The 57,671-nt window shown below is 34.8% G+C and carries 63 protein-coding genes, 2 pseudogenes and 3 riboswitches; of the genes and pseudogenes, 47 read left to right on the top strand and 18 right to left on the bottom strand.

Annotated features, from left to right (window positions below):
* The first annotated feature begins 43 nt into the window (after window positions 1-43).
* Together ACTNDN_RS12965 and ACTNDN_RS12960 are read left to right on the top strand one after the other, a co-directional pair.
* The gene (locus ACTNDN_RS12965) at window positions 44-427 is read left to right on the top strand and encodes a DUF302 domain-containing protein (RefSeq protein WP_031534647.1); all 384 of its coding nucleotides are present in this window, start codon (window positions 44-46) and stop codon (window positions 425-427) included.
* 620 nt (window positions 428-1,047) lie between these two features.
* Window positions 1,048-3,009 (top strand): CoA-disulfide reductase, encoded by a 1,962-nt coding sequence (locus ACTNDN_RS12960; RefSeq protein ID WP_235247661.1) that lies wholly within the window; start codon window positions 1,048-1,050, stop codon window positions 3,007-3,009.
* 206 nt (window positions 3,010-3,215) lie between these two features.
* Here the strand turns inward: ACTNDN_RS12960 and ACTNDN_RS12955 are convergent, their stop codons facing one another.
* The gene (locus ACTNDN_RS12955) at window positions 3,216-3,392 is read right to left on the bottom strand and encodes a hypothetical protein (RefSeq protein ID WP_235247660.1); all 177 of its coding nucleotides are present in this window, start codon (window positions 3,390-3,392) and stop codon (window positions 3,216-3,218) included.
* Between the two features lie 293 nt (window positions 3,393-3,685).
* Here ACTNDN_RS12955 and ACTNDN_RS12950 point away from each other — a divergent pair, with 293 nt between their 5' ends.
* The 15 genes and pseudogenes from ACTNDN_RS12950 (at window position 3,686) to cydC (ending at window position 15,416) form a co-directional block, all read left to right on the top strand.
* Window positions 3,686-4,036: a hypothetical protein gene (locus tag ACTNDN_RS12950; protein WP_031534651.1), complete on the top strand. Its 351-nt coding sequence runs from the start codon at window positions 3,686-3,688 to the stop codon at window positions 4,034-4,036.
* Between the two features lie 49 nt (window positions 4,037-4,085).
* Entirely contained in the window at window positions 4,086-4,349 is a 264-nt protein-coding gene (locus tag ACTNDN_RS12945) for a metal-sensitive transcriptional regulator (protein ID WP_031534652.1), read from the top strand.
* 86 nt (window positions 4,350-4,435) lie between these two features.
* A complete protein-coding gene (locus ACTNDN_RS12940) occupies window positions 4,436-4,663 on the top strand; it encodes a sulfurtransferase TusA family protein (protein WP_031534653.1) in 228 nt (75 codons plus the stop codon).
* 63 nt (window positions 4,664-4,726) lie between these two features.
* Window positions 4,727-5,206 (top strand): DsrE/DsrF/DrsH-like family protein, encoded by a 480-nt coding sequence (locus ACTNDN_RS12935; RefSeq protein WP_235247659.1) that lies wholly within the window; start codon window positions 4,727-4,729, stop codon window positions 5,204-5,206.
* 42 nt (window positions 5,207-5,248) lie between these two features.
* Window positions 5,249-5,614, top strand: coding sequence for a rhodanese-like domain-containing protein (locus ACTNDN_RS12930; protein WP_251627962.1), 366 nt, complete (start codon window positions 5,249-5,251; stop codon window positions 5,612-5,614).
* 12 nt (window positions 5,615-5,626) lie between these two features.
* Window positions 5,627-5,923: a rhodanese-like domain-containing protein gene (locus tag ACTNDN_RS12925; protein ID WP_251627964.1), complete on the top strand. Its 297-nt coding sequence runs from the start codon at window positions 5,627-5,629 to the stop codon at window positions 5,921-5,923.
* 53 nt (window positions 5,924-5,976) lie between these two features.
* The gene (locus ACTNDN_RS12920) at window positions 5,977-6,552 is read left to right on the top strand and encodes a sulfurtransferase TusA family protein (protein ID WP_349204495.1); all 576 of its coding nucleotides are present in this window, start codon (window positions 5,977-5,979) and stop codon (window positions 6,550-6,552) included.
* Between the two features lie 140 nt (window positions 6,553-6,692).
* Window positions 6,693-6,986, top strand: a pseudogene (locus ACTNDN_RS12915) (DsrE/DsrF/DrsH-like family protein); the annotation flags it as partial.
* 1 nt (window position 6,987) lies between these two features.
* A complete protein-coding gene (locus ACTNDN_RS12910; RefSeq protein WP_251627967.1) occupies window positions 6,988-8,115 on the top strand; it encodes an MBL fold metallo-hydrolase in 1,128 nt (375 codons plus the stop codon).
* 26 nt (window positions 8,116-8,141) lie between these two features.
* Window positions 8,142-8,369: a sulfurtransferase TusA family protein gene (locus ACTNDN_RS12905; RefSeq protein ID WP_235247655.1), complete on the top strand. Its 228-nt coding sequence runs from the start codon at window positions 8,142-8,144 to the stop codon at window positions 8,367-8,369.
* Window positions 8,370-8,424: 55 nt separating this feature from the next.
* The gene (locus ACTNDN_RS12900) at window positions 8,425-9,201 is read left to right on the top strand and encodes a sulfite exporter TauE/SafE family protein (RefSeq protein WP_251627970.1); all 777 of its coding nucleotides are present in this window, start codon (window positions 8,425-8,427) and stop codon (window positions 9,199-9,201) included.
* Between the two features lie 364 nt (window positions 9,202-9,565).
* Complete coding sequence (locus ACTNDN_RS12895) at window positions 9,566-10,918, top strand: cytochrome ubiquinol oxidase subunit I (protein ID WP_441131305.1); 1,353 nt, start codon at window positions 9,566-9,568, stop codon at window positions 10,916-10,918.
* Window positions 10,915-11,928 carry a cytochrome d ubiquinol oxidase subunit II gene (locus ACTNDN_RS12890; RefSeq protein ID WP_441131304.1) on the top strand — a complete coding sequence of 338 codons (1,014 nt, stop codon included), beginning with the start codon at window positions 10,915-10,917 and terminating at the stop codon, window positions 11,926-11,928. Before ACTNDN_RS12895 ends, ACTNDN_RS12890 begins: the two co-directional genes overlap by 4 nt.
* A 39-nt stretch (window positions 11,929-11,967) precedes the next feature.
* Window positions 11,968-13,701 (top strand): thiol reductant ABC exporter subunit CydD, encoded by a 1,734-nt coding sequence (gene cydD, locus ACTNDN_RS12885; RefSeq protein ID WP_349204499.1) that lies wholly within the window; start codon window positions 11,968-11,970, stop codon window positions 13,699-13,701.
* Window positions 13,698-15,416: a thiol reductant ABC exporter subunit CydC gene (gene cydC / locus ACTNDN_RS12880; RefSeq protein ID WP_441131303.1), complete on the top strand. Its 1,719-nt coding sequence runs from the start codon at window positions 13,698-13,700 to the stop codon at window positions 15,414-15,416. The genes cydD and cydC overlap by 4 nt, the downstream gene beginning before the upstream one ends.
* 157 nt (window positions 15,417-15,573) lie before the next feature.
* Here the strand turns inward: cydC and ACTNDN_RS12875 are convergent, their stop codons facing one another.
* From ACTNDN_RS12875 to ACTNDN_RS12865, 3 genes are all read right to left on the bottom strand, one after another.
* The gene (locus ACTNDN_RS12875; protein ID WP_441131302.1) at window positions 15,574-15,957 is read right to left on the bottom strand and encodes a VOC family protein; all 384 of its coding nucleotides are present in this window, start codon (window positions 15,955-15,957) and stop codon (window positions 15,574-15,576) included.
* 59 nt (window positions 15,958-16,016) lie between these two features.
* Entirely contained in the window at window positions 16,017-16,538 is a 522-nt protein-coding gene (locus ACTNDN_RS12870; RefSeq protein ID WP_441131301.1) for a CBO0543 family protein, read from the bottom strand.
* Window positions 16,539-16,641: 103 nt separating this feature from the next.
* Entirely contained in the window at window positions 16,642-17,220 is a 579-nt protein-coding gene (locus ACTNDN_RS12865) for a GNAT family N-acetyltransferase (RefSeq protein ID WP_441131300.1), read from the bottom strand.
* A gap of 156 nt (window positions 17,221-17,376) precedes the next feature.
* Here ACTNDN_RS12865 and ACTNDN_RS12860 point away from each other — a divergent pair, with 156 nt between their 5' ends.
* Entirely contained in the window at window positions 17,377-18,084 is a 708-nt protein-coding gene (locus ACTNDN_RS12860) for a DNA alkylation repair protein (protein ID WP_441131299.1), read from the top strand.
* Between the two features lie 1,188 nt (window positions 18,085-19,272).
* On the opposite strand, the pseudogene ACTNDN_RS12855 reads toward ACTNDN_RS12860, so the two are convergent.
* Window positions 19,273-20,129, bottom strand: a pseudogene (locus ACTNDN_RS12855) (manganese catalase family protein).
* A 149-nt stretch (window positions 20,130-20,278) separates the two neighbouring features.
* Between ACTNDN_RS12855 and ACTNDN_RS12850 the strand changes: the two are divergent.
* On the top strand, window positions 20,279-20,827 hold the full coding sequence (locus tag ACTNDN_RS12850) for an AAA family ATPase (protein ID WP_441131298.1): 549 nt from the start codon (window positions 20,279-20,281) through the stop codon (window positions 20,825-20,827).
* A gap of 118 nt (window positions 20,828-20,945) precedes the next feature.
* On the opposite strand, the gene ACTNDN_RS12845 is transcribed toward ACTNDN_RS12850, so the two are convergent.
* The 5 genes from ACTNDN_RS12845 to ACTNDN_RS12825 form a co-directional block, all read right to left on the bottom strand.
* Window positions 20,946-21,308, bottom strand: coding sequence for a hypothetical protein (locus tag ACTNDN_RS12845; RefSeq protein WP_235247650.1), 363 nt, complete (start codon window positions 21,306-21,308; stop codon window positions 20,946-20,948).
* Between the two features lie 16 nt (window positions 21,309-21,324).
* Entirely contained in the window at window positions 21,325-21,654 is a 330-nt protein-coding gene (locus ACTNDN_RS12840; RefSeq protein ID WP_031540030.1) for a YolD-like family protein, read from the bottom strand.
* A 310-nt stretch (window positions 21,655-21,964) separates the two neighbouring features.
* Window positions 21,965-22,207, bottom strand: coding sequence for a DUF2164 domain-containing protein (locus ACTNDN_RS12835; RefSeq protein WP_031540028.1), 243 nt, complete (start codon window positions 22,205-22,207; stop codon window positions 21,965-21,967).
* A gap of 44 nt (window positions 22,208-22,251) precedes the next feature.
* Window positions 22,252-22,698, bottom strand: coding sequence for a GNAT family N-acetyltransferase (locus ACTNDN_RS12830; RefSeq protein ID WP_031540026.1), 447 nt, complete (start codon window positions 22,696-22,698; stop codon window positions 22,252-22,254).
* Window positions 22,699-22,716: 18 nt separating this feature from the next.
* Entirely contained in the window at window positions 22,717-23,274 is a 558-nt protein-coding gene (locus tag ACTNDN_RS12825; protein WP_031540025.1) for a GNAT family N-acetyltransferase, read from the bottom strand.
* Window positions 23,275-23,450: 176 nt separating this feature from the next.
* On the opposite strand from ACTNDN_RS12825, the gene ACTNDN_RS12820 reads away from it, so the two are divergent.
* Complete coding sequence (locus tag ACTNDN_RS12820; RefSeq protein ID WP_031540024.1) at window positions 23,451-24,497, top strand: LLM class flavin-dependent oxidoreductase; 1,047 nt, start codon at window positions 23,451-23,453, stop codon at window positions 24,495-24,497.
* 17 nt (window positions 24,498-24,514) lie between these two features.
* Here the strand turns inward: ACTNDN_RS12820 and ACTNDN_RS12815 are convergent, their stop codons facing one another.
* From ACTNDN_RS12815 to ACTNDN_RS12790, 6 genes are all read right to left on the bottom strand, one after another.
* Complete coding sequence (locus tag ACTNDN_RS12815; RefSeq protein ID WP_031540023.1) at window positions 24,515-24,982, bottom strand: hypothetical protein; 468 nt, start codon at window positions 24,980-24,982, stop codon at window positions 24,515-24,517.
* A gap of 167 nt (window positions 24,983-25,149) precedes the next feature.
* The gene (locus tag ACTNDN_RS12810; RefSeq protein WP_155986788.1) at window positions 25,150-25,335 is read right to left on the bottom strand and encodes a hypothetical protein; all 186 of its coding nucleotides are present in this window, start codon (window positions 25,333-25,335) and stop codon (window positions 25,150-25,152) included.
* A 70-nt stretch (window positions 25,336-25,405) separates the two neighbouring features.
* Window positions 25,406-25,488, bottom strand: a riboswitch (cyclic di-GMP riboswitch).
* Between the two features lie 238 nt (window positions 25,489-25,726).
* A complete protein-coding gene (locus ACTNDN_RS12805) occupies window positions 25,727-26,206 on the bottom strand; it encodes a hypothetical protein (protein WP_031540022.1) in 480 nt (159 codons plus the stop codon).
* Window positions 26,207-26,270: 64 nt separating this feature from the next.
* Window positions 26,271-27,011, bottom strand: coding sequence for an AAA family ATPase (locus tag ACTNDN_RS12800; RefSeq protein WP_031540020.1), 741 nt, complete (start codon window positions 27,009-27,011; stop codon window positions 26,271-26,273).
* Window positions 27,012-27,024: 13 nt separating this feature from the next.
* Window positions 27,025-28,314: a Y-family DNA polymerase gene (locus ACTNDN_RS12795; RefSeq protein ID WP_441131297.1), complete on the bottom strand. Its 1,290-nt coding sequence runs from the start codon at window positions 28,312-28,314 to the stop codon at window positions 27,025-27,027.
* Entirely contained in the window at window positions 28,307-28,636 is a 330-nt protein-coding gene (locus ACTNDN_RS12790; protein WP_441131296.1) for a YolD-like family protein, read from the bottom strand. Before ACTNDN_RS12790 ends, ACTNDN_RS12795 begins: the two co-directional genes overlap by 8 nt.
* 230 nt (window positions 28,637-28,866) lie before the next feature.
* Window positions 28,867-28,975: riboswitch (SAM riboswitch) on the top strand.
* Window positions 28,976-29,052: 77 nt separating this feature from the next.
* Window positions 29,053-29,242, top strand: a riboswitch (cobalamin riboswitch).
* Window positions 29,243-29,461: 219 nt separating this feature from the next.
* Between ACTNDN_RS12790 and metE the strand changes: the two genes are divergently transcribed.
* The 13 genes from metE to ACTNDN_RS12725 all read left to right on the top strand — a co-directional run bounded on the left by metE (window position 29,462) and on the right by ACTNDN_RS12725 (window position 40,831).
* Window positions 29,462-31,747, top strand: a complete 2,286-nt coding sequence (metE, locus tag ACTNDN_RS12785; protein WP_284561654.1) for a 5-methyltetrahydropteroyltriglutamate--homocysteine S-methyltransferase — start codon at window positions 29,462-29,464, stop codon at window positions 31,745-31,747.
* A gap of 369 nt (window positions 31,748-32,116) precedes the next feature.
* Window positions 32,117-32,836 (top strand): YebC/PmpR family DNA-binding transcriptional regulator, encoded by a 720-nt coding sequence (locus ACTNDN_RS12780; protein WP_031538040.1) that lies wholly within the window; start codon window positions 32,117-32,119, stop codon window positions 32,834-32,836.
* Between the two features lie 256 nt (window positions 32,837-33,092).
* A complete protein-coding gene (locus ACTNDN_RS12775; protein ID WP_328283833.1) occupies window positions 33,093-33,407 on the top strand; it encodes a tail fiber domain-containing protein in 315 nt (104 codons plus the stop codon).
* A 2-nt stretch (window positions 33,408-33,409) separates the two neighbouring features.
* Window positions 33,410-33,574, top strand: coding sequence for a hypothetical protein (locus tag ACTNDN_RS12770; protein WP_155986756.1), 165 nt, complete (start codon window positions 33,410-33,412; stop codon window positions 33,572-33,574).
* A gap of 171 nt (window positions 33,575-33,745) precedes the next feature.
* On the top strand, window positions 33,746-33,910 hold the full coding sequence (locus ACTNDN_RS12765; protein WP_155986755.1) for a hypothetical protein: 165 nt from the start codon (window positions 33,746-33,748) through the stop codon (window positions 33,908-33,910).
* 148 nt (window positions 33,911-34,058) lie between these two features.
* Window positions 34,059-34,565, top strand: a complete 507-nt coding sequence (locus ACTNDN_RS12760) for a type II toxin-antitoxin system PemK/MazF family toxin (protein WP_031538038.1) — start codon at window positions 34,059-34,061, stop codon at window positions 34,563-34,565.
* A 725-nt stretch (window positions 34,566-35,290) separates the two neighbouring features.
* On the top strand, window positions 35,291-36,328 hold the full coding sequence (locus ACTNDN_RS12755) for a serine hydrolase domain-containing protein (protein ID WP_235247646.1): 1,038 nt from the start codon (window positions 35,291-35,293) through the stop codon (window positions 36,326-36,328).
* A 565-nt stretch (window positions 36,329-36,893) separates the two neighbouring features.
* A complete protein-coding gene (locus ACTNDN_RS12750; protein WP_235247645.1) occupies window positions 36,894-37,340 on the top strand; it encodes a DinB family protein in 447 nt (148 codons plus the stop codon).
* Between the two features lie 174 nt (window positions 37,341-37,514).
* On the top strand, window positions 37,515-38,240 hold the full coding sequence (locus tag ACTNDN_RS12745; RefSeq protein WP_235247644.1) for a hypothetical protein: 726 nt from the start codon (window positions 37,515-37,517) through the stop codon (window positions 38,238-38,240).
* Window positions 38,241-38,494: 254 nt separating this feature from the next.
* On the top strand, window positions 38,495-38,959 hold the full coding sequence (locus ACTNDN_RS12740) for an HIT family protein (protein ID WP_441131295.1): 465 nt from the start codon (window positions 38,495-38,497) through the stop codon (window positions 38,957-38,959).
* Window positions 38,960-39,019: 60 nt separating this feature from the next.
* Window positions 39,020-39,508, top strand: a complete 489-nt coding sequence (locus ACTNDN_RS12735; protein ID WP_031538032.1) for a hypothetical protein — start codon at window positions 39,020-39,022, stop codon at window positions 39,506-39,508.
* A gap of 203 nt (window positions 39,509-39,711) precedes the next feature.
* Window positions 39,712-40,137: a hypothetical protein gene (locus ACTNDN_RS12730; RefSeq protein ID WP_031538031.1), complete on the top strand. Its 426-nt coding sequence runs from the start codon at window positions 39,712-39,714 to the stop codon at window positions 40,135-40,137.
* A 271-nt stretch (window positions 40,138-40,408) separates the two neighbouring features.
* On the top strand, window positions 40,409-40,831 hold the full coding sequence (locus ACTNDN_RS12725) for a VOC family protein (RefSeq protein ID WP_031538030.1): 423 nt from the start codon (window positions 40,409-40,411) through the stop codon (window positions 40,829-40,831).
* A 181-nt stretch (window positions 40,832-41,012) separates the two neighbouring features.
* Here the strand turns inward: ACTNDN_RS12725 and ACTNDN_RS12720 are convergent, their stop codons facing one another.
* Entirely contained in the window at window positions 41,013-42,344 is a 1,332-nt protein-coding gene (locus ACTNDN_RS12720) for a methyl-accepting chemotaxis protein (RefSeq protein WP_031538029.1), read from the bottom strand.
* Between the two features lie 373 nt (window positions 42,345-42,717).
* On the opposite strand from ACTNDN_RS12720, the gene ACTNDN_RS12715 reads away from it, so the two are divergent.
* The 14 genes from ACTNDN_RS12715 to ACTNDN_RS12650 all read left to right on the top strand — a co-directional run bounded on the left by ACTNDN_RS12715 (window position 42,718) and on the right by ACTNDN_RS12650 (window position 56,605).
* Entirely contained in the window at window positions 42,718-43,113 is a 396-nt protein-coding gene (locus ACTNDN_RS12715) for a VOC family protein (protein ID WP_031538028.1), read from the top strand.
* An 18-nt stretch (window positions 43,114-43,131) separates the two neighbouring features.
* Window positions 43,132-43,725, top strand: coding sequence for a kinase (locus ACTNDN_RS12710; RefSeq protein WP_081836652.1), 594 nt, complete (start codon window positions 43,132-43,134; stop codon window positions 43,723-43,725).
* A 239-nt stretch (window positions 43,726-43,964) separates the two neighbouring features.
* Window positions 43,965-44,171: a helix-turn-helix transcriptional regulator gene (locus ACTNDN_RS12705; protein ID WP_235252741.1), complete on the top strand. Its 207-nt coding sequence runs from the start codon at window positions 43,965-43,967 to the stop codon at window positions 44,169-44,171.
* Between the two features lie 30 nt (window positions 44,172-44,201).
* Window positions 44,202-44,576 (top strand): hypothetical protein, encoded by a 375-nt coding sequence (locus ACTNDN_RS12700; protein WP_031538025.1) that lies wholly within the window; start codon window positions 44,202-44,204, stop codon window positions 44,574-44,576.
* A gap of 175 nt (window positions 44,577-44,751) precedes the next feature.
* Window positions 44,752-45,513 carry an AAA family ATPase gene (locus tag ACTNDN_RS12695; protein WP_268817972.1) on the top strand — a complete coding sequence of 254 codons (762 nt, stop codon included), beginning with the start codon at window positions 44,752-44,754 and terminating at the stop codon, window positions 45,511-45,513.
* A gap of 175 nt (window positions 45,514-45,688) precedes the next feature.
* A complete protein-coding gene (locus tag ACTNDN_RS12690; protein ID WP_441131294.1) occupies window positions 45,689-46,357 on the top strand; it encodes a Type 1 glutamine amidotransferase-like domain-containing protein in 669 nt (222 codons plus the stop codon).
* A gap of 483 nt (window positions 46,358-46,840) precedes the next feature.
* Complete coding sequence (locus ACTNDN_RS12685; RefSeq protein WP_441131293.1) at window positions 46,841-47,749, top strand: DNA/RNA non-specific endonuclease; 909 nt, start codon at window positions 46,841-46,843, stop codon at window positions 47,747-47,749.
* 233 nt (window positions 47,750-47,982) lie between these two features.
* A complete protein-coding gene (locus tag ACTNDN_RS12680) occupies window positions 47,983-49,116 on the top strand; it encodes a tyrosine-type recombinase/integrase (protein ID WP_031538021.1) in 1,134 nt (377 codons plus the stop codon).
* A gap of 74 nt (window positions 49,117-49,190) precedes the next feature.
* A complete protein-coding gene (locus ACTNDN_RS12675; RefSeq protein WP_031538020.1) occupies window positions 49,191-51,329 on the top strand; it encodes a tyrosine-type recombinase/integrase in 2,139 nt (712 codons plus the stop codon).
* Window positions 51,322-51,717 (top strand): DUF6262 family protein, encoded by a 396-nt coding sequence (locus ACTNDN_RS12670; protein ID WP_031538019.1) that lies wholly within the window; start codon window positions 51,322-51,324, stop codon window positions 51,715-51,717. The genes ACTNDN_RS12675 and ACTNDN_RS12670 overlap by 8 nt, the downstream gene beginning before the upstream one ends.
* 206 nt (window positions 51,718-51,923) lie before the next feature.
* Window positions 51,924-52,289 (top strand): ArsR/SmtB family transcription factor, encoded by a 366-nt coding sequence (locus ACTNDN_RS12665; RefSeq protein ID WP_031538017.1) that lies wholly within the window; start codon window positions 51,924-51,926, stop codon window positions 52,287-52,289.
* On the top strand, window positions 52,282-54,696 hold the full coding sequence (locus ACTNDN_RS12660; protein ID WP_035416501.1) for a heavy metal translocating P-type ATPase: 2,415 nt from the start codon (window positions 52,282-52,284) through the stop codon (window positions 54,694-54,696). Before ACTNDN_RS12665 ends, ACTNDN_RS12660 begins: the two co-directional genes overlap by 8 nt.
* 78 nt (window positions 54,697-54,774) lie before the next feature.
* Window positions 54,775-55,392 (top strand): CadD family cadmium resistance transporter, encoded by a 618-nt coding sequence (locus tag ACTNDN_RS12655; protein WP_031538015.1) that lies wholly within the window; start codon window positions 54,775-54,777, stop codon window positions 55,390-55,392.
* 169 nt (window positions 55,393-55,561) lie between these two features.
* A complete protein-coding gene (locus ACTNDN_RS12650; RefSeq protein WP_031538014.1) occupies window positions 55,562-56,605 on the top strand; it encodes a flavin-containing monooxygenase in 1,044 nt (347 codons plus the stop codon).
* 918 nt (window positions 56,606-57,523) lie between these two features.
* On the opposite strand, the gene ACTNDN_RS12645 is transcribed toward ACTNDN_RS12650, so the two are convergent.
* Window positions 57,524-57,671: IS3 family transposase (locus tag ACTNDN_RS12645; protein WP_441131306.1), on the bottom strand; the 148-nt coding region annotated here is incomplete at its 5' end.

The following is a 57,671-nucleotide window of genomic DNA, read 5'->3' as shown; positions in this document are numbered from 1 at the left end:
TTTCACCACCATTATAAATACTAAAAGTTAAGGAGTGTGACAAATGTTTGATTATACTGTAGAAACCAGTAAAAATATTAGTGAGGCAATCTATAGCTTGGAAGAAAATTTAAAAGAAGAAAAGTTTGGTGTATTATGGATGTTTGATATAAAAGATAAACTTCAAGAGAAAGGACTAGAGTTTGAATCTGACTATAAAGTTTTAGAGGTTTGTAACCCACATGAAGCACAAAGAGTGTTAAAGGAGAATTTGTTAGTTGGTTATTTCTTGCCATGTAAAATGATTGTTTATACCGACCAGGGAAAAACTAAAATTGGCATGCCGAGACCAACAGCTTTAATTAACTTAGCAAATAATGAAGAAATCAAAAAACTTGCACAAGATATTGAGGTCCGTTTAATTAGCTGTATTAATAAAAGTATATAAAGTTGAAGAGTTGAGTTAATAAGTTTCTTTAATCCTTGAAAAACTATATGATTCAAGACCTGTTTCCATGTAATTAGATCAGGTCTAATGTTATTCCGCACATTGAATTTAAACTTTTTTAATAGGCTTTTTTCGTAAAGTTTGTTGCTATCGCCCTCAGCCGGAATACTTCGCTTTTCCGTGGGGCAGATAAATATCCCTTTCGCATATGGGAATATATGGATGTAATACTCAAAAAACTAGAAAAGAGATTTACCGATGATTTTTAGGATTAATCATCGGTTTTTCAGTTGTCTCACTCAAGCTCCTGCAGAGTCTCAGACTGTCCTCGCTAATCCCACAGTAGGGAGTCTACGTGTATTCGGCTGCTCTATTTTCCAACTAATTCTTTTTTTCTATTGAAAAAACAGTCTTTTAGAAGAAATGCGCTTAAAAAAATGATTGGATGGAATATTTTTACAATATTATAAGTATTTAATTGTGAAGATATTGTGAAATAAACTCAAATAACCTTCACAAAATTAATTTATATTTTATAATACCCATACAGGTATAAACCTATCGGGGTATATTCAAGGGTATTGATTGGAATTAAATTAAAAATAGTTGGAGGGAATAACATGTCACAGAAACTCATTATAGTAGGTGGAGTTGCAGGTGGAGCAACAGCTACAGCAAGGTTAAGAAGAATAAGTGAAGATGTAGAAATTGTTCTTATAGAAAGGGGAGAATATATTTCATTTGCTAATTGCGGACTGCCTTATTACATTGGAGAAACAATCAAAGACAGAAGCAAATTATTAGTCCAGACCGTTAAAGGAATGTCGAATCGATTTAATCTGGACATTCGGAATTTTAGTGAAGTATTAAGCATTAATCCCAAAAATAAAAAAGTCACAATTAAGAATTTACAATCAGGGAAAGAGTATGAGGAATCCTATGACAAGTTATTATTGTCACCAGGGGCTAAACCAATCGTCCCACCAATTCCAGGATTAAGTGAAAATGAGGTATTATTTACATTAAGAAATATTCCAGATACAGATAAAATAAAAAAATATGTTGATACCAACCAACCTAAAAAGGCGATAGTAATTGGCGGAGGATTTATTGGAATTGAAATGGCTGAAAACTTGTTGGAAAGAGGAATAGAAGTAACGATTATTGAAATGGCAAAGCAAATTATGGCTCCAATTGATTTTGAAATGGCTAGTATTTTACACGGAAATATAAAAGAAAAAGGTGTGAATCTAATATTAGAAAACGGGGTCCAAGCATTTGCTAATAAGGGAAAAAAAGTTATTCTCTCTGATGGAACAGAAATAGAAACCGATATGACCATTCTTTCTATAGGTGTTAAACCGGAAAATGAATTAGCTAAGGTAGCAGGACTTGAACTAGGAGAGCGTGGAGGAATTGTTGTAAATGAATACCTTCAGACTTCTAATGAGGATATTTATGCTGTCGGGGATGCAGTTGAGGTGGTGGATTATATTAGCGGGAAAAAAGCTATGATTCCACTTGCAGGACCGGCTAACCGACAAGGCAGAATTGCGGCAAATAACATGATGGGGAAAAAGGAGAAGTATCATGGCACATTGGGAACTTCCATTGTTAAAGTATTTGATTTAACAGTTGCGACTACTGGCAATAATGAAAAGACGCTAAAAAGCTTAGGAGTTTCATATGAAGTTGTTCATATTCATCCAAGTTCTCATGCAGGGTATTACCCAGGAGCAGCACCAATTGCTTTAAAATTAATCTTTGATAAAGAAACAGGAAAAATATTTGGTGCACAAGCTATAGGAGCAGATGGTGTTGATAAACGGATTGACGTAATTGCAACAGCAATAAAAGGTGGATTAAAGGTGAATGATTTGACTAATTTAGAATTATCTTATGCTCCCCCATATTCTTCAGCAAAAGACCCTGTTAATATGGCTGGCTATGTAGCTTCTAACATAATGGAAGGTGAATTAGAAATGGTTCAGTGGCATGAAATCGATGAGATTGTTAAAGATGGAGGGTTATTGATTGACGTTCGCGAGCCAATGGAACGGGAATTTGGATATATTAAAGGTTCCTTGAATATTCCGTTAGATGAATTAAGGAACCGATTAGATAGTCTTCCAAAAGAACAAACGATATATGTCAGTTGTCAAGTTGGATTAAGGGGATATCTGGCAAGCAGGATATTAAAAAATAGTGGATATACTGTTAAAAATGTTGATGGAGGTTTTAAAACGTATTCCTCTGTATTTAAAAGCGTTATAAACAAAACGATTGAAACGAAAACAAATCAACTTGAGGAATCAGAAGATATTGATGAAATACCGGTGAATGCTGTTGTTGATGTTACTGGTTTATCTTGCCCAATGCCGATTGTAAAACTAAAAAAAGCGATTGAGCAGTTGGATAGCGGTCAAATATTAGAAATCCATGTGACAGATAAAGGTGCATTAAATGATCTGCCTGCATGGTCAAAAAATGCCGGACATATCCTTTTAAAAACAAAACAAGAGGAAAAAGTGATTAAATTTTGGATTGAAAAAAATGAAGAAAAATTAAAGGGAAGCATTTAACTTCTATTTAATCAAAAATACTTTTAAAAGCATGCCTCCTATTTTTGGAGTCATGCTTTTTATCTTTCGCAAAATCATCTGTCAAAGTTAACAGTAAGGTATTGGGGAATATAATTAATAGCTAATGTTTTTGTATACTCATTCTTTGTTGGAGGATATAGTCTTAGTTCCCATAAAATTTATGATTCCTGCCATTTTAATATTTTTTAAGAAACATGATTGCTTTCAACATACGTTTCAAGAGCTGGATGATATTCTTTTTGATAATGATTATCAGGACAAGACTTTTTTACTATTGAATTCATAAAAGCTGTTTTATCCGTTACTAAAGTTTTCTGACATTCAGGGCACTTTTCGCTAAATAAAGTTTTAAATAAACGCATAATGGCACCTCCACAATAACCTTAAAATCATATTGTAATACTTGGTATTATAAATGAGTAGTTAAAAAAACTCAATGGATTGAAATCCAAAAGTTAAAATAATAGGAGGTAGTAACAGCAATTATACTTATTTGATATTATCAAGGTTTGCAAATGCTTGTGCTCTTGAGTAAGAAGATGTCCGGTGATTGAGTAATAAAAAACAAAAAGGAGTGTTGACAAAATACCTATTGGGGTATAATATAGATTTTGTCAGTTATTCCTGCCTCTTTCATTTAGGAGGAAAGATTCATATGACTATTGTTATTTTAAGTTTTATCATTATTGGTTACTTTATCTTTAGAAGGAATATCCCAATAATTGGGGTTCCACAAATAAATAAAAAAGATATTGAATTAAGTATGTTGAATGTTGTAGATATAAGAGATTATAATGTTTCTTATAAAAGCCCTATACAAGGTGCGATTAACATTCCAGTTTCTTATATAAATAGGCATTACACAGATATATCAAAAAGCGATCTGATTGTAGTAGCTTCGAATCGCTTGGAAAAGAATGTAGGAGTTCGTTTATTACGCCAAAAAGGTTTCAAGATAGTCGGATACATCCTTTTCGATGAGTATGAAATGGGAGAACATAGGTAACTATAGGAGACAAGTTAAAAAGTAATTATTTGTTAAGGAGGGTAATCACATGGAGTACAATGAGCAAATGAAAAATAGAGTAAAACGTATAGAAGGCCAACTTAGAGGAATTTTAAGGATGATGGAAGAAAACAAAGACTGTAAGGATGTTATAACTCAGCTATCTGCAACACGTGCTGCTATTGATCGGACAATTGGTGTTGTGGTTAGTTCTAATTTAGTAGAGTGTGTGCGCAATGCAGAAGAAAATGGAGAAAAAAACACAGAAGATTTAGTAAAAGAAGCTGTAAATCTGCTTGTGAAAAGTAGATAAAAATAAAAGGGTTGACACCCACTTTTATTTTTATTACTATTATACCCATAGGGGTAAAGGTAAATGATGAAAGGAGAGTTAAAAGAATGAATATAGATAAATTGTTAGATGCAAAAGGATTGGCATGTCCAATGCCAATTGTAAAAACAAAGAAGGCAATAAATGAATTAACTGCTGGTCAAGTATTAGAAATCCATACTACTGATAAAGGTGCAAAGAACGATCTCACTGCTTGGGCAAAATCGGGTGGACATGAGCTACTAAAATATGAAGAAGCGAATGATGTATTAAAGTTTTGGATTAAAAAAGGTTAAATTTTTTTGTTTATAAATATACCCATACAGGTAAGGGTGACTGATACATGAGGAGGAACTACAATGACAGAAAAGAAAAAAACAACGATTGTATTATTTAGTGGCGATTATGATAAAGCGATGGCAGCTTATATCATTGCGAACGGGGCAGCAGCGTATGATCATGAAGTAACCATTTTTCACACGTTTTGGGGACTAAATGCCTTGCGAAAAGATGCAGATATTCAAGTGAAAAAAGGCTTCATGGAAAAAATGTTTGGCAGAATGATGCCAAAAGGTGCAGATAAAATGGGGCTGTCAAAAATGAACTTTGCTGGTTTTGGTCCTAAAATGATTAAAAATGTGATTAAAAAACACAATGCAATGCCACTTCCAGATTTAATCGAAATGGCAAGAGAACAAGATATAAAGCTTGTTGCCTGTACGATGACAATGGATTTATTAGGACTTCAAAAAGAAGAACTGTTGGATAATATTGAATATGCAGGTGTTGCTGCTTATTTGGGTGATGCAGAAGATGGAAATGTAAACCTATTTATCTAAATCAGTAGGGGATTCTTCCCTACATAAAAGGGAGAGATAATCTTGGAATATCTAAATTATATAATAATTGGGCTACTGTTAATTTTTATCATCAGACGATTCATTCCTACAAAAGGTGTAAGACAGATTACAGTATTAGAGCTACGGGATGAGTTAAAGGATAAAAATAAACAATTTATTGATGTCCGTACTCCTGGGGAATATAGAGTAAACAATATTAAAGGATTTAAAAATCTTCCACTTCAACAAATTATGCAAAAAGCGGAGAAAGAACTCTCAAAAAATAAAGAAGTAATTGTTATTTGCCAAAGTGGAATGAGAAGTCAAAACGCAATTAAAATGTTAAAAAAATTAGGATATACTAAAGTGACCAATGTAAAAGGCGGAATGAGCGCCTGGAGATCATAAGGAGGCAAAAGTATGAAACAATTAACTGCAAAAGAAGTAGAGAAACTTTTAAGAGAAGGTAAAGCGTTAAATATTATTGATGTTCGAGAAGTTGATGAAGTTGCAACTGGTAAGATCCCAGGAGCCATTCATATCCCACTAGGGTTAGTAGAATTCCGTATGCATGAATTAGATAAATCTAAAGAATATATCATGGTTTGCCGTTCTGGTGGAAGAAGTGGTCAAGCAAGTCAATTTCTAGAAGATCATGGATTTAAAGTAATAAATATGACTGGTGGAATGCTTGCATGGGAAGGCGAGACGAAGTAAATATTTTCGGTTAATAAAATACCCAACGGGGTAAAATAGGAGGTTTTAATAAGATGGAATCATTAAAAACAGATTTTTTATTAGATGCAAAAGGGTTAGCTTGCCCCATGCCAATCGTAAGAACAAAAAAAGCAATGAATGATTTACAAGCTGGTCAGGTCTTAGAAGTTCAAGCAACAGATAAGGGCTCAAAAGCTGATATTCAAGCATGGGCTAATAGTGCGGGTCATCATTATCTTGGCACCATTGAAGAAGACAATGTATTAAAACATTATTTAAGAAAATCATCTAATGATGATTCAATTGAAAGAAAACATCTCAATGTAACTAGCAATGAAGCACTTGAAAAGAAGCTAGATACGAATGAAAATATCGTGGTTCTTGATGTAAGGGAAGAAGCTGAATATGCATTTAATCATATACCTAATGCGGTTTCGATTCCGTTAGGAGAATTAGAATTGCGTTTAAACGAATTAAAAGCAGATGATGAAATCTATGTGGTATGTCGCACAGGTAACCGTAGTGATCTTGCTGCTCAAAAATTAGCTGAAAAGGGTTTTGATAATGTGATAAATGTGGTTCCAGGCATGAGTGCTTGGACAGGAAAATTGGATTCTTTAATCAAATAGAGAGATTAATATGGACGAAGTAACATTAGATACTACTTCACGTTGTCCATAGTGTGTTCTGCAGAAAAAACTTTTTGGCAGAACACACTGTTCCTTTCCTAGAGGTGAAAGTTGAAACAACAAACAGCAGCAACAATGAATACAAACAATTACCAATGCTTCAAGGTAAAGAACATTTCGCGCAAGGGTTTGCTAATGCAAATGTACCAGCTATTCCCCGAATTAGTTGCAATGGCCCAAGAAATGGGTGTTACATTCATTGGTTGCCAAATGACAATGGATGTTATGGGATCAGAAAAGGTGCTTTTGTTGATGGAATTGAAGTAGGTGGAGCAGTAACCTTTTTAGAATTTGCTAAAGATGCAGACGCAACACTAACTTTTAAAAGGGTTTATTATTTTTTTAACCAAAAATATACCGCAGGGGGTAAATGATATGACTGTTAAAGTTATGCATTCAAAAGAAGTAACTAAAAAAGTATTTAACAAAGAAGAATTATTTATTCTAGATGTACGTAACGAAAGTGATTTTAAGGATTGGAAAATTGAAGGGGAAAACTTTGATTATTTAAATATCCCGTATTTTGAATTACTTGATGGAGTGGAAGAAATTTTAGAAAAACTGCCTGCTACAAAAGAAATATTAGTTGTTTGTGCTAAAGAGGGTTCTTCTGTAATGGTGGCAGAGATGCTTTCAGAACAAGGTTTAACTGTTTCTTATTTGCAAGGTGGTATGAAGGCGTGGAGTGAACATTTAGAGCCTGTAAAGATTGGGAATTTAACGGAAGGTGGAGAATTACACCAATTTGTTCGCATCGGAAAAGGTTGTCTATCCTATATGGTGATTTCTAACGGAGAAGCTGCAATTATAGACGCCACTCGTATGACAGATATTTTTCTAGACTTTGCAAATGAAATGGGAGTAAAAATTACACATGTTTTTGATACTCATCTTCATGCAGATCATATTTCAGGAGGAAGAGTCATCGCTGAAAAAACAGGTGCAACATACTGGTTACCTCCAAAAGATGCGACTGAGGTAACTTTTGAATACAACGCTCTAGAAGGCGGCGAAGTAGTGACAATCGGAAAAACAGAAATTGATATTCATGCGCTGTACTCTCCAGGTCACACAATCGGTTCTACATCATTTGTTGTGGATGGGAAATTCCTTCTGTCAGGTGACATCTTATTTATTGATTCAATTGGAAGACCCGATTTAGCGGGAATGGCAGAAGACTGGGTAGCAGATTTACGTGAAAGCCTGTACTCTCGTTACAGAGAACTTTCAGAAGAACTAATTGTACTTCCAGCTCACTTTATGATTATTGATGAACTGAATGAAGACGGTAGTGTATCAGAAAGATTAGGTACATTGTTTGAGAAAAATCATGGTTTAAATATGGAAGACGAAAATGAGTTTAGAAGACTTGTAACAGAGAATCTACCACCACAACCAAACGCTTATCAAGAAATTCGTGAAACAAATATGGGGAAAATTAGTCCAGACTTAGATAAACAACGTGAGATGGAAATAGGGCCAAACCGTTGTGCAGTCCGATAATTTATAAATAGGAGGAAAATATGATAATGAAATCAACTAAAGTATTAGATGCAAAAGGGTTAGCTTGCCCAATGCCGATTGTAAAGACAAAAAAAACAATGGGAGAGATGGAATCAGGTCAGGTATTAGAAGTTCATACAACTGATAAAGGGGCTAAAAATGATTTAACTGCTTGGGCTAAATCAGGAGGGCATGAATTATTACAACACGAAGATGAAAACGGAGTGTTGAAATTCTGGATTAAAAAAGGTTGAACTATAAGGGGACCCAATTAAGGTTCCTTTTTTTTTCTAAAGAGGGGGGATCTATATGGATATTAATTTCATCATCACTATTTTCACAATTGGCTTTATTGGTTCCTTTCTTTCTGGGATGTTAGGAATAGGAGGAGCCATTATTAATTATCCAATGTTATTATATATTCCAGTAATTTTAGGGGTGGGTCATTTTACATCACATGAAGTTTCAGTAATTACAGCCATCCAAGTGTTCTTTGCGACGCTTGGTGGTGTTTGGGCTTATCATAGTGGCGGATATTTAAATAAAACATTAATTGTTAATATGGGAATTAGCGTTTTAATCGGGAGTTTTATTGGGGGCATCAGTTCCACTCACATGTCGGATAGTGGAATTAATACCGTATATGGCATTTTAGCTATTATTGCTGTTATTTTAATGTTTGTACCTAAAAAAGAGATCGATGCTAACCGTTTAGATCAAGTCAAGTTTAATAAATGGCTAGCTGCCTCATTTGCCTTTATCGTAGGTGTAGGGTCAGGTATTGTAGGTGCGGGAGGAGCATTCTTATTAGTTCCTATCATGCTTGTCCTATTAAAAATACCAACAAGAATGACCATTGCATCATCCTTAGCCATTACACTTATTTCATCAATAGGAACTGTCTCAGGAAAAATCTCAACAGGCCATGTACCGATATTGCCTTCTCTTATTTTGGTTGTTGCCAGTCTGATTGCTTCACCTATAGGAGCTAACGTTGGAAAAAAGGTCAATACAAGGGTCTTACAAGGAATAATGGGAATTTTAATTTTAGCGACAGCAGTGAAGACTTGGATGGAAATATTATAAGTATTTATTGATTAGCTAAAAGAAGTAGTTGACTAAACTATTATTGTTCTAATATCGTCAACATTAAGTTGAACAAATGGAAAAAAGTGGTGTTATCAAAGTGTTATGTTTATATAAAATTCCAATGAGGTAATAAAAGTGATTTTAACTGAAAATAGTTTTTGATTTAATCAATAGAGGCTAGATAGGTACCTATTTCTATCTACCTTGTCCATACATAAGTTTTAAATAATGTGGGTATTCTAAAAGGGAATCTTTAGTAAAATGAGGATAGATTTATAAAAGTACAGTAATCCTATATCGATATAATATGGCATAATTATGCTCAATAATTCACTAATTTAAAATGAATAGGAGAGAAAATATGGATTTTGATACGGTCACGATTAGTAGATTGATTACAGCAATGACCCTGCTTTTTCATATAATCTTTGCGACACTTGGGGTAGGAGTACCATTGTTTATTTCAATAGCTGAATTAGTCGGTATTAGAAAACAAGACAAGCATTATGAATTGCTAGCGAAAAGATGGTCAAGAGGCTTTGTAATAACTGTTGCAATTGGAGTAGTGACTGGAACAGCCATTGCTCTACAGTTATCTTTAGTCTGGCCAAACTTTATGCAGCTTGCAGGGAATGTAATTGCATTGCCGTTATTTATGGAAGTTTTTGCGTTTTTCTTTGAAGCTATTTTCTTGGGGATTTATTTATATACTTGGGATCGGTTTAAAGGGAAGTATACACATTGGCTATTAACGCTACCGGTCGTTATCGGTGCGGGGATGTCTGCGGTCTTTATAACGACAGTAAATTCGTTTATGAACTCGCCTAATGGATTTACGATGGTGGATGGGGAATTTGTTGCTGTTAATCCATTAAAAGCAATGTTGAATCCATCATCTCCAACTAGAATTTTTCACGTATTGGGAGGTTCCTATTTAACTGTAGCCGCTATTTTAGCAACTATTGCCGCAATTGCGTTAATAAGGAATAAAGGTGCTCATGAATATCATAAAAAAGCATTAAAAATGACGGTTATTGCTATGTTTACATTTTCGGTAATTACTGCATTAGCCGGTGATGTGTCAGCAAAATATTTAGCAAAACATCAGACAGAGAAACTAGCTGCCGCAGAATGGCTCTTTGAGTCAGAGGAGAATGCTGATCTTCTCCTTTTTGGATGGTTGAATAAGGATAATGAAATCGTTGGGGCGATTCGCGTACCAGGATTTCTAAGCTTTTTAGCACATGGTGACTTTATGAGCGAGGTAACTGGATTGAAAGAAACACCAGAACAGGAAAGACCCCCATTAATCATACACTATCTATTTGATTCAATGGTATCTATTGGTTTCTACTTATTAGGAATTTCCTTTTTATATATTGTTTTAAGCAGGCTTAAGCGCTGGAATGTGCACAGTAAATTAATGCTTTGGCTACTTGCGATAAGTGGGCCGCTTGCAATGTTAGCTGTAGAACTTGGATGGCTTTTTGCAGAGCTAGGAAGACAGCCTTGGATAGTGAGAGGATATATGACCGTTGATGAGGCAGCAACTTCCTCTCCATATATTCTGCATATGTTTTTTCTATTTCTAGCATTGTATATAGTGCTTGGTACATTATTTACGATAACCTTGCGAAAATTATTTAAAGACAATCCAGCTGAAGTGGAGTTAGAGAAGCATTACCCTGAATGGAAAGAGGGGATTGAAAAATGAGCTATGAAGTAATTGGGATTACGGTATTATGGCTGTTTTTATACGGTTATCTCATTGTAGCATCGATTGATTTTGGAGCAGGTTTTTTTGCATATTATGCAAAGATCACGAAGCAAGATCATATCATTAATCAAATTATTTCGCGCTATTTATCGCCTGTTTGGGAAGTTACGAATGTGTTTTTAGTTTTCTTTTTTGTAGGAGTCGTCGGTTTTTTCCCATCTACGGCATATTATTATGGATCCGCTTTACTTGTGCCTGCAAGTTTTGGGATTATTTTGTTAGCAATTCGAGGGTCCTTTTATGCTTTTGAAAATTATGGTTCAAAACAAAGTAATGTTTATATGTTTCTATATGGAGCTACAGGGCTATTCATCCCGGCATCGTTATCGGTCGCCTTAACGATTTCAGAAGGAGGATATATTTCTGAACAAAACGGTCAAGTTTCGTTAAAGTATTTAGAATTATTTACCAGTCCATTAGCATGGAGTATTGTTGCGTTAGCTATTGTTTCTGTTTTATTTATTAGTGCAAGCTTTATCACCTATTATGCATCAAGAGCAAAAGATATAGCAGCACTACTGTTAGTACGTAAATGGGCATTATTTTGGGCAACACCAACCATTATTATGGCGTTGACAACGATGATTGCTTTAAGTCAGAGAAACCAGGTCAACTATGAAAATATGTTGGATTTATGGTGGATATTTGGCTTATCGATGGGCTTTTTCATCATTGGGATTAGCCTATTATATATTGGCAGAAATTATGGCATTGCATTTATTGCTATTATGCTGCAGTTTCTCTTTGCCTTTTTCGGATACGGAATGGCTAAGTATCCCTATTTACTCTATCCATACATCAATATTGAAGATAGTGTTACAAATTCATCTATGGCAATGGCGCTTATAATTGCCTTTATTGGGGGACTTTTATTATTAATTCCTTCTCTAATCTTATTGATGCGCCTCTTTTTATTTGATGCAGATTATGCCAAAGGAAAAAAATGAAGAATACGCTAAATTATAGATTAGAGGGCTGAATTGTTCATGGGAAATTTAAAGAAAACGGTTTGGATTCATAAGAAGAAGGTTTATTTTTTAATGGGTCTCACATTGATCCTTGGACTCGCAATAGTTGCACAGGCTTACGTGATGACAAGTATTGTCGATGGTGTTTTTCTAAAAAAACAAACATTTTCAGCAGTTATACCGTGGTTGATAGCGTTACTCCTCATTCTATTTGTAAGGTCTAGTATGGATTATATAAGTAAACGGATTGGTGTTTTGATTGCAAGCGATGTCAAGGGAGATACGCGTAAGAAGTTATTAAAGAAGTATGTTTCTAATTCTGTCCAACTAGCTGAAAAAGGTCAGACTGGGGAAAAAGTAAGTATGCTACTTGATGGTGTGGATGAGATGGATAGTTTTTATAGTCAGTTTATCCCTCAGGTTATGCAAAGTATATTTGTGCCGATTCTAATGCTTATTGTTATTTCCACACAGCATATGAATTCAGGCATTATTTTAATGGTCTGTGCCCCATTTATTCCTATTTATATGATAGTAATTGGTATCAAAACACAAAAAAAAGCAGAAGAGAAGTTGGAGAAATTAGCTTCTTTTTCTGCTAAATTTTTAGAAACTTTACAAGGGTTAGTAACTATAAAGCTATTTGCACAAACAATTCGACAAAAAGAAGAATTAGAAAAAAGTAGTGTAAGCTTTCGCGATACTACACTAGAAATATTGAAGATTGCATTTACACAATCTTTTGCCATTGAACTTATATCGATGTTGAGTATTGGGATAGTAGCACTAGAACTTGCTATTCAAATAATTATATATGAAAGTCTCTCCTTTTTTACTGCATTTTTGATTTTAATATTGGTTCCGGAATTTTATAGTTCATTAAAAGAACTTGGAGTAACGTTTCATAACGGTAGAAGCAGCATGGGAGCAGCTAAAAAAGTATTAGAAGTATTTGACGAAGAAGATGAACCTACTATATGGGGGGTACAAATTTTTCCAGAGTGGGAAGTGCCACCAACCATTCAACTCAATCAAGTGAATTTCACTTACGCAAATACTAACTTTCAATTAGAATCTGTGACAGCTTCTTTTTTTCCTAAGCAAAAAATTGCCATTGTTGGCGCTAGTGGAGCAGGAAAGACAACCTTACTTCATTTAATAGCAGGTATGATTACTCCTGAGAAGGGAGCGATTTACATTAATCAAGAAGAGCTCACAAAGTATACAGAATTCTCTTGGTTAAAGAAAATTTCTTATATATCGCAAAACCCTTATATTTTTTCAGGAACGATAGCTGAAAATATTGCGATGGGAACTACAGACGAAGTTGGCATGGAAGCAATTAAAGCGGCAGCACAATTAGCAGGAATCGCTTCATTGATTGAACCATTAGAAAATGGGTTTGAAACTAGAATTGGTGAAGCTGGAAGAGGGCTTTCTAGCGGTGAAAAGCAAAGAGTATCCATTGCACGTGCTTTTCTAAAAAAACCTCATATTGTATTGTTGGATGAACCAACACGTGGGCTGGATTTAGCTACTGAAAAAATCTTACAACAATCAATCCAAAAATTAAATGAGACAGCAACGGTTATTACTGTTGCGCATCGTTTACATACGATAAAAAATGCTGACCAAATTCTTTTTTTAGAAAATGGAAAGCTACTAGCTGTTGGTACACACGAATCATTATTAAAAATTTCACCCGCATATAAGGAGTTAGTAATGATCCAAAAAAGGAGGAGTCAAAAGTGAGTGCACTGCAGAAAATAATGAAATTGATGTTAATGGAGAAAAAAGATATTAGCATTGCTGTCATTTGTGGATTTATTGCTGGAACTAGCAGTGTAGGTTTGTTTGCTGCAAGCGGTTATCTAATATCTAAGTCTGCATTAATTCCTCCTTTTTATACATTGATAATATTGACTTCAACAGTAAAGTTACTCGGTCTTGTTAAGGCAGGAGCAAAATATGGGGAGCGACTTTATTCACATCGAGCAACATTTACGATTCTAGGTAATTTACGAGTAGCTTTCTTTGAAAAACTAACGCCACTTATTCCACAAATTTTTCACAAATACAGAAGCGGGGATTTACTTGCGCGTGTTGTCGGAGATGTAGAAAGCCTTCAAAATTTCTTTTTAAGGGTGTTTTATCCACCGCTAGTGCTCTTACTTGTTTTTGTTAGTACTATCTTATTTACTAGTTTTTATTCCATCGCCATTGCTTTGATTCTATTACTTGGATTTTTCCTAACGACGATTATCATTCCAGCACTATTTTCCCTAAAGCAAGTCAAAATTAAAGGGAAAGTTAGGCAGGATCGTGGTGATCTATCAACTTACATTACAGAGGTAATGTATGGATTTCGTGAATTAAAGCTGTTTCATCAATTACCAAGTAAACAACAACAGCTTTTGAGTCACTCTGAATTGTATATTAATCAACAAAAAGTAGAAAATTTAAATAAAGTGTCTAGTCAATCGTTTAATGGTTTTATAACGTTTGTTACAAGTTGGTTTGTCATAGGAGCTGGAGCCTATTTTGTTACTAGTGGGATGCTTGAAGGGATATTTTTGGCAATGCTTGTCATGATTTCTCTAACTGTCTTTGAGCCTGCTGCACCGATGGCGGTTTTTCCTATTTATATGCAAGAAAGTAGAGATGCATCTACACGTTTATATGAAGTAGTAGAAGATCTGAGTTTCATAGAAGATAAAAGGGAGTCTACTATTAATGAATTACCTAGCCTTGCACCATCATTAGCGTTTATAGACATTCAATTCACTTACACGGGAAATTGGCGTAGAACGATTCCAAACTTATCATTTATGATGCCAGCCGGGTCAAAGACGGCGATTGTTGGTGCGAGTGGCTCTGGAAAATCCACCTTGCTTCAGCTTATCTTAAAGCTACAACATGTAGATGCTGGAAAAATTTATTGGGGAGATTTTGACACATCGACAGTATCCAGCGAGGCAATTTGGGAACAAACGAGAGTTGTCTTACAGGAAAATTATTATTTTTATGGAACTATTCGTGATAATCTTCAATTAGCTGGATCACAGCTTAGTGACGAACAAATGGAAGCGGCATTAAAAAAGGCAAGGTTAGAACATTTTTCGCTAGAGCATCGCGTGTTAGAAAAAGGAGAAAATCTTTCAGGGGGAGAAAAACAACGTTTGGCTATTGCTAGAGCATTTTTGAAAAAAGGGCATTTATGGTTACTAGATGAGCCAACGTCATCACTTGATGCACAGACAGAACAAAATATTTATCAGGAAATTTTTGAGTGTGCTGAACAGGATACATTCATTTTAGTTAGCCATCGTTTACAGGAATTAGATCATATGGATCAAATTATTGTAATGGATCAAGGGGGAATTGTCGAGTGCGGTTCTTATAGGGAGTTAATGAATAAACAAGAATATTTTTATAAAATGAAGGTAGTAGAAGAAAGTTTGCTTTAAGAACGAAGCGGATTTAAGTCTTCCTTAGTTGTTATATATTTCAGGTTAATTCTAACTTGAGATATTAACAATTAGTATTAAAAAGGGATAAAATACAAGATATATAAGTAAAATCAATGCAGCAAAGAATTGCTGCATTGATTTTAAGTTATATTCATTAATTATTACAAATCATTAGTACATTTCCATCTAAGTCTTTAAAGTTAAAATAAGCAAAATCGCCAATTCGCTCTATTTCCCTAACAATGGTAATACCTTTACTTTGGACAAATTCATACGCTTCATCAATATCTTGAACGAAAAAATTAAATAAAACGTGGTCAGAAGGTTTTAGTTGAAAATCTGGATCAAATGTGTGATCATCCAATGTAATCCCGGTTTCTGAAGGAACGGGAATGTTATAGACAGGTGATTCTACCTTATCCTTATTAAACGGGAGTCCAAGTAATTCGCTATACCATGCCGCTGCTTTTTTAAGATTACTTACATGAATAAACACATTATTTACTTTGCAATCGATAGGAGAAGAAATTGAATGCATAAACATTCCACCTTTATTTAGAATTTATTAAAAAGTTCTATAAAAAAGTAGAAATTCCTTTATAAGATAGAATGTTTATATTGTAATTTATCATTCTTCTCTGATTGCTTAATAGCAGCTTTTCTAATTAATATCATCATAAATCTTACGAATAAAAAAGTTCCTGCGATCGAAAGAAAACTATGAAAAGATGTCCAAGTTTTTTTATAACGAATTAAGTTAGTATTTCTTTCAATCCAATGTTCTGCAAATGTTGATGGGACGCTAAAAAATATGCACTTAACCAATATCCCAACCATACTTGAATTTTTAGTCACTTGATTGAAATAAATGCAACTTACAGGAAAAAGAAGGTAGCTGAATAGAACGCTGACATCAAACGTTTTTAATAATTTTACCGGATAGGTTAGGAACCCTTTCTTTACTAACAGATTATCTAAGATGGAGGCTATATAACTTTTAAGTAAGAAAATAATCAGCCAATCCTTTAATGGCGGTTTTCGAAGCAGGTTAAAAAAAGAACCAATTCCTAATACACATAAAATTCTTAAAATGTTTTTTTCATACTTTCGTTTCTTCATACTGATACTCCTTTGATTTTAAGTTAGTTTAACCAAAGGAGGAATAATTAATGTTGAATTTTTAAGGGGAATAACTGGAGATGATTCCCCTTATGAATGCTTATTAGGTGGATTTAAAAAGAGAAGCCATTACGGAAAAATCGAAATCTCCTTTAAGGATGGAGTACATGTATAAATCATCAAATTTTCCGCAAGTATATTCATAATGCCTTAATAAGCCTTCTCTTAGAAAGCCGTGTTTTTCGACTAACTTTTGTGAAGATGTATTTAATGGTTCAATTAAGGCTTCGATTCTTTCTAAGTCAAAATGCTGGAATCCATATGTAAGCACGGCTTTTAAGGCTTCGCTAGCGATGCCCTGCCCCCAATAATTTCTGCTTAGTTCATATCCTATCTCTGCTTTATAATGCTTCTGCTGCATATTCAAAAAACCGCAGCTGCCAATCACAGTATCTTCATCTTTTAATGTAATGCACCATCTTATTCCAGTGCCGTTTTCCCAGATTGATTTGTACCAATCTATCTCTTCCATCACTTCTTCAGCAGTATTATATGGTTCTAACCCCATATGCTGAACAACTTGTTGGTCAGATAAATAGGTAAACATATCTTTAGCATCTTTCTCGTTTACGTTTCGTAAAAATAAACGCTCTGTTTCAATAATTGGAAATATGCGCTTCATTGACAATTCTCCTTCTTAGTAAATACAATAGTTTTAGTACATATTTCAACAAGTAAATGGATATTTCCTGCTAACCATAGCTTATGGTAGTAGGAAGATACAAAAGGGAGCGCAACATTTAAGAAGATATCAATATTATTAGGAGGAAGTGAACAAATGGAGTTTGAAACAGTCATGCAAGAACTAGAAGCACTTGGGAAGGAAAGGACGAAAAAGCTTTATATGGGCAATGGTGCCGAGGAGCCTGTTTTTGGGGTGGCAACTGGTGCTATGAAGCCGATTGCTAGAAAAATTAAGAAAGATCAAGCGTTAGCAGAGGAGCTATACGCAACAGGCAACTATGATGCGATGTATTTTGCTGGTGTCATTTGTGATCCGGATATTATGACAGAGGAAGATTTTGAACGGTGGATAGATGCTGCTTATTTTTTTATGCTGTCTGATTATGTGGTGGCCGTATCTTTAGCAGAAACGCAATTTGCCCAAGCTGTTGCCGATAAATGGATAAAAAGCGGGGAAGAACGGCGAATGTCGGCAGGATGGAGCTGTTATTGTTGGCTTTTGGGCAATCGACAGGATGCTGAATTTAACGAAAGCAAGCTAGCGAGCATGCTTGACGAAGTGAAAAATACGATTCACCAATCCCCAGATACGGTGAAATCTGCTATGAATAATTTTATCTATACAGTTGCGATTTCCTATGTGCCTCTTCATGAAAAAGCAGTAGAAACTGCTAAGGAAGTTGGTCTGGTCGAAATCAAGAAAGGCAAGAAAAAAAGCACGATGTCTAATGTGTCGGAAAAAATTCAAAAGGATTTAGATAGAGGAATACTTGGATTTAAGCGTAAATATGTAAGATGTTAAGTAATGAAATGTTAAAAGTAGTTTAAAGGCAAAAAGCCCAATTTCTTTTTTATATATAAAGGAATTGGGCTTTTTTCGTAATAGGGGGATAATAATTCATATCGAACTTTCTATTTTTTTTATACAACGAAAGTATTTAAGGACTATTAATAATAAAACCGGATTAAGTAAAGCTGAATACCACCATTTCCACCATCCATAATGGAAGTAGCCCCAAGGCTCTGGTGAAAGAGTAAGGAATTCATAAAGTAGGAATGCAATATTCCACAGCAGTATTACCATTATTTTATGTAAAAAAGATTTTTTGAAAGGAAAGTAATTGAGAAAAATGATATTAACAGGAGGTACTAAAAAGATAGCATATAATAAAATATCCCATTCTATTTCTATTGTAAAATACCAATATGCATGCAGCTTAAAATCGATAATGATATCAAATAATAATTGGAACGCTATGGAGAAAATATAAACATGTAGTAGCTGATTCTTGTTTAAATGCTTATTCAATCGGAAGGCAAGGAAGTTAAAAAGAAGGATGGAAATTAGTAATCCAATCACATTGATCATTACTCCTAACATTGCATAATTTTTCCTTTATTTTACCAGGAAACACCAAAAATATAAATAGTAATTATTTACATTTGTGATTGTTTTTAATACAGAAAATGATTCTAAAAAAGTGTTTTAGACTGTGTTTATGTTGAGGTTCCATCTGAGTTAAAGGTAATAACGACAAAGCTGTCTCTAGAGGAATGGGAAGAGTTAGTAGCATAAGCGATTTCTAAAGAAAGGAGAACATTATTTTAAATGTTTTATTTAGAATAAACTAATTCGGTTCCTGTATACGTAAAGGGAATTAGGAGTAAAAATGTTATTTTTCTATATCCAAATATACATATAGTGCATAAGATAAAGAGGATGGACAACCAATATTTTTGCCAGCTAGGAACACAAAAGCTCTGCTCATTTTAACTTGAGTAGAGCGCTTTGTTTATATACACGAGGGAAAGGAATCTAATAATCCATTCGTTTCTAGTGGATGTGCATAGATGAATATTGGGATTATCAGGAATATAATCTGTCTTTAACATGCAAATTTTTCCGATACATAAATTTGACACAAGAAAAGGGGATATAAAAATAAAATGGGAGAGGCTAAAAACTTCATCCCATTTTTTATCTAAGTAATTAATTATTTAAATCAGCAAGTCCAGATGCATGCTCATTTGGCATATCTGGTAGCTCTGGAACAGGGTGTCCTTGTGGTGGTGGCACAACATTTAAATCTCCATTATTTCTGCTTGGTGTTGTTCCTTGGAAGATTTCACCCATTCTTGTATTATCAAGGCGGAAATTAAATTGTGCGTTATGGAAGCCCATTTCTACGTATTTTCGACATTCTGGGTACTTATTAATATCATAGTTTGGAACAGGGAGGATTTTACCCCAATCTACTCCTAATGTCTCTAATGCTTTAGCAAAGGCGTTTTGATGGGCGTTATCACGGACGATTAAAAAAGCAATTGTTTCTCTTAGTGTTTTATTGCTGCTCATTTCATAGATTCTTGATTTTTGCAGAACGCCAGTTGATTCCAAAACAAGATTATTCAACAGATTTGCAACGAGATTACCGTGATCATACACCCAAGAGCCATTCCATGGATTGCCACCTGCATCAACAGGAAGAGATGCTTTAGCACCTATAATATAATGATGAGGATTTGCACCAGCTTTTATTACATCATCTAAAGGAGCTCCGTCGCTGGCTAGATTACCTGGCATGCTTTCACCTGAGTCATTCAGTAGCTGATTGATGGTAGTCTGAACGAGTTCTATATGGCTGAGCTCTTCCAAAAAAACGCCGCGAATTAAATCACGATATTCTTTGCCTTTCCACGGAAGTTAGCACTTTGAAAAGAGAACTGCATCATTGTTCTCATTTCTCCAAATTGGCCACCTAATGCTTCTTGCAATACTTTTGCTGCATTAGGATCTGGCTTGTCAGGGACAATCATATTGATTAAATCTTCTCGATAAAAATACATGAATCATCGAACTCCTTTTTTTAAAATCACACATCCTTTTTATCCTTCCAAAAGAGGAAGGAGATATACATAAAATAGATTTTTTGATGGGAAAAGGTATTTGTTTTTTGTAGAATGAAGGTAACTGCTATTTTGTGGAGGGGAAAAGGATGAAAAGGTTAGTCATCATGACAGTTGGCATGACGCATAGCGGAAAAACAACATTTGCAAAAGCGTTAGAAAAAAAGCTTGAGAATGTGGTTGTTGTTGACCAAGATAACCACAGTGAATTTTTACAGACCCATTATGAAAAACTGGTGCCAAAGAATGGGGCTAATCATATAAAGCATGCACTGACAAAAATGGTTGTTGATTATGCAGTTAACCACTCGGATTGTCATCTTATTTTGTGCAATGCCAATCGTAATCAAGAAAGTCGCAAGGAATTGCTTTCCTACTATAAAGAACATAATTTTACTTCTGTTCTTGTCCATTTTAATCTTCCGATAAGTCTATTAAAAGAGCGAATTGCTAAAAACAACCGAGATACACTTCGTTTAAGAACTGCTTCCTCTTATGATGAGGTGCTTGCTCGTCAGGATAAGCAAACAGGTATGGAGGTACTCGATCCAATAGCAGGAGAAGCAGATTATTTATTTACGGTGAAGGAAGAAGGGGATGTGCTAACTGTTATGGAAATGATTAATAAGCTTACATAACATTTCAGCAATAGTAAAAGAGTATGGATAAGGGATAAAGCAATGTTTTCCTACTTGTAGGATTGCATTGCTTTTTTGCTTGGTGAGGGATTTTGTTGCGTTTGAAGATCCTTATTATTTAACCAGCATTTTCCTTAAACAAATAGTAGCATAATAGCTTTTCCGTATTTGCTTTTAATACTGCATTAGTATAACGACGGACTTCATGATAGTTGGCCACATAATAATGATATTCGGTAAAGCTTTTATCTGTATTTCCCTTTACCAGTTTCATGTTATTTTTATACAATTTCTCCTTGAATCCTTTTAAATCGGCTTGGACTTTTAACATTGTATTTTCTATAAGGTTTATATAGACTTGGTTTAACTTAAAGGGAGTTGTTTTTGCTTGCTGGTAATCTCTTTCTAAAACAGCTAGTAAGAGAGGTAAATAAATGAGATGCTCCAGTATTTTTATTTCTTCCTTTGATAGTCTATTCATGATGTCTTCCTCTAAATTATCGACGTTCCACATCGATTAGCATATGAAACGGAATGTAGTGAATGGTATTGTTTTCATCCTCGATTCGAAGCTCTTTTTTTATGTAGTCAATAAAAACTGTTCTTCCAATCAGTATTTCGATAAAACCCTGTTTGAATAAGGAGAATTTTAGGGATAAATGGTACTCCATTCCTTCGTGAATCAGTAAATCGATGTCATTTAGCTTTTCTTGATCTAATTCTGGTTTTTTCACCTTTTTCTCATTTAATAGTTCTTCTTTCACAGCAGCAACATGTTCTGGCAGCATCATCGCCACCCATTTTTTTGTTCCACGGTCTTTAATCATGAAAAACACACTCCTTCTATACTCCATATAATAACAGAACGTTTGTTCTTTTTAAAGGTTTTTCAGAACATTTGTTCGTTTATAATATATGCCAAATAAATAAATTTATGTAAGAAAAAAGCATGAAACCAATAAGAAGTATATTTCGTGTAAGGAGACGGAAAAAAGGGAGGGCAGCTTCATAGTATCCTAACGCCGCCTTTTGGAAATGGTGGGATGGCTTTAACGATGGAATTAATTTTTGAAAAAGAACAAAAAGAAGGGGAGAGCTTACTCTCACCCTTGGATTGAAGTAGAAGATAGAGAGCTCTTATTTAAGCGGTCTTTCTAGTGTTAATAGCTCGTCTTCAAGAGCGCTAGTTCTTTCTTCGACTATTTTTCTTGCGTCTTTAACCCCAGCATTATAAAAATGGGGAGCAAGGGATTCCTTCACGAAGTCTAACACTCTTTCAGCAGCGAATTCGGAGATGTCTTCCTCTCTTTCTTCAGAAAAGAAGAATTGAATATCGGCAATCATATCATCTTGTTGTTTTTTTGTCAGTTTATAAAACAATCGTATCCCATCCTTTTTTGTTATGTCTAATAGTATTGGAGCATCTAATCTAAGACTTTTGCAAAGCATATAGCTTCTGGTATATGCTCATATTTCCCATAATTTTCTATTTTGCTATAGCCATTTTTCTGATAGAATGCAACAGCATTTCTGTTTTTTACTCTTGTTTCCAACCAGATTTTTTTGTAGCCGGATTTTTTGGCTAATGCTTCTAAATGCAGAAGGATCGTTTTTCCAATTTGTTGACCAGGATATTTCGCATACATCCTTTTTATTTCGGCAATGTCAGGAGTGAGTGGGCGAAAGGAACCGCAACCAACAGGCATTCCTTTTTCATACGCAACAACGAATTTCGCGTTTGGTTTCGTCAAATCAACTAATTGAATTGAATTTTGCCCACTGCTTCCTGTTAGAAATTCAAGGGTTGAGGATAATTCCTCCATGAGCATTTTTGCATCCTCTGAAAAGGGGCTGACTTCCATGATTTTCATTTTATCCCTCCAAGCAAATCAGCTATGATTTCTTGCCCATTCTTCGCGTAACAGCCCATAGATAACATGGTCTACATAATGATCATAAAGCCATTCGGCTTGTCTAATCGTACCTTCTTCTGTGAATTTTAGTCTTTCTGGCAGGGCTCTGCTTTTCTTGTTCCCGGTTGCTGCGGCAATTTCGATGCGATTAAGATCTAATTCTGTAAAGCCATATGTAATGAATGCTTCGCATGCTTTTGTCATAATTCCCTTTCCTTGATATTCTTCTCCTAACCAATAGCCGATTTTCCCAATTCTGCTTGTACGGTTAATCTCATTGTAGCCAATCGTTCCAGCAATTTTTCCCTTATAAGAAATAGCTACTGATTTTGGATAGCCACCTGTTTCCACCATTCCTTGCAATCTTCCACGAATATTTTCTTTCGTATCTTCTACTGTGTTCGTATAATCGAGCCAGCCAAGCCACTCTTTTAAATAGGCTTTATTTTTAATCGTTAATTGAAAAAATTCTTCCGCATCGTCTAAACGAAACACTCTTAATGCTAAATCTTTATCGATTGTATGCTGAAACATCGTATCCCTCCAGTTAAATGATGTATGTTTCCCTTATTGTAAGGGAAAGGAGCAGGAAGTTCATTACTTTTTTATCAGTAGCACACAATAGTTGTAATTCGAGACATCTCCTGTTTTAATTAGAGAAGTAGTACCTAGTTTGATTTTTTGCTTTTGATTAAGGGGGATATACAATAGTGGAGATAGGAATAAGTACATTTGTGGAAACGACACCAGACCCTCATTCAGGGAAGGTCGTTAGTCATGCAGAACGAATTCGTCAAGTAGTAGAGGAAATAATTTTAGCAGATAAAGTGGGATTAGATGTCTTTGGAGTAGGGGAGCATCATCGAAAGGATTACGCGGCATCAGCACCTGCGCTGATTTTAGCAGCGGCAGCTACACAAACAAGCCGGATCCGCTTAACAAGTGCAGTTAGCGTTCTTTCCTCTGATGATCCAGTTCGAGTATTTCAAGATTTTGCAACATTGGACGGACTCTCAAATGGACGTGCCGAAATTATGGCAGGTCGCGGCTCCTTTATCGAATCATTTCCGCTCTTTGGCTATGATTTAAATGATTATAATGAATTATTTGATGAAAAATTAGATTTGCTTTTAAAATTACAGGCATCTGAAAAAGTGACATGGAGTGGAAAGCATCGTCCAAGTATTAATAATCTTGGGGTTTATCCTCGGCCAGTACAGGATCCATTGCCGATTTGGATTGGAAGTGGTGGGAACAGTGAGTCCGTTGTCCGTGCCGGTATCCTTGGTTTACCATTAGTGTTAGCGATTATTGGAGGGAATCCAGCGCAGTTTGCTCCACTTGTTGACCTTTATTACCGTGCAGGAGAGCATGTCGGCCACGATCCGAAGAAATTAACGGTTGCTTCTCATTCCCATGGATTTGTTGGAGAGACAACAGAAAGTGCTGCAGATGCGTTCTTCCCATCCACACAATATGCCATGAATGTTCTTGGAAAAGAAAGAGGATGGGGAGCCTATACAAGAGAGACTTTTGATGCAGCGCGGAGTGAAAACGGTGCACTGTATGTAGGAGATCCGCGCACGGTCGCAGACAAGATTATTGCTCTTCGCAAAAATGTAGGCATTACTCGGTTTATGCTCCACGTTCCCGTTGGCAGCATGCCCCATGATCAAGTGCTTAGAGCAATTGAATTGCTTGGAACAGAAGTAGCTCCACTTGTCCGTAAAGAAGTTGCTGAATGGGAAGCCAGATAAAGATTAGGGAATGCTTCTTAGTGAGCATTCTCTATATTTTTATCTGATACAATAAATTTTTGAAACCAGTAATTAAGAAAAGACAGGCCATATGAAATAAAGAATAAATGAATAGAGGTGAATTTCTTTAATTTATAAAAGCCTACTTTTTGAAAAAATGTATTTAATGGAAAAGCAAAAATAAGATCCATTATGAAGTTTATTAGTGTGTATAGTAGAAACTTCTTATGTGTTAAATGAAATATCCAAATATTAATCGCTACAAAAGGGCCGAATATAAATCCCAATGCATCTGCGACTAAAGAATTTAATCCGCCTTTTACTTTCCACCATTTAAAGATAAGCGATAAAAGCGTCTCGATTAAAAGAATAGACGCAGAGAAAAAAGTAACAGGAAGAAACTTTTTGATAATCGATTTCGGAAGAAACAATAAGCTTCCCCAACTAATTAGAACCATGCATATTCGTAAAAAGACAATCGACATAGGCTGTCATCTCCATTTTAAAAGTTTTTCATTAAAAATGAAATCGCTTTTATTTTCCGTGAATTTTTTGAGATTATCCTAAAAATGTATTCGAAGCGGAATGAGTATAGAAATTGTTTATGTAGTTGAGTTTTCTGCGAAGAGGGGAAAAAGGAAAAAATCCATCATTAATTAATGATGGACTGGCAGTAAGGACAGGTGATATCTGTAAGCTGCTTGAATTCAATTCGCTTAAAGTCTGATTTTTTAAAGGTAGAATACGATTTGTATTTCGAACCACACATACAGTAATTCTTGTCCTTTACAACATGTCTAATACACGGCTTTTCAGTTACAACGGTTGGATAAAACATAACATTCCTCTTTTCTAATTTTATAAGGCAAATTAGACAGGAAGATTTTTCAACAAGATATATGTATAATCTTGGCAACCCGGCTACCATAGCAATTGCGTTAGGCCCGTGGCTTTGCGTCTTTTACTTTCGTAAAATTTGCCCAAATTTAATTTTACCACTTTATTCGGTTAATTCAAGGTATAAAGTCGTATTTTTTTATTACTTTATAAAAAAATATGAGTTGATAGTCCTGATTTCCGTTCGGAATAGTGAAGTCAATAGGTATAAGGGCTGTTTTAATCGGTGTATAGAATAAAACGTTTCATCATTTTAAGTCAAAATGTAGAAGAAAGAAAAGAGGGAGTTGCTAAAGGAGTATTCGTTATGATCTCAAGAAGCAACAGAATAATCATTCCGTCGCCGAACGGGATTTCTTCTCCAGTTTGGTTACTAGCTTATAATATTTTATTAAAATAAATAGTAAAATGGGATTGATGCAAAAGGAGTAGGAGATTTTCCACCAGCCATAATGAAAATATCCCCATGGTGATGGTAATAAAGTGAACCATTCATATCCTACAATGATAAGATTCCACATGAAAATAAATAAAATTTTATATAGAATCTTTTTCTTCATCGGATAAAGATTTAGGAAAATAATATTTACAGGTGGTACCAATAGTAAAATATGAATGATTGATTCCCAATCCACCTCTGATTTACTGAAGTACCAGTAGGCATGGTATCCTACATCAATATATAAATCAAACAGCAGTTGAAAAGCGATAGTAAATATCCATATATGTAAAATTTGATTATGCGTTAATTTTTTATTCGTTATATAGGCAATAAAATTAAAGATAAAGACAGAGAGTAATAATCCAATCATAATAATCTCCTTAAGTAATCAGATAGTTATACTATTTACTGATTAAGAGGAGAATATCCAATTTTTACATACCCTCTATTTCTTCCTCCAATATATCTCGCAGCATTTTCTCTCGATATTGTAAAAAGTATTTGGTAATTTGATAATGCTCTGTATTTTCGTATTCGACTTCCTCCATTTGGTCGCCATCAAAGCTAAGAATTGTCGCATTCGGATAGCCTAATAAAATCGGAGAATGAGTCGCAATAATAAATTGGCATTCTTCGGTCTCTGCTAAATCATGGAGGATGCGGAGAAAGCTTAATTGCCGTTGTGGTGATAGCGCAGCTTCCGGCTCATCTAATAAATAAATCGCTTCTCCTTTAAAACGGTGAAGAAAGAGAGATAGGAAGGATTCGCCATGGGACTGCTGTAATAATGATTTTCCGCCATAACTCGCATATTTATTCGCACTTTCTAGTTGATCAATATGTGTAGCAAATTCATAAAAGGATTCCGCCCGCAGAAAAAATCCGTTCGTAAGCTTAGTAGGAGACCATGATAACTGTAGATATTCTCCCAAATCGGATTGGGAAGAATGAACATCATAGCTGTTATTTCTGCCACCGCCTGCTGTATTAAATTGGCATTGATAGGCAATAGCTTCAAGCAAGGTAGACTTTCCAGAGCCATTTTCCCCAACAAAAAACGTCACCTTCTTTTTAAAATCAAGGGAGCTAAAATGGCGGAGTGCAGGGATTATAAAGGGATAAGTATTTTTGGAAGGAATGCTTTCCTCTTTTAATCGAATTTGTTTTAACATCAATCCACCTCATTTCTTATTTTTTATGTCCACCAAGTAAATTAGCGCGCTTTAGGGCTGTACCCCCAGAGGTGTAGGAAACAGCACGCAAGATGGCGGTCGAGCCATAGCGATTTCGAATCGTATCGACAACATAGCCAAGCTTCCTTTTTTTCCACCCGCCTGTGTCAAATAAATCTAATTGCATTTCATAATCATTCTCTAATTTTGTAATAGAAACAGAAATTTGTCTAACCGTTTGTCCCCGGTAGTTTTCGTGAAATAATTCAAGGCAGACCTGATAAATAATCATCGTTACATTTGTTGGGTTTTCGATTGTTCGAGATCGTTGAAAACCACCGCCAAATTCATCTTTGCTGTAAGAAATTCCTAAAGTGATGGTTCTTCCTGCATGATGATTGCTTCTGGCTCTTTTTGCTACATCCTCACACATTTCAAGGAGAACGGATTTTATTTCGTGGATTTCTTTATAATCTCGCAGCAATATCTGGCTTTTCCCGTAGCTAATTTGTCCTTGCATAATGGGTGCACCAATTTCCGATAAATCAATTCCCCAGGCATGGTGGTAAAGCTGATTCCCCATAATCCCAAATTTCTTCTCAAGTAAGGTTAAATCATAGCGTGCTAACTGGCCAACCGAAAATATCCCCATATTGTTTAACGTTTTTTCTGTTCGTTTTCCAATTCCCCACATATCGCGCAGCGGGGAAATAGGCCATAATTTATGGGGAATGTCCTCATAAGACCATGTGCTTATACCACCATCTACTTTTTTCGCTTCTAAATCAAGACAAAGCTTTGCCATGAGCATATTGGGTCCGATGCCAATTGTCGAAGGCAGCCCAAACTCGCGCATAATATCGCCTTTCATTTTCTGAGCTATTTCCATTGGTGTGCCAAAGGTTTTTCCCATTCCACTTACATCAAGAAAGCTTTCATCGACAGAATAGGTATGGACAGCAGAGGGGGGCACATATCGGAAAAATAATTTCGTTATCTCGGTCGATACTCGAATGAATAGTCCCATTTTCGGATTTCGCACGATAATTCTTGGATCATCTGGTAGTTCAAAAAGTCTTGAGCCTGTTTTTATGCGAAAGTCTTTCTTCATGGCAGGAGATGCCGCTAAGACGACACTGCCCTTTTGGTCGGTATTGCCAACAACCACAAGATGGCAGGTGAGAGGATCTAATCCTTCTGTGACAGCAATAATGCTCGCATAAAAGCTTTTCATATCTACACAAAGAATGGATCTATTTGGAAATTGCGTATAATCAAACACGGTAATGCTCCTTTTATTAATCATTTTGTATGTTTACCAAGCTGGGAAAAGGAATGGAGTGCGTATGATTATTCGTATCGAGAATACGAAGCTCTCGGTTTAGATGGTCTATAGAAGTTGTTTTTCCAGATAAACATCTGATAGCTCCATCATGAAAAATCTCAAAGTGAAGCAAAAGAATATATTCGATTCCTTCAAGTAACAGTAACTCCATTTCGCGTATTTTATCTTCTTCTAAAATAGGCATTTTTATTTTTTGTGATTCCACTAAAATCTCTTTTATACTTTGAACATGTTCAGGCATCATCATCGCTGACCATTTAATTGTGCCTCGATCGCGCAGCATCTAAATCATCTCCTTACTTTTTTATCATAACAGAACAAGTGTTCGTAATCAAGAAGGGCTGGAAAGAAATCTATTATGTAAAAATAGGAAAAGGCATGTAAAAGGGAATAATCTTGAAAATTTTACGTATCCAAAAGAAATAAAAAATTATATACAGTATGTAAAACAAGAATTGACAATGAGAAATTACCGTGCTAATATTTTGTTAATTCGAAAAAGTACATAAAAAACTCTTATGTAGAGAGGTGGAGGGACTGGCCCGTTGATACCTCAGCAACCATTCTTTTTTAAGAAAAGGTGCTAATTCCAGCAAAGCGATGATGCTTTGAAAGATAAGAGGGGGATAAAGATACACGACGAAACCTCTCTTTTTTATAAAGGGAGGTTTTTATTTTTTATTATAGAAATGAACTGAAAATTAAATAGCGCAAATAGGTGCTTATGAATTCCCATTCATGGCTTAAAAGGGAAGACCGGTTAGAATCCGGCGCGGTCCCGCCACTGTAAGGAGGAACAAATTCTCATATCCACTGTCTTAACTAGATGGGAAGGAGAGAAGGAGTGATGATCCTAAGTCAGGAGACCTGCCTATTTGTAAGTAAGCTACTCTACGTGGATATAGAGGAGGGAGAATATGTGTTGGGAGAAGAATTGTCTCAACTCTAGTTAGTGCTGAACTTAAATGAGAAATCTCATAAGAGTCTGACTCCACTGTTTATCTAGGAAGCAAGAAAGTAGAGAGCTTCTATATAGATATGTGGACGTCCGGCTCTTTTTTTGACTAACTTTTGCTAGAGATAAAAAAATCGGAAATGGGGAAACAGCATGTATAAAAGTTCTAATTTAGGCTATCCAAGAATTGGAGAGAAACGAGAATGGAAAAGAGCATTGGAGCGTTATTGGAAGGGGGAGAGTTCGGAAGAAGAGCTGCTGGAAGAAACGAAAAAGCTTCGATTAAAAAACATACAAAAGCAAAAGCTTCAAGGAATTGATTTAATTCCTGTCGGTGATTTTAGTCTCTACGATCATGTATTAGATACGGCTGCGATGTTTGGGCAAGTGCCAGCTAGATTTGCTTATAATGGGGGGAAGGTTCCCTTGCAAACTTATTTTCAGATTGCTAGAGGAAATAAGTTTGCAGTAGCATCAGCCATGAAAAAATGGTTCAATACAAACTATCATTATATGGTGCCAGAGCTGGGAGAAAGAAAGCCACTATTAACAGAGAATCGCCCACTGGCATTTTTCCGGGAAGCAAAGGAAGCATTAGGAATCGAGGGAAAACCGGTATTGTTAGGACCACTGACCTTTATAAAATTAGCAAAAGGCTATGAAGAAGATAAGCTAGAAGAAACAGTGGAATCTTATCTCCCTTTATATGCACAAATTTTAACAGAGCTAGAAAGAGAGGGAGTGGAATGGCTTCAAATAGATGAACCATATTTAGTTACAGATGTCACACCAAGAGAATGGAACATTACACAGCAAATCTATCAAACATTGCAAAAGGCGGCCCCAAAATTAAAAGTGATTCTTCAAACCTATTTTGACGCTGTGACAGATTATAAAACGATTATTTCGTTACCTGTCGCAGGAATTGGTTTAGATTTTGTTCACGATGACGGAGAGAATTTAGCATCTATTCAGCAATATGGATTTCCAAAAGAGAAAGTCCTTGCTGCAGGTATTATTGATGGCAGAAATGTGTGGAGAGCTAATTTGGAAGAAAAGGGAGAGCTGCTTGCAGAAATACAGAAGGCTATCGGAAGTGACAAGATAATCATCCAGCCGTCATCAAGCTTGCTTCATGTACCAGTAACGGTGAAGGAAGAGCAAATAGATTTGATTTTAAAAGAGGCACTTTCCTTTGCAGATGAAAAATTACAAGAAATAAATACGTTAACAGAGGGAGCCAGAAAAGGAAAAGCAGTCATTCGAGCTCAAATCGATAAAAGTAAAGAAGCGATTATTAGATTGAACTCGTCCAGTGCAAGAAATAATCAAGTTCTTCAAGAAGAATTAAAAAGGGCTGCTGGCAAACCAGAAAGAAGCGATAATGCAAAAATAAGACAGCAAGCACAACAAGAAGCTTTCAAACTTCCAATTCTTCCGACAACGACAATCGGAAGTTTTCCACAGACGAAGGAAGTGCGGAAGGAGCGGTTAAAATGGCGAAAAGGAGAAATAACCAATGAAGAGTATGAGACTTTTATTCAAGCAGAAATTAAAAAATGGATAGAGATACAAGAGGATTTAGAGTTAGAAGTATTTGTTCATGGAGAATTTGAACGGACAGATATGGTGGAGTATTTTGGTGAGAAGCTAGCCGGCTTTCAGTTTACTAGGTTTGCTTGGGTTCAATCCTATGGTTCTCGTTGTGTGAAGCCACCCATTATTTATGGTGATGTCGCATATGAGAATCCAATGACCGTGAAAGAAACGGTCTATGCGCAAAGTCTGACGACTAAACCTGTAAAAGGAATGCTGACAGGGCCAATCACCATTTTGAACTGGTCATTTGTAAGAGATGATATTTCAAGAGCAGAAGTAGCGAAGCAAATCGCTTTCAGTCTCAAGAAAGAAGTGGAGGAGCTTGAGAGAAACAATATTCGTATGATTCAAGTAGATGAACCAGCTCTTCGGGAAGGACTGCCACTAAAAAAAGAAAAATGGAAGAAATATTTAGATGCAGCTGTCTACTCTTTTAAACTTGCAACAACGTCTGTGGAAAGAGAAACGCAAATTCATACACATATGTGCTACTCGAATTTTGAGGACATTATTGATGCCATTGATGCACTCGATGTCGATGTGATTTCTATCGAAACATCCAGAAGTCACGGGGAATTTATTCAAACATTTGCAAAGAAAACATACGAAAAAGGAATTGGACTTGGCGTATATGATATACATAGTCCAAGAGTGCCAACAAAAGAAGAAATTACCGAAAACATCGAAAACGCTCTAGCTGTTCTTGATCCACGCTTATTCTGGATTAATCCGGATTGTGGCTTGAAGACAAGGAATGAAGAGGAAACAATCGGTGCACTAGAAGTAATGGTAGAGGCAGCAAAGGGAATGAGAGAAAAGCTATTAGTGCAAAACCAGTGATAGATATAAAAACTTGTAACTTTTTATTTGTTGCAAGTTTTTTGTATTAGGCGCTGTTATTATTCATTGTGATTTTTTAGTAGCAGGAGAACGAATAAGCGGAGAATTTCCGACTAATGTATAGAGAAGGAGCCTAAATAGCGGATATAAAAGTAATGTTAGAATTTTCTCTGGACAAATTTGTCTAAGCTTTGCCACAAAGTTTTTAACAAAAAGCTGAATAAAATGGCCATTTCATGTATAATGTTAGTGGCTTTAAGAAATGGCAGGTAGATAAACGCGAAATACAATCAATAAAAGTTGAAGAAATGCTGTGTTTTTATCTATAATAAATAAGTTGAATGTATAAGCAGAAAGAGAGTGTTCATAATGGGTCGTAAATGGAACAATATTAAAGACAAAAAAGCTTCAAAAGATGCAAATACTAGTCGTATTTATGCAAAATTCGGCCGTGAAATTTTTGTAGCGGCAAAACAAGGGGAACCAGATCCAGAATCTAATCAAGCGCTAAAAGTTGTCCTAGAGCGCGCAAAAACATATAGTGTACCAAAACATATTATTGACCGTGCAATTGAAAAAGCAAAAGGCGGTTCCGAAGAAACATATGATGAGCTTCGCTATGAAGGCTTTGGTCCTAACGGTTCGATGGTAATCGTTGATGCTTTAACAAATAACGTAAACAGAACAGCTTCAGATGTTCGTGCCGCATTTGGTAAAAATGGTGGAAACATGGGAGTAAGTGGTTCCGTTTCTTATATGTTTGATGCAACAGCCGTTATTGGGGTAGAAGGAAAAACAGAAGAAGAAGCATTAGAGCTTCTAATGGAAGCAGATGTAGATGTACGCGATATTATGGAAGAAGAAGATTCTGTTATTGTATACGCAGAGCCAGATCAATTCCACGCTGTACAAGAAGCATTTAAACAAGCTGGTGTAACAGAATTCACCGTAGCCGAGCTAACAATGCTTGCACAAAACGATGTAACATTAGATCCAGACGCACAAGCACAATTCGAGAAAATGATTGATGCGATTGAAGATTTAGATGATGTGCAGCAAGTATATCATAACGTCGATTTAGGCGAGTAAGCTAGATAAGGATAAGGGAAAACTCACTTTTTGGTATGGAATTGGAACCATACAGAAAGGGAGTTGGAGCTTAAGCTACGATATACTATATCAAAAATCATAATATTTATGATGATAAACTAAACTCATTTTTTGTATGAAATTAAATTCATATGGAAAGTGGGTTTTTTGTTTGTTATTAGATGATGTATACTGAGCTGTTAGAGTTACAGATCACGCTGGATACAACGAAGGTAATGGAGTTACTTATAGACCAATATATGCGAGCGAATTCAATCCAGCATCTAGTGTACTTTATAAAGACAATATCGAACCATTCTCAGAGAGTGGTATGGATATTGTAAAAGATCATCCGGTATTCACATATTTCTTGAAAAGTGATTTAAATGAAGGTATATACGACAATAAACAAATAGGTTTTATTGCAGAAGCGGCACCTATGCTTAGAAAAGGTGACACAATTAATATGTATAAAGGTTTATCTATGAACAGGAAAGCTACTCAAGAACTAATAACAAGGTTAGAAGAAGCTGAACATAAAATTGCTGATTTAGAAATGGCGGTGAATTGAAAATGGCTGAGAAAAAACAAGTTACTGTAAATGAACAAATCGTAATGGGGAATCTTGCTCAACAATTGGCTAATTTACAGGTGACCTTAGCAATGAAAGACGCATACATACAAGATTTAGAAGGACAATTAAATGAGTTGAAACAAACAAAGGATACTACTAAATAAAAGTATCCTTTTATTACTTGAAAGGAGTATTATAGATGCCTAATTATCCTTATCCAACATTAGGGACAAATATAAATAGAGATTACCGAAACCTTTTTAATGATAATTTAAAACGTATTGAAGTACCATATAAAAAATGTTCAATCATATGGAGAAGGTTTTCAAGCTCAAGTGGATAAATTAATTAATGAAAATCCTCAACCTTCAGAAGTTGTCGATTTACGAGTTAGTTTGAAAGGACTTGTATATCCTACTGCAAGGGTTTATATAACTTCTTTAGAGCAGCGTATCGAAGAACTTGAAAACACAATTAGTGAAATGGTAAATAACGAATAGCATAAAAAGACTCGGAGTTAAATTTCCAAGTTCTCAAAGATTTCCCCGGAAACCGCAACAACTGACAAAATGTTCTTTATTTCGAATAATTTCCTCCCTGCTATTCTCTTAATATGGTAAAATATAGAGAAATATGGGAGGTAAAGTTATGCCGTGGAATAAAAATGAGAATATTAGACAATCAGCAGAATGGTTATCTGAAAAATACAAATTAATGGATGATAAAGAAAAAATGCTAAATTCACATGCCAGTAAACCAAAAGTAAGAGGTAAAAAGCCACCAATTAGAGATGTTTTTCGTGGTGGAGTGTATTGGGTCAATTTTGGGAAAGGTAATTTGGGTGCTGAGAAAAATAAAACTAGACCTGCAGTAATAGTCTCTCCTAATCACTTAAATACTGGGGAAACTGTAGTGGTTATACCTATATCTACAAAATTCCCTTATAGTGTGGCTCATGGAAAGAAAATACCTAAGTATAAAAATCATTTCTTTTTATATAAAAATAAATACAAGGAATTAGAAGAATTATCAGCTATAAAATGTGAAGATATTAAAACTATAGACATTAGTCGTATTGGTGATTTGATATTTAATATTGAAAAGAAAGATATGAAATTATTGAAGTCCAGATTAATGTATATGTTTGGATATTAAATCTTTGACCGCCTAGCATAATATTGATAATATTGAATAAAATAATAACGTACTCTTTCATAGATAGGATATATGTTTATCTCTTGACATAAAGAAAGTTATTGTTTATTATTAGAGTATAAATTATGTTAGATCACCTTGTCGTGATCGTCTGACACCTATCTATGATAGGGTGTATTGTTTAATGGCAGTTGTTGTCATTACATTTAAAAGGACTCTTACCTTAACTGGTGGGGGTCTTTTTATTTTAAATTATAGAGAAAGGGGAATATAACCTAATCCTCATGAAAAAATGTCTCTTTTATCTAGCTTTAACTTCCAAAGAAAACCTATTATCATTAACGACTAGATAATTTAAATTATAATAAATGTTAATAACTTCATACACTAAATGATTAGTGAAAACATTGATATAGTAATATAAATAGCAGCCTTAATTTAGATGATGTGCAGCAAGTATATCATAACGTCGATTTAGGCGAGTAAGCTAGATAAGGATAAGGGAAAACTCACTTTTTGGTATGGAATTGGAACCATACAGAAAGTGGGTTTTTTGTTGTTTGAAGAAGAATATTTAAGCATATTTAAATTATTAATTTCCAAACTACACATAAATGTGTACGATTCTTGTTCAATAAACAGAGCAAAATTATTTTTCCAAATATATGTATAAGAACGTATATTCGTGTTATAGTTTCATTATAAAGTTATCTGGGGTGAGAATGATGAACTTACGAAACATCCATATGGAAGAACGAATGGAATATTATAATGTAAACGGTTTAAGTATTGCATTATTCGAAGAAGGTCAAATCAGTGGAACAAAAAACTATGGTTTACTTGAAGTGAAAAGCGATAGAAAGGTAAGTGATGATTCTATTTTCAGTGCATGTTCCATTAGTAAGTTCCTGACTGGAATAATAGCAATAAAGTTACTGGATGAAGGGCTTCTTGATTTAGATGAAAGTGTAAATGAAAGACTTGTAACGTGGAAAGTGCCTGAAAATAAATATACAAAAAATAAAAAAGTTACTTTAAGAAACTTACTTAGTCATCAATCGGGAATCAAGGACCCTGAAGGTAGTTTTTTTGAACAGAATTTAGATATAGGGTTTCCCTCGATGGTTGAATTGTTAGAGGGAAAATCCCATTATTGTAAAGTTCCTATTGAGGTGCAATTCGAGCCAGAAAGTGAATTTCATTATTCTGACGCGGGCTATTGTATTATTCAGCAACTAATAGAAGATGTAACGAAAAAGCAGTTTAATCATGTGGTAAATGAGCTAATATTTAAGCCATTGAAAATGGAAAATAGCTATTTAAATACAACGATGTTCGAGATAGGTAAAAAGGAGTTTTCTTGTGGTCATAATAAAAACGGTAAGTTGGTAGAAGAAAAATATCCTATCTACCCTTATCCTGCAGCTGCAGGATTATGGACGACTGCATTAGATTTAGCTACACTAGTCCTTGAGTTAATGAATGCATTAAAAGGAGAAAGTAAAATTGGAATTTCAAAAAGATTAGCTAAAGAAATGATAACTTCTCAAATAGGAAAAAGCTGGACTGGATTAGGTGTATTTTTAGATGGTTCCGAAAAAGAATTAGAAATTACATCTATGGGATGGGGAGTAGGTTTTCAATGTATGATGGTGGCGTACCCACACATAGAGAAAGGTGCCGTTATTATGACGAATGCAGAATTAGGTGTGCATCAATTGAAAGGGATTATTGGAGAAATTTATAAATCTCTTTTATTGTAATAAGCGTTAAATGTCTTATTGAACTAGCACTTTCTTTATTATTCCCAATAGGTTTTATCATAGGATTAAGTTTGCTTTTAGTAGGAATATTTAAGAAATCAGATACAAATAATTCCATGTGATAGATATTTGATTAAAGGAAATTGACATAAGTTGTTATTCTTTTTTTTGATTATTTCAGTAACTAAAGGGGTTAGTTGAAATAATAGAAATATAAAAGGGGAAGATAAACGATAATCAGGTTCTTTCAGTAGTATAAGATTTTGTGAAATGATGTACTTAGAGTAACGGAGGCCTTTCTTTAAAAAGAAAGTATATTTAATATATTGATAGTTCCTAATATTCCTAAAAAAGTTAGAAGAATTTATTTGTAGATGATTGTATCTGAAAATATAGTATGAATGGGAGTAGCAAACACAAGTTTTGCTACTCCATCTTTATCTAGGAATTCATTTCTCTTTGGACTAACAGGGTAGCATGGTTGAATAAGCTGAATTTTCTTGTTATTATAAAAGTGAACATACGTTCGTTTGGTTTTTTCCTAACTTTTGGGGGGGCTTAGAAAATGAATAAAATCAATCAATATGAAGACATAATTGAAAAATTATTTGAATTAAAGGACTATCCTGAAAAAATCCTTAATGAACCTATTTCAGAAGGAAAGTGGTCCATTAGAGAGATAGTGGGACATTTGTTTTATTGGGATAAATTTATATTAGAAAAGATGGTACCTTTGATGGCTAACGAGATGGTTTTACCGCCTTTTCCCAATCACGATTTACATAACAAGGAAGCTGTCGCCCATTTAAAGAAATATAAAAATGTTAGGGAGATAATCGACGATTTCGCAAAAACACGGAAACAATTAGTGAAAGAGTTAAAAGAGCTTGATAGGGATATCGAATTTCATATCGAAAATGAGCCAAACTCATTTTCACCAGAAAAATTCATTGAAATATTTTTGGAACACGATATCCACCACTTAAACCAAGTGAAAGAAAAACTTAGATAATTAATGCTCTTTTAGCATAGGAATCTTCAAGGTTTTACTGGAATAGAATTGGAAAGTTAAAGAAGGATATTCTTAAAATGAGCAGAGTAGATAGGTTGTAATCTTCCGAGTATGGTTTTGTTATGTAGATTTAGGTTATTTAATGTACATAACTAAAAATTGGATGGGATTTAAATGACGATTAGTCTAAGTTTTGTTTTTGCAATTGGCTTTATTTTTATTCATTTCTTTTCTAAAGCAATGAAGTTTATCAAAGATTCACCTAGAAGTAGGTTTCTCTCCATTGCGGGAGGGATTGCTGTTTCTTATGTATTTATCCATCTATTGCCCGAATTAAGTAAACATCAAAGAGTATTGGAGCAAGCAGGAGCTAAAGGAGTCTTTCACCTATTTGAGAATCACGCCTATCTGATAGCTCTACTGGGATTGACTATTTTCTATGGACTAGAAAGAATGGTGAAGAATTCAAAAAAAGAAAGTGGTATGAAAAAAACGAAACCCGGTGTATTCTGGATTCATATAACATCTTTTTTTGTATATAATGCGCTAATAGGCTACCTTTTGATTAGAGAAACATATAAAAGTCATTGGGGGATGTTTTTCTACTTCTTAGCAATGGCGGTTCATTTTGTTACCAATGATCACAGTCTAAGGAAAGATCACAAAGAAATATATGACCATTTAGGAAGATGGTTACTGACATTGGCAATATTATTAGGATGGGTAGTTGGAGTATTTACAGAATTAAAAGAAGTTTATATCTCATTGCTCACAGCATTCTTGGCAGGTGGGATAATATTAAATGTACTAAAGGAAGAGTTGCCAGAAGAAAGAGAGAGCAGTTTCGTTGCTTTTTTTCTTGGTTTGGTGAGTTATTCTGTCTTGTTATTGCTTATTTAGCATTTATAAGGGGGTACATTAAAGAGGATTAGTCCCTTATATGTCGAATTAAAAGCATTATGAGATTGAAATGGATGGAAAGATCTAGGATGTATGAATAGCCACAGTAGAAGTAAGAAAAAAAGTTTGTGAATAAAGCATAAGGTGCGTTATTTAAATAAAAGGTAAATTATTACAACTAGAGGGAATATGAGCCTGGGAGAAAAGGTCTCCTTTTTATTTTTACTATTAATTTTCTTAAAAGGGGAATTAGAATGAATAAAAGTTGTTTTATCTGTAATAAGCATGTTGGCAATATCAAAACTTCGGGAGTAATGATTTATGAAGATGATTATGTATATGTTGGTCATATCGATAGAAAGGGAAAGCTAAACTATTTAGGTCATATTATGATTGATTTAAAAAGACATACTCCCTCACTTGCAGATATGACAGTAGAAGAAGCAAAGGCATTTGGAGTAATAATGACAAGAGTTAGTAAGGCTCTTAAGGAATCAGAAAACGCAGAACATATCTATTCACTTGTTTCTGGTAACTCTGTTCAGCATCTCCATATGCACATTGTGGCTCGTTATCCAAATACACCAAAAGAACATTGGGGACCAATGGAAGTTTATGATTGGCAAGATGCTCCAATGGGAGACAATGATCAAGTTGTGAAACTATGCAATCGAATAAAATTACATATAGAAAATAATTCATATAATAAACAAGCTTAGCGATGTATTATTAGATTTATTCAGGATAACATATTATTAAAAAGGAAAATAATACAAACGATGATTTTTCTATTTATTTCCATTATTTTATTTAATTTAATTGCCTTTCAAAAAAATAAAATAGCTAGCATGAATGCAATGTTTAGTATTTGGATATTTACCATTGCATTTCAGAACGTTTTTGATGTGATGGTCGAATTCAAGTACCATGGATATTGGTATTTTGATAAAGGTATTGATTGGCTTGGTGTCCTTGCACATACATTACTGATTCCTCCAGTAAACATCCTATTTTTAAGTTGGTTTCCTTTTGTATCCGATTTGAAAAGAAAGGTAATTTATATTGCTAGTTGGACAGTGGGAGTTATCATTTATGAAGCACTTGTTTTACTTCCAGAACCTTGGGGATATTTCCATTTGGGTTGGTGGCATTTATGGTATGAATTAATTGTTGTACCTATCCTTCTACTTATCTTATTAGTTTATTATAAATGGATTGGAAAGTTAGAAGTGATACTATTGGAAAGTTATAAGTATAATAAACAGTAATACAATTTCAGTAGGATGTAATCTTTTTAGGGAATTTAGCGATGAAAGGTTAGCTGAGGGAACATGGTTAAAAAGATAATGATAAAAGAAAACTCACTTTTTGTATGAAAAGGTCATACGAAAGGTGGGTTTTTTGTATAAAAAAAGAGTTATAATGGATGGGAAATATTAACTGAAGGAGTTTTTCAAAAAGGAGGAAAAGTATGAAAAAGCTTAACTTAAAAGTATGGATTCCTAGCATTGCTATAGAAGGAGCACTAGAATTAGTTGAGTTCAAATACTCAAAGGGCTTACAAATAACGTTAGAAGATATTCAGAATAATACTTATCAAATACAATTTAATAAAGAAAAGAATGGAAATTATATTTTAGCCTGTAGATTTGCAGATGAAATGAAGCGGAGTGATTTAGCAGAACCAGCTTTTCAGGCTCGTAAAAACGAAGTGGATACAGTCAGAAAATCATGGTCCTTATATAAGGCTATAAATTCAGATTTTGTAGATTGGTATGATCAACTACCTGGTCCAGGAAGTGAGCATTATCATATAGACCATTATATTATTGTTACCTCGGATGAAACCTTTGAAATTTTGAGTGAAGTAGAACCAACCATCATTAAATTAGCTTAAAAAAAGGTGTTAGATTAAAACTATTTAAAGATTCTCGTTATAAAAAAGAGCAGTTTTACAAGTGTTCATGAATCTCCTTAGCGAAAATATAAAACGTAGGAATGATATCAGGCCAAATTATAATATATGATCCAAACTCACAATTAATCACCTAACCAAGCAAGAATGTTAGCCAAATTGATATAGTGTAAATTGCTAAAAGAAAAAGGATATCTTTTCCTTTTGTCGAATGAAAGTATGAATCTTATATTATCCCAAAAGGAGGATCAAGATGAATACAATCATTCACAGAGTTGGAACAATCTATCTACCAGTTGAGAATCCAGAGTTAGCTTCAAACTGGTATCAAGAAAAATTAGGTGCAATTGAAAATTTCAGAAATGAAGAGAAAGCCATTCTGGATTTTGCGAATCAAAGCTTCTTTCTTGTTAAATCGCAGAAAGGAGAAAAAGCAGCCTTTCAAGATGGCAAAGATAAGGAGCATTTCTTTCTGACATTTGAAGTAGACGGTATAGAAGATTTAAAGAAACTTCATTACGTGTTAATGGAAAAAGGTGTAACGGTAGGGGATATAGAGGATAGAGGACATCCAGGTAATAATTTTGTCTTTTTCGATATGGATGGAAATAAATTTGATGTATGGAGTGAGTTAAGTCCAAGTTTTAAAGAGAAATACTTGATTAGTCAGGATTAATGAAAAATTCCAATTGAAGCTGTCTTTTAGATATTAAAGAAAGGAGACGATTAAAGATTGCGTTTTGTTTCCTTTAACTAAAAAGGTTTAATTGCACCTTGTATAACACAGAAAAAGAGACCAGGGTCCCCACCAACCTGGTCTCTTTTGTTTCAGTGTTTTGAATGATTTTGAATCATTATTAGGAAATCTTAAACTTATTAATCTGCTTATTTAATCTACTAGCTAAAATGTCTAATTCTTTGGCAGCACTAGCAATGGTTTCAGTTGATAGTAACTGTTCTTTTCCTGTTGCGGATATTTCTTCTGTACTTGCTGCAAATTCCTCCACACGGGATGTTAAATCTTGAATTTGATTCGACACCGTTTGCGAACTTCCATTAACCGTCTTCATAGCAGTTGCAGTTTGTTTAAAGCCGTCTACAATTCCTTCATACATTGTTCTAATTTTATCAAAAGCTTTTTCCGTAATATTTAATGCATCTCTTTGTTCATCGATTAATTTATTGGATTGTTCAATATTTGCAACAGCTAAATCGGTTTTCTCAGAAGTCTTTTCGATAATAGATGTTATCTCTCTTGCTGAATGGGAAGACTGTTCTGCTAATTTCCTTATTTCATCTGCTACTACGGAAAATCCTTTTCCAGCTTCACCAGCTCTGGCAGCCTCTATAGAAGCATTTAGTGCCAATAAATTCGTTTGTTCTGCAATAGAGGTAATAATTCCAACAAATCCTGTAACTTGATGAATCATTTCTTTTAGTTCGTTAATAGAATGATTAACTTCATTTGATACAAGAAGTGTTTCCTCCATTTTCCTCGTTTGTATATCAACGCTTAATTGGCCTTCATTGATAGAATCCAATGAATGAGTAGCTTGTTCTGCGTTTTCAGATGTTTTCGCAGCTATTCCATCAATTAAAGAAACGACATCTGCTAAAGTCCCGCTAATTCCACTCATGGTGTCTGCTTGTTCGGAATTTCCGAGTGCTAGCTGATCTATTGTATTAACGATTTGTGTAATGGAGCTCACATTTTCATCTGTGTTTTTAGTAAGGTGATTGGATTGATTAGTAACCGTGGAAGACACTATTTGCAGTTCGGAAGTAATATTCTTAAGTGCTTTTCTAGTTTCATATAGTGCTCTTGCCATATTCCCTGTTTGGTCTTTTATTTCTACTAATTTTTCTAAGTCATCATCTGTATCAGCCAAATCTAAATCGGCTGTTTTCTTTGCAAATTCCGTCACCTTCACAATCGGTTTTTCGATTGCTTTGCCTAAAATATAAGATAAGATAATACCAATAATTAATGAAATAATTAATCCCCATAATATGGGTGTAGGAATCATAAAGCCAGTTTGCATTGGCTGTGCCGCGCCAATACTTGGATCAGCAGTAGCTGTATCGCTGCCACTCCCATTCATAAATAAAGAGGCACTTACATTAATAATAGCTACTAACACTGAGTTTAATAAAGATAAAAGGATAATCTTTGTTGATATTTTTTTCATATAGTTATGACCGCCGTTTACAATTTAATTTTTGAATGACCAATATAATTATATTGGAATTTCTTAGATGTAAAATATATAATATTCAAAAAGATTATATATTTCTAGCCTAATCATTAGGAAAATAGTTATCTTGTTTTTCCAATTCTCTTTAAAACTTGCTAAAAAGTCTTCCGCGATCCTCCTTAATGTGAAAATCTGAGTATAAAGTCCTGTTTATGGTTCTTATTATTACTATTTAACCTTAATTTATCCTTAAGAGAGAATATAGGCGGAAGTCTGATAGTAGGAAATTAGTTGAAAAAGATAGAATAGTGCGGAGAAATAATTTTAAAATAAGCAAATATGGCAACTAATACAACGAGGTGAGTAAATGTTTTTTGAAATGACTTATCAAATAAGAGTATCGGATATAGTGAACGGAATAAAGTGGTACAGTACTTTTTTTCAAAGGGAACCGGATTTTGTTCCCCATGAAGGGTTTGCAGAATGGGAAATACTGCCGGGATGCTGGCTGCAAGTGGCAGAAGGTATTCCATCCGAAGGAAGCGGACCGCTCCGCTTTGCCGTAAAGGATATTAACTTCGAGCAGGATCGGTTAAGGAGCGAGTTAGAAATAGAAGGTTTACAGATAGAAGGGAGGGCAGAGGTGCCAGTTAGATGGGGAACTTTCCAGGATCCATGGGGAAATCAGATTGGTTTGTTTGAATACAACGATAAAGAGGAAGAACGAGAACGAATGATGGCTATTTTAAGCAAACAGCTGTAAAGGAAAAGAGGGACTAATTTGCAAGATAAGATAAATGCTATAGTAGAAAACATGCTACCAACGGCAAAAGGGAAAAGAGTAGTCGTAGGTATAGACGGGCTAAGCCGGTCTGGAAAAACAACCATGGTAAAAAAACTAGAAGCAAGTCTCCTTGAAAGAGGACTTTCTGTGAAAGTTTTACATATAGATGATTATATTGTAGAAAGAAATCGGCGTTATCATACTGGTTATGAGGAATGGTATGAATACTATCATTTACAATGGGATGTCCAAGCATTACAGGAAAAACTTTTTAAAAAGCTCAAAAATGCAACAGAAATACAGTTGCCTACATATAATTCCCAATCGGATACCCAACAAATAGAAATAATTTCATTGTTACATACTGACTTAATCATAATGGAGGGAGTTTTTTTACAACGAATAGAATGGAGAGATTTTTTTGACTTTATTCTTTATTTAGATTGCCCAAAAGAAATTAGGTTTTCACGAGAAAGGAAAGAAACGCAGCTGAATCTAGATAAATTCAAAAATAGGTACTGGAAGGCAGAGGATTATTATATTGAGAAAGAATGTCCGAAAAAACGCGCAAATATCGTATTTCACGTTTAAGGGAAAAGGGCGACAAGATAGGGCAAGTGATTTTTTTTTTGCAATATGGTGGATTCTCCTCATTGTTGCCCCTTTTTTGGCTGTAGAAGAGTAAAGAGTGTCCTCTATTGGGAAAGAAGAATAGAAGAGTGCAAAGGAGATAGACTTTGTATTAAATAGTCATCACTAGAATGTAAAGGTAACTTGACGTTAAGTTTCCTTTACATTTATACTGTAAAGGAATATAGGTGGTGATGAATTTGAAAAATAAATTAAGTGAACATAGAAAGCAATTTGGTTTGTCTCAAGATAAATTAGCTGAAAAGTTAGGTGTTTCCAGACAAACAATTATTTCAATTGAAAAGGGGAGATACAATCCATCCCTCCCTTTAGCAATGATGATCGCCGAAATATTTCAAACAAATGTGGAAAATATTTTTATCTTAGAAGAAGGAGATTATAAATAAATTTTGCTTACAAATTAGGAGGGAGTATATATGAAATCAAGGTTAGGTTATATAGTCATTGGTTTTCTTTTATTGATAGAAAGTGGTTATTTCCTATATGGTGGAATGACAGGTGATTTTCCATTATCTCCAACTTATGCACTAATTCTTGCGTTATCTGTTATGTTTCTTTCTCTTGGTTATTTGCATCCACAATTTAAGAATAAAGATGAAAGAATGAAAGTAATACGAGAAAAAGGAATGTTTTACTCCTATTTTATTATAATGTTTTATTTTTTTCTGTTTATTATATTAATTCACTTTCAAGTTATTAGTATAAGTGCAATGGGAATTGTTTTAATTCTTGCTGCACTTACTATTATGACAGTCTTCCTTTCGATGGTTGTTTTATCTTTGATTTTATGATGAGGGGATTAACTAATAATGAAAGTGGCTGCTAATTTCCTTGTTGTTTCATATGGATTCTATTTCATGTAAATTTAACGATTTATGGTAAAATAAGGTTATGTTTTAACGGGAATATAAGTTATTTGACTGAAGAAGTTAGTTTTTATTCAGACAGAATGAGGTGATTTTTTTATTGAAAACGTTAGAGCAAGATTCTCAGTACATTAGGTCTGTAAGTCTTAAAAGAGACCATATTTTATCTTATGACAACTTTCCGCTTAATCTGCCAACTATTCAGAACTTAAATGAATTACAGTTTCATCCTAATGTTACTTATATTATCGGTGAAAACGGAATGGGAAAATCAACATTACTAGAGGGGATTGCTATTGCATTAGGATTCAATCCAGAAGGCGGCACATTGAATTTTCATTTTTCGAGTTATGACTCTCATTCAAATTTAGACGAATACTTACGTTTAATCAAAGGAGTAAACCGGCCAAAGGAACACTTTTTCTTTAGAGCTGAAACTTTTTATAATGTAGCAACCAATATAGAAGATTTAGATAAAGAAGAACCATTTTTGGGTCCCAAAATTATAGATTCTTATGGAGGTAAATCACTTCATGAACAATCCCATGGAGAATCATTCTTTGCCGTATTTAACGAGCGTTTTCAAGGAAATGGTTTATATATTTTAGACGAACCAGAAGCAGCCTTGTCACCCTTAAGACAAATGACGATGCTGGCTAGAATCAATGAACTTGTTAATAAAGGATCTCAATTTATCATCGCTACCCATTCGCCGATAATTATGGCATATCCAAATGCTAAAATCATCCAAATTACAGAAGAAGGATTAAGTGAGTCTAAATTGGAAGATACTCAACATTATTCTATTATGAAACAGTTTTTTGCAGATAAGAACCGAATATTACACCACCTTTTCAATTAACAAGAATTTATAGCATAGGACAGATTATACTTATCTAGTATTGGATAGATAAGTTAACTAGGCATCTGAATAGCAATGATTCAATTAAAATGTTCGAATTGTTCATTAAGCTAGGGATGCAATCCTAACAATCTAAACAAACTTGACAATACGAAGCAAAGACAGGAGTGAGGTTATGAAATTTCTGCTTACATCTGGAGGCGTCAATAACAAAATCATACACGACGCACGGGTTGATATGCTAGGAAAGCCGATTGCTGAGGCAAACGCTCTGTGCATTCCCACAGCGATGTATGGACATCCTTGGGTTGGCCCTGGAGTCAAAGCATGGCAGTTCATCAGTGGAAAAGAAGAGAATCCCATGGTCAACCTTGGCTGGAAGTCAGTTGGCGTGTTGGAGCTTACAGCACTTCCAAGTATCGACGAAAACCAATGGATACCACTTGTTCAAGAAACAGATGTACTGCTAGTGTCAGGCGGCGACGCCCTTTACCTGTGCCACTGGATGCGTCAATCTGGACTGGCAGACCTTTTAACATCACTGAACTCAGTTTATGTGGGAATGAGTGCTGGGAGCATGGTTTTGACACCTAGAATAGGAGAATACTTTGTTGGCTGGACTCCACCAAGTGGAAGTGATGGAACACTGAGAATAGTTGATTTTTCCATTTTTCCGCATCTAGATCACGAGATGCTGCCAGGAAATACCATGGCTGCTGCAGAGAGATGGGCAGTCGAGATACAGGGACCTGCATATGCAATTGATGATCAAACTGCAATCAAAGTAGTTGACGGAGCGGTAGAAGTTTTATCTGAAGGGCAATGGAAACTATTTACACCTTGAGCATGATATACGCCCGCTTCTTTAAATAATTTCATGGAATAGTGGGATAGTTCGACATGTTTGGTGGCGTTGCTGTGTAGCTTACCTAGCAAGGGCGGATGATCATAACTCAGCAACTACTGTCTAAATTCAATAGTAGCAAATGGTGCTGAATTTTTTAACGCTCATTCAGAATTAATAGATCCTTTAAAATAGGGAAGATTAGAGGCAAAAAACAAAAGAGACCAAAAGGAAGTAACTATCCTTTTTTGGTCTCTTTTATTTTTATAGGGATTTCATAAATTATGCTTCATTATTTAAATTGCTATTTAAATAGAGCAAGCCTTTTTTGAAAAGATAATCTTTCACACTTCCAATAAATATCTGCTGAAATAATGCTAATCTTAGAATATACTATTATCATTGGGTTAATGTTGTTAATTAATCCTAACATTCCAAGATTTTTAGCAGGAATAATATAAAACTACCATGGGAGAGCATAGAATGAACAAAAAAATGAACTATTTAATCGTGATTTTAATGACGATTGTTATGGTTGGTTGTGCCAATGTAGAAGATACTTCAAATAAAAATGGAGAAACAGAAATACAAGAAGTAACCACTGTTAATACAAATGAAAATAGTGAAGAAGAAACGAGCACGAAGGATGACGATGAATCAGTAGTAGAAGAGACACAAACCGAGCCAAATAATGAACTGTTCGCAGGGTATAAACTTATGGAAGTTGATGGAGGAGATCTGTCTGGACACCGTGAATCAAACGTTGTCGTTGACATTGGTTATGGCGACCGTGAATATTGGGCATTTACCAATGAATACGGGCAATTAGTACGTGTTGTAGCTGATGAAATCATTCTTCAAGATGACGATAATGAACCTGTATTATCTTCTGGCAGATACTATCCCGACGAGGCGAAGGTTCCTGGTGTGGAAAGTGATGTTTTAGATGAAGGACATATCATTGCCGATTCACTTGGAGGGGTCTCAAATGCTTATAATATTACCCCACAAGATAGTACGCTAAACCGACATGGTGATCAAGCTTATATGGAAGAAGTGATCCGCAAGGCAGGCGGAGCGACAAATTTTGAAGCAATTATCACCTATCCGAATACAGAAACGCAAATTCCCTCCAGTTATCAGTATACCTATACAATAAAGGGAAATGTCATTACGGATTCATTTGACAATGTGAATCCTGATGAAGTAAACGAATCTCTTGGTTTAACAGATAGTGAGCCTACCGATTCAAGTAGTTCCAACACAAATGAGGATATTTCCAGCATTGATACAAATGGAAATGGTATGGTGACAATCGCAGAAGCAAAGGCAGCCGGTTTCAGTATGCCAATAACAAGTGATCATTGGTTAAATTTAGATATTAATTCATAGGATAGTTAGTCTAATATGAGGGCTGGTTATCCATTTTTATTTACATAATTTATTGGATAAATAAAGGTTGAAAATATTGTATTAATAGTTTAATATGAAACCATAAACAAGAACATTTGTTTGTATTGCTGGAGGACGTAGCCTCGGTGCGAGGACCTTAAAGAAACAACAATAACGGTAAACATTATAAGTAGCAGCACTATCGTAAATTTCAATTGGTTGGAGATGCTTTTATGAAGGTAGAACAAATATTGATTGGGAATAGAAAAGTATATCTGCTTATTGATTCAAATGGAACGCCAGTTAAACCCGTTGCGAAGTATATGAAATTTCACTATAACAAGGAGAGTAGTAGCAATACTTTACAGACTTATTGTACAGCTTTGAAATATTACTTTACATACTTAGAACAAACAGAAATTGATTATCAGCAAGTTAGCTTTCAAATAATATCTGACTTCGTTGCTTGGCTCAGAAATCCATATGAAAGCAATAAAGTAGTACCTCAAAAAGAAGTTAAGGCTAAACGCAGTGAAAGAACAGTAAACACTTACCTTACGGTAGTGACATCATTTTATGATTATCTATACAGAGAAGAATTAGTTGAATCAAATGTTGTTGAAAAGTTGATGAAGAAGATGTTTCAAGGTGCCAGTGGAAATGGATATAAGGATTTTTTATATCATGTAAATAAAGAAAAACCACGTTTCAAAAATGTGCTTAAATTAGACGAACCTAAAGTAAGAGTGAGGATATTTACAAAGGAGCAAGTTAATGAAATCTATAAATCTACTACTAATCTTAGGGATAGGTTTCTAGTAAGATTGCTTTTTGAAACTGGCTTACGTATAGGTGAAGTTCTTTCCTTATTTCTTGAGGATTTTCAATTTGATGCCATACAAAGGAAGCACAAAATCCAACTAACAGATAGAGGGGAGTTACCAAACGGGGGAAAATTGAAGACTGGAGAACGAAAGATTGACATCTCTCAAGGACTAATGGACTTGTATGATGATTACTTATACGAAGTGCTAGATGAATATAATCCTAACCATAACTTTGTATTTGTGAAGATTTGGGGTAAGAACGTTGGAGAACCTTTAACTTATTCTGATGTTTATGCCACTTTTAAGGAGATAGAAAGAAAAATAGGCCTATATATTACTCCGCATTTATTCCGACATACCCATGGAACCATATTTTATCTTCAAACAAAGAACATAAAGGCTGTACAAGAACGTCTAGGTCATGCACAAATACAAACAACCATTGACCTATATGTTCACCCTTCCGAAGATGATATTCGTAAGGAATGGGAAAAAGCCTCTCATGCCTTTGAAATTAGGCGAGGCGTGGAGAACAAATAGGAAGCGTTTCAAACAGGTTTACTGACGAAGTAGCACCTTTTTAGAGCGATATTAGTATTTTAGGAGGGCAAATATTGGATAATATCATACAGAGTAATTCAATCCTTAAAAGCGAATATTGGGACTTAATCACTTCCACTCTTTCCTCTTACGAGGTTAAAGAAATTTCCAACGATGGAAAAGTAACAAAAAGAGTTGTGAATGATGATTACTTTTTAGTCAATGATATTTGGAATATACACGAGATTGGTAAAATCCCTAATTTTGAAGAGCAATATAACAAGAGAAAAGGAATAGTAAATAACATTTACTTCAACTGCGAAAATCCAAACGTCAACATGGAGATTAAGTTTGTTTACTACAATCAAATTTTTTCAGACCGTTGGGGAATAAGGACTATATTTAAAAGTATCTCAGGCTCGTTAAAAAAACTGGCTGAGTATTTAAACGAAAAGCACCCAAATCTCACTTCCCTTCTTGATTTAGACATCAATAAAGAGCAAAAACTTTGGACCTTTTGGTTGAATGGTAAAGGAGAAAAGACGAGTTACATCAAGAAGTGGAGAGGGAAAGAAATCGTAGCCCGTACGGAAATAGATGGCTTTTTAGCACGGATTTATAATACACTTTTTCAATTAACAGACACCCGTGATGAATGGGAGAAGGACCGATGGGATATACGGGTGCTGTATAAAAAATATGGGATAGGATTCAATGAATCAACAAGTGGTTATCACATTGATTTTTCAAATATAGAGAATAAAAATTTCCGTAAAATATTTAAAGAATATTTAAAAGGTCGTCTAATCAGCGGCAAAAACTTCACCTGGGGTACAGCTCGAAGTTATGGAACATACACTATTCCTTTTTTAAACTCAATTTCAAAACAAAATCCAAAATGGAACGATTTTAAAGAACTTGAAAGAAAACATATAGAAAAGTACATAGAAGAGTTAAATGAATATATAAAGACCAAATTAAATAAGAAAAATTCCAATCCTAAAAAATATGTTCGTCAAGCATTAAAGTGTGTTCGTGCCTTCATAAGAGATCTTCAAATTTTAGAGAAGTTCGAGGATTTTGCACCTGAAGAAATGGTGTTTCGTCTAATATATCCTGAAGACTTTCCTAATCTCCCTAAAAAATCATTGGATGATATTGATTACATACCTGACTATGTATTGGAACAACTGTTTAATAATCTAAATGACCTTCATCCAGATGTACAGCCAATTGTCTGGATTGCTTTCAAAACAGGGCTTCGCATAAGCGATACATTGGGATTAACGCAGGATTGTTTAGGTAAAATAAATGGAAAGTCAAATCTTACAACAGATATTGAAAAGACGTATGTAATAGGTCATAAAATCCCCATTGATGATCATCTAGCGGATATAATTGCAGTTTTAATTGACCGTTCCAAGCAAAACAGCAATGATGATAACAATCCTGAAAGATACCTTTTTGTTCGCTACCGAGGTCCTCGTAAGGGAAGACCCTTTAGTCAGAATTTTGTTCGAGAAGAACTAAACAAATTAGCGTTAAAAAAGAATATAACAGATGAATCAGGAAATTTATTTCACTTCAAAAATCACCAGTTCCGACATACTTATGGAGTAAAAATGATAAATGGTGGAGCTGATATTATAACGGTGCAGGAGTTATTAGCCCACGCATCACCCGAAATGACCATTCTATATGCTCGTCTATTAGATGATACGAAACGTAAAGAATTTGAGAAAGTTGTGAGACAAGGTGTATTTGCCTTTGACTTAAATGGGGAAATTCATCAGGTCTCCGAAAAGGAACAAATCCCTAAAGACATTCTTGATATGTTGTGGAAAGATGAGAAGTTAAATGCCTTAGATAACCCTTATGGGACCTGTCGAGCAAGGGTCAATGGGAATTGCCCATTGGCAGCAGAACCACCTTGTCTCACTGCGAACGATGGAAAACCTTGTTTTGATTTAGCGGTAGGTATGACAAGTTTTGATGTTAAAAAGTACGAACTTCTTATAGAAACTACCACAAAGTGGATTGAAGCATCTAAAGAGTATGGTCGTGAAGATATGGTTAAGGCAAACGAAAAAAACTTGGAAAGGTACCAAAATATTTACGAAACAATCAAAGAAGGTAATGTTATTTTTGGTCGATTTGACCGCATGAAGAGACAATTAGAACGTAAGAAAAAGAAAGGTGTTAGACATGGCTAGTTTTGATCGTGAGGAGCAATTAAGGCGGCTACATGAAAAGAGAAAGCAAGAAACTAAAGATAAGGTTGAAAAAGCTATTAAACGCCTTATAAAGAGTTCTAAGGCAATTAACTTTAATAGCGTAGCGAAAGAAGCTGGAGTGAGCAAAGCAACGCTGTATAACCATTCAGCTCTTAAAGAGCGTATCAATTTCTTACGAAATCAACAAGAAGAAAAGTTTGTAGATTCAAGGATAAAACGGGATGAAAATAATCAAAACGCTGTAATAGCTTCACTTAAAAGAAGGATTGAAAAACTGGAGAAAAAGAATAAAGAACTTGAACTAGAAAATAAGCAATTAAGTGAAAATGAAAAAGAAAAGCTGGCTAACTATTTTGAGAGTATATAATCCTTATTCAACTAACGGGGCAGTTATGTTTAAGATGCTTTAAAATTTGGTTAAGCTCTCTAAAAAGATTGGTTTCTAACATTAGAAACCAATCTTTTTTATTGTAATATTAATATATAATAATCAAACAATCATTTGACTATTTGCTTATGTTGGGATATATTATACTCATCAAACAAACAGTCATTTGAATAAGGAGGGTAATTATGATGAAAGATATGTGTGAAGTTACCTGTATTCACGAAGATAAAGTAAACAGGGCTAAAAAAGACCTTGCTAAACAGAATCCTATGGATGTAGCGAAAGTTTTCAAGGCTCTGTCAGATGATACAAGGGTTAAAATTGCTTACGTTTTATCTTTAGAGGGAGAGTTATGTGTTTGTGATGTAGCGAATATTATTGAATCTTCAACGGCTACGGCATCCCATCATTTAAGATTATTGAAAAACCTAGGTATAGCAACATACCGTAAAGAAGGAAAATTAGTCTATTATTCACTAGATGATGAGCATGTTAAACAGCTCGTAGAAAAAGCCTTCGAGCATCAGAAGGAGGCTACGAAAGTTGGATAATACAGCAAAAACCTTAATAGAAGATAAAAATGTTTATCGTGTGGAGGGTTTCTCCTGTGCAAACTGTGCAGGGAAATTCGAAAAAAATGTAAAACAACTACCAGGAGTACAGGATGCTAAAGTCAATTTTGGAGCTTCTAAAATTGATGTATTTGGAAATGCAACCGTTGAAGAACTAGAAGAGGCTGGTGCTTTCGAGAATCTTAAAGTGGTACCAGAGAAAGCAAGAAGACGGGTCGAACCTGTGGTAATTGAAGATAAAAATGTTTATCGTGTTGAGGGATTTTCCTGTGCAAACTGTGCTGGAAAGTTTGAAAAAAATGTAAAACAACTATCAGGAGTTCAGGATGCAAAAGTAAACTTTGGAGCTTCTAAAATTGATGTTTTCGGAAATACAAGCCTTGAAGAGCTTGAAAAAGCAGGTGCTTTCGAGAATCTTAAAGTATTTCCTGAAAAACTGGCGAATCAAACGACAAAAGAGACCAGAGAGGACAACAAGGTTCAAAAAGAAGAGAAAATACCATTTTATAAAAAACATAGTACATTACTGTTTGCCACATTACTAATTGCTTTTGGTTACCTTTCTCACTTTGTAAATGGAGAAGATAACCTCGTAACTTCCATGTTATTTGTAGGTTCAATTGTAATTGGCGGATATTCACTATTTAAAGTTGGTTTTCAAAATTTGATACGCTTTGATTTCGACATGAAAACCCTGATGACAGTTGCCGTTATTGGAGCTGCCATCATCGGTGAATGGGCAGAGGCGTCCATTGTTGTCATTCTGTTTGCAATCAGTGAAGCTCTTGAACGTTTCTCTATGGACAGAGCAAGACAGTCCATTCGTTCATTGATGGATATTGCCCCAAAAGAAGCACTTGTTAGACGAAATGGTCAGGAAATAATGATCCATGTAGATGATATTGTTGTAGGCGATATTATGATTGTCAAACCAGGGCAAAAAATTGCCATGGATGGGCTAGTTGTTAATGGCTTGTCGGCTGTCAATCAGGCAGCTATAACAGGAGAATCAGTCCCTGTTTCCAAAACGGTAGATGATGAAGTATTTGCAGGTACGCTTAACGAAGAGGGATTACTTGAAGTAAAAATCACCAAATATGTAGAAGATACAACCATTGCCAAAATTATTCATCTTGTTGAAGAAGCACAAGGGGAGCGTGCTCCAGCCCAAGCATTCGTAGATAAGTTTGCAAAATATTACACTCCGATCATTATGGTTATTGCAGCCTTGGTTGCAGTCGTTCCACCTTTATTCTTTGGTGGAGGTTGGGATACATGGGTTTACCAAGGATTAGCAGTACTTGTAGTTGGGTGTCCTTGTGCATTAGTAATTTCTACTCCAATTTCGATTGTTTCGGCAATTGGAAATGCTGCTAAAAAAGGTGTGTTGATTAAAGGCGGTGCCTATTTGGAGGAATTGGGAGCCATCAAGGCAATCGCATTTGATAAAACAGGAACACTGACAAAAGGTGTACCAGTGGTAACAGATTTTAAAGTATTAAATAATCAAGTGGAAGAAAAAGAGCTATTTTCCATTATTACAGCTTTAGAATATCGTTCACAACATCCACTTGCTTCAGCAATTATGCAGAGGGCTGAGCAAGATAATATTCCTTATTCGAATGTGCAAGTGGAAGACTTCACTTCGATTACTGGGCGAGGTATAAAAGGGGTTGTAAACGGAACAACTTATTATATTGGTAGTCCCAGACTTTTTAAGGAATTAAATGTTTCCGATTTTAGCCTTGAGTTTGAAAACAATGTGAAAATCCTACAAAATCAAGGAAAAACAGCCATGATCATTGGAACGGAACAAACAATCCTCGGTGTAATTGCGGTTGCAGATGAAGTACGTGAGACAAGCAAAAATGTGATTCAAAAACTTCACCAGTTAGGAATTAAGCAAACAATAATGCTAACTGGTGATAATCAAGGTACCGCAAATGCAATTGGTGCACATGTAGGCGTATCTGATATTCAATCCGAACTGATGCCACAGGATAAATTAGATTTTATTAAAAAAATGCAATCGGAGCATGGTAACGTAGCTATGATTGGCGATGGCGTTAATGATGCTCCTGCACTTGCTGCATCCACTGTCGGAATAGCAATGGGCGGGGCTGGTACAGATACTGCAATCGAAACAGCTGATATAGCCTTAATGGGAGACGATTTAAGCAAACTTCCATTTGCAGTAAGACTCAGTCGAAAAACGCTAAATATCATCAAAGCTAACATCACTTTTGCTATTGGAATTAAATTAATTGCTTTACTATTGGTTATTCCAGGCTGGTTAACGCTTTGGATTGCTATTCTTTCAGATATGGGAGCTACTATTTTGGTAGCATTAAATAGTTTACGACTGATGAGAGTGAAGGATAAATAGGTACTATATGTGTGAAATTTACGGAAGGGCTTTTCAATTTGAAGAAAAGTCCTACCCTAAAATATTGGAGATGGAAAAATGATCGCAACGATACTGACGGCTGCTGCGGTATATGTAGCAACAGGAATTGATTATCTCGTCATATTAATTCTTTTGTTTTCGCAAGTAAAAAAAGGTCAGGTAAAACATATTTGGATAGGACAATATATAGGGACTGCAATTGTGATAGGAGCAAGTCTTTTAGTTGCACAGGGGGTTGTGAATTTAATTCCGCAGCAATGGGTTATCGGACTACTTGGACTTTTACCACTTTACTTAGGTGTGAAAATATGGATTAAAGGAGAAGAGGATCAAGATGAAAGTAGTATTTTATCCTTATTCTCCTCTGAAAAATTTAATAAACTATTTTTGACGATGACTTTCATCGTATTGGCTTCCAGTGCGGATGACTTTTCCATTTATATACCGTACTTCACGACCTTAAATATGTCTGAAATCTTTATTGCTTCTATTGTCTTTTTAATTATGGTTGGAGTTTTGTGCTATGTCAGTTACCGTCTAGCTTCATTCGATTTTGTATCGGAAACAATTGAAAAATATGAACGTTGGATTGTACCAATTGTATTCATAGGGTTAGGGATTTATATATTGTTTGAAAATGGAACATTTAATGCTTTATTCTCATTCCTATTTTAACAAACGGGTGCTTATCTTAAAAGATAAGCATTTTTTCTTCTTGAATTTATTAAAGACAGAATTGTTGAATAGAACTCTTAAAGTGCTTGAGTATAAATAGTAATTAAATTACGATTGATATATGAGCATGTATTCATATATTAATCATAAAGTATTGGAGAGACGAAAAATGTATGACACAATTGTAATTGGTGCTGGTCAAGCTGGTCTTTCGATAGGCTACTATCTAAAAGAATATAATCATAACTATATTATTTTAGATAAAGGGAGCGAAGTGGGAGAAATCTGGAAAAAGAGATACGATTCTTTAATTTTATTTACCCCTCGAATTTATAACTCTTTACCTGGAATGTCTTTTGAAGGAGATAAACAAGGTTTTCCTACTAAAGATGAAGTTGTTACTTATCTAAAAAATTATGTCGAGAGATATGAGATACCAATTCATTTTCATACAGAAGTTGTAAGCGTCTCTAAGTTGAATGGTAACTTCTTAATAAAAACAAATCAAGGTGAATATCAAGCAAAAAATATTGTTATTGCAACTGGTCCTTTCCAAACACCTAAAATCCCATTATTTTCAAAAGAGATACCATCTACTATTAATCAAATTCACTCATCACAGTATAAAAATTCAAGTCAATTGTTGGATGGGAATGCGTTAGTAATAGGGGGAGGTAATAGTGGAGCACAGATAGCTGTGGAATTGTCTAAGGAAAGGGATACTTACTTAGCAGTTAGTAAAAATCTTAGTTACTTACCATTAGTTTTAATGAGAAAGAGTATTTTTTTTTGGTTTGATAAATTAGGAATATTGAAGGCAAACAGTAATTCGAGACTTGGAAGAATAATTCAAAAGAAAGGAGACCCCATATTTGGCTTTGAATTAAAACGGGCAATTAAAGAAAATGAAGTGAAAGTTAAGAAAAGGGTTATTGGTGTAAACAAAAATAAGATTAAATTTGAAGATAATACAATGATTAAAGTATCCAATATTATATGGGCAACAGGATTTGAAACCGAATTTCCTTGGTTACAAATAGATGGGGTTCTGGATAACGAAGGCAAAGTAATACATAGTAGAGGAGTATCAAAAATTCAAGGGTTATATTTCATTGGTTTACCATGGCAATATCGACGTGGATCTGCTTTATTACAAGGTGTAGGATATGATGCAAAACATATTGTTAAAAAAATAGAAGAAAGGTTATATTAACGAACTGGTGCTTTAGTTGAAGAATGAAATAAAATTGGACCATACATATTAGATATACCTAATATGTATGGTCCTTTTAATTTCAACTGTTTCACTTGCCTAACCTAAATATAACATTGGTTGTACAAATATATGCGCGATAATGATAACGACGGGATGGTAGGAGAATAAGCGACTAGAACTTTAGAAGATTGGAAAACTCCTCCCATACTAGGGGAATGATTTGAATTCATTCATCGAAGCAACAGATAAAAAGTCCAAAGAAAAAGATTGTTAGCACTTTGTGGGTAATAAAAGGGAGAGAAATTAGTAACAGTTTCCATTAGAAAAATAGGAAACAAATTATACGAAAAAATGCAGCTGATACAATCAGTTGCATTTTTTTTATACTTATAAACATATTAATAGTCACCTAATTTGATTTTTGAAAAGCACTAAGTTAGCTCACTTGTTCTGTGTTTGAGTCACCTTAGCTGCAGTTGATTTCACAATGTATGCTTATAATGCTACTATTGTGAATCAAAAATCTGATATGGTTTTCACACATCTTCTTGGAGAAAGGATAAGGTTTAAATTTTTAGAGGGTAAGTGAGAGTGAGGAGGGTTGTAACCTAAGTTATTAAAATATGCATAAGCAGGGAGTATAGAGTGTTTGAAATCCTTCTATATAGGTTTTTGGCACTTTTTATTTATATTTTAATTGGTATGTCAACACTAAACTGAACAAAATTATTAAGGAACACATACCATATAGTTTCTAAATAATTGGTACTTAGACGAAAAACAGTGTGTGCTGTTTGTCACTTGACTCGGAGCCTCTGCGGGCAAGATTATGAGCCAGGAAGCAAGATTTATCAAATAATCTGGCTCAGCCATCAAAGCTATCACGCCCGCCTCTCCAAGTAAAGTGGATGCTTCTTACTTAATATGACTCGTTTTTATTAGATGCTTGCGCTTATATTCTTTAGGGGTTAAATAGTCCAGTGATCCATGAATTCGAATATTATTAAACCAATTAACGTAATCAAATAGCTCTAGATCAAGTTTTTGTTGACTATCGAAAACC

Origin of the sequence: Niallia sp. HCP3S3_B10 (genome assembly GCF_052064465.1) — a bacterium.
GTDB lineage: Bacteria > Bacillota > Bacilli > Bacillales > Cytobacillaceae > Niallia > Niallia hominis.
Note: the sequence above shows the minus strand (reverse complement) of the source record. Positions and strands in the feature narration are given on the sequence as shown.

Bases quoted from the DNA above. Each gene is read 5' to 3' on its own strand.
- ACTNDN_RS12965 (WP_031534647.1), top strand. From the start codon at position 44: ATGTTTGATTATACTGTAGAAACCAGTAAAAATATTAGTGAGGCAATC.
- ACTNDN_RS12960 (WP_235247661.1), top strand. From the start codon at position 1,048: ATGTCACAGAAACTCATTATAGTAGGTGGAGTTGCAGGTGGAGCAACA.
- ACTNDN_RS12955 (WP_235247660.1), bottom strand. From the start codon at position 3,392: ATGCGTTTATTTAAAACTTTATTTAGCGAAAAGTGCCCTGAATGTCAG.
- ACTNDN_RS12950 (WP_031534651.1), top strand. From the start codon at position 3,686: ATGACTATTGTTATTTTAAGTTTTATCATTATTGGTTACTTTATCTTT.
- ACTNDN_RS12945 (WP_031534652.1), top strand. From the start codon at position 4,086: ATGGAGTACAATGAGCAAATGAAAAATAGAGTAAAACGTATAGAAGGC.
- ACTNDN_RS12940 (WP_031534653.1), top strand. From the start codon at position 4,436: ATGAATATAGATAAATTGTTAGATGCAAAAGGATTGGCATGTCCAATG.
- ACTNDN_RS12935 (WP_235247659.1), top strand. From the start codon at position 4,727: ATGACAGAAAAGAAAAAAACAACGATTGTATTATTTAGTGGCGATTAT.
- ACTNDN_RS12925 (WP_251627964.1), top strand. From the start codon at position 5,627: ATGAAACAATTAACTGCAAAAGAAGTAGAGAAACTTTTAAGAGAAGGT.
- ACTNDN_RS12920 (WP_349204495.1), top strand. From the start codon at position 5,977: ATGGAATCATTAAAAACAGATTTTTTATTAGATGCAAAAGGGTTAGCT.
- ACTNDN_RS12910 (WP_251627967.1), top strand. From the start codon at position 6,988: ATGACTGTTAAAGTTATGCATTCAAAAGAAGTAACTAAAAAAGTATTT.
- ACTNDN_RS12905 (WP_235247655.1), top strand. From the start codon at position 8,142: ATGAAATCAACTAAAGTATTAGATGCAAAAGGGTTAGCTTGCCCAATG.
- ACTNDN_RS12900 (WP_251627970.1), top strand. From the start codon at position 8,425: ATGGATATTAATTTCATCATCACTATTTTCACAATTGGCTTTATTGGT.
- ACTNDN_RS12895 (WP_441131305.1), top strand. From the start codon at position 9,566: ATGGATTTTGATACGGTCACGATTAGTAGATTGATTACAGCAATGACC.
- ACTNDN_RS12890 (WP_441131304.1), top strand. From the start codon at position 10,915: ATGAGCTATGAAGTAATTGGGATTACGGTATTATGGCTGTTTTTATAC.
- cydD (WP_349204499.1), top strand. From the start codon at position 11,968: ATGGGAAATTTAAAGAAAACGGTTTGGATTCATAAGAAGAAGGTTTAT.
- ACTNDN_RS12875 (WP_441131302.1), bottom strand. From the start codon at position 15,957: ATGCATTCAATTTCTTCTCCTATCGATTGCAAAGTAAATAATGTGTTT.
- ACTNDN_RS12870 (WP_441131301.1), bottom strand. From the start codon at position 16,538: ATGAAGAAACGAAAGTATGAAAAAAACATTTTAAGAATTTTATGTGTA.
- ACTNDN_RS12865 (WP_441131300.1), bottom strand. From the start codon at position 17,220: ATGAAGCGCATATTTCCAATTATTGAAACAGAGCGTTTATTTTTACGA.
- ACTNDN_RS12860 (WP_441131299.1), top strand. From the start codon at position 17,377: ATGGAGTTTGAAACAGTCATGCAAGAACTAGAAGCACTTGGGAAGGAA.
- ACTNDN_RS12850 (WP_441131298.1), top strand. From the start codon at position 20,279: ATGAAAAGGTTAGTCATCATGACAGTTGGCATGACGCATAGCGGAAAA.
- ACTNDN_RS12845 (WP_235247650.1), bottom strand. From the start codon at position 21,308: ATGAATAGACTATCAAAGGAAGAAATAAAAATACTGGAGCATCTCATT.
- ACTNDN_RS12840 (WP_031540030.1), bottom strand. From the start codon at position 21,654: ATGATTAAAGACCGTGGAACAAAAAAATGGGTGGCGATGATGCTGCCA.
- ACTNDN_RS12830 (WP_031540026.1), bottom strand. From the start codon at position 22,698: ATGAAAATCATGGAAGTCAGCCCCTTTTCAGAGGATGCAAAAATGCTC.
- ACTNDN_RS12825 (WP_031540025.1), bottom strand. From the start codon at position 23,274: ATGTTTCAGCATACAATCGATAAAGATTTAGCATTAAGAGTGTTTCGT.
- ACTNDN_RS12815 (WP_031540023.1), bottom strand. From the start codon at position 24,982: ATGTCGATTGTCTTTTTACGAATATGCATGGTTCTAATTAGTTGGGGA.
- ACTNDN_RS12810 (WP_155986788.1), bottom strand. From the start codon at position 25,335: ATGTTTTATCCAACCGTTGTAACTGAAAAGCCGTGTATTAGACATGTT.
- ACTNDN_RS12805 (WP_031540022.1), bottom strand. From the start codon at position 26,206: ATGATTGGATTATTACTCTCTGTCTTTATCTTTAATTTTATTGCCTAT.
- ACTNDN_RS12795 (WP_441131297.1), bottom strand. From the start codon at position 28,314: ATGATTAATAAAAGGAGCATTACCGTGTTTGATTATACGCAATTTCCA.
- ACTNDN_RS12790 (WP_441131296.1), bottom strand. From the start codon at position 28,636: ATGCTGCGCGATCGAGGCACAATTAAATGGTCAGCGATGATGATGCCT.
- metE (WP_284561654.1), top strand. From the start codon at position 29,462: ATGTATAAAAGTTCTAATTTAGGCTATCCAAGAATTGGAGAGAAACGA.
- ACTNDN_RS12780 (WP_031538040.1), top strand. From the start codon at position 32,117: ATGGGTCGTAAATGGAACAATATTAAAGACAAAAAAGCTTCAAAAGAT.
- ACTNDN_RS12770 (WP_155986756.1), top strand. From the start codon at position 33,410: ATGGCTGAGAAAAAACAAGTTACTGTAAATGAACAAATCGTAATGGGG.
- ACTNDN_RS12760 (WP_031538038.1), top strand. From the start codon at position 34,059: ATGCCGTGGAATAAAAATGAGAATATTAGACAATCAGCAGAATGGTTA.
- ACTNDN_RS12755 (WP_235247646.1), top strand. From the start codon at position 35,291: ATGAACTTACGAAACATCCATATGGAAGAACGAATGGAATATTATAAT.
- ACTNDN_RS12750 (WP_235247645.1), top strand. From the start codon at position 36,894: ATGAATAAAATCAATCAATATGAAGACATAATTGAAAAATTATTTGAA.
- ACTNDN_RS12745 (WP_235247644.1), top strand. From the start codon at position 37,515: ATGACGATTAGTCTAAGTTTTGTTTTTGCAATTGGCTTTATTTTTATT.
- ACTNDN_RS12740 (WP_441131295.1), top strand. From the start codon at position 38,495: ATGAATAAAAGTTGTTTTATCTGTAATAAGCATGTTGGCAATATCAAA.
- ACTNDN_RS12735 (WP_031538032.1), top strand. From the start codon at position 39,020: ATGATTTTTCTATTTATTTCCATTATTTTATTTAATTTAATTGCCTTT.
- ACTNDN_RS12730 (WP_031538031.1), top strand. From the start codon at position 39,712: ATGAAAAAGCTTAACTTAAAAGTATGGATTCCTAGCATTGCTATAGAA.
- ACTNDN_RS12725 (WP_031538030.1), top strand. From the start codon at position 40,409: ATGAATACAATCATTCACAGAGTTGGAACAATCTATCTACCAGTTGAG.
- ACTNDN_RS12720 (WP_031538029.1), bottom strand. From the start codon at position 42,344: ATGAAAAAAATATCAACAAAGATTATCCTTTTATCTTTATTAAACTCA.
- ACTNDN_RS12715 (WP_031538028.1), top strand. From the start codon at position 42,718: ATGTTTTTTGAAATGACTTATCAAATAAGAGTATCGGATATAGTGAAC.
- ACTNDN_RS12700 (WP_031538025.1), top strand. From the start codon at position 44,202: ATGAAATCAAGGTTAGGTTATATAGTCATTGGTTTTCTTTTATTGATA.
- ACTNDN_RS12690 (WP_441131294.1), top strand. From the start codon at position 45,689: ATGAAATTTCTGCTTACATCTGGAGGCGTCAATAACAAAATCATACAC.
- ACTNDN_RS12685 (WP_441131293.1), top strand. From the start codon at position 46,841: ATGAACAAAAAAATGAACTATTTAATCGTGATTTTAATGACGATTGTT.
- ACTNDN_RS12680 (WP_031538021.1), top strand. From the start codon at position 47,983: ATGAAGGTAGAACAAATATTGATTGGGAATAGAAAAGTATATCTGCTT.
- ACTNDN_RS12670 (WP_031538019.1), top strand. From the start codon at position 51,322: ATGGCTAGTTTTGATCGTGAGGAGCAATTAAGGCGGCTACATGAAAAG.
- ACTNDN_RS12665 (WP_031538017.1), top strand. From the start codon at position 51,924: ATGATGAAAGATATGTGTGAAGTTACCTGTATTCACGAAGATAAAGTA.
- ACTNDN_RS12655 (WP_031538015.1), top strand. From the start codon at position 54,775: ATGATCGCAACGATACTGACGGCTGCTGCGGTATATGTAGCAACAGGA.
- ACTNDN_RS12650 (WP_031538014.1), top strand. From the start codon at position 55,562: ATGTATGACACAATTGTAATTGGTGCTGGTCAAGCTGGTCTTTCGATA.